This is a genomic window from Methanoculleus chikugoensis, assembly GCF_900095385.1.
Classification (GTDB): Archaea; Halobacteriota; Methanomicrobia; order Methanomicrobiales; family Methanoculleaceae; genus Methanoculleus; species Methanoculleus chikugoensis_A.
Map to the genome: position 1 here is coordinate 1 of NZ_FMID01000021.1, position 53842 is coordinate 53842.

The 53842-nt window shown below is 63.4% G+C and carries 62 protein-coding genes; 29 read left to right on the forward strand and 33 right to left on the reverse strand.

Annotation, left to right across the window (positions count from 1 at the left end; translation table 11 throughout):
* Nucleotides 1-124: 124 nt before the first annotated feature.
* Nucleotides 125-1363 (forward strand): phosphomethylpyrimidine synthase ThiC, encoded by a 1239-nt coding sequence (gene thiC / locus L21_RS03915; protein WP_074369197.1) that lies wholly within the window; start codon nt 125-127, stop codon nt 1361-1363.
* A gap of 374 nt (nt 1364-1737) precedes the next feature.
* Nucleotides 1738-1998 (forward strand): hypothetical protein, encoded by a 261-nt coding sequence (locus tag L21_RS03920; protein ID WP_256712240.1) that lies wholly within the window; start codon nt 1738-1740, stop codon nt 1996-1998.
* Nucleotides 1999-2026: 28 nt separating this feature from the next.
* Here L21_RS03920 and L21_RS03925 read toward each other — a convergent pair whose 3' ends face one another.
* Nucleotides 2027-2878 carry a 4Fe-4S dicluster domain-containing protein gene (locus L21_RS03925; protein WP_074369198.1) on the reverse strand — a complete coding sequence of 284 codons (852 nt, stop codon included), beginning with the start codon at nt 2876-2878 and terminating at the stop codon, nt 2027-2029.
* Between the two features lie 90 nt (nt 2879-2968).
* On the opposite strand from L21_RS03925, the gene L21_RS03930 reads away from it, so the two are divergent.
* Both L21_RS03930 and L21_RS03935 read left to right on the forward strand, forming a co-directional pair.
* Nucleotides 2969-4984: a DUF2298 domain-containing protein gene (locus L21_RS03930; RefSeq protein WP_074369199.1), complete on the forward strand. Its 2016-nt coding sequence runs from the start codon at nt 2969-2971 to the stop codon at nt 4982-4984.
* A gap of 79 nt (nt 4985-5063) precedes the next feature.
* A complete protein-coding gene (locus L21_RS03935; protein ID WP_083608772.1) occupies nt 5064-5381 on the forward strand; it encodes a cupredoxin domain-containing protein in 318 nt (105 codons plus the stop codon).
* Between the two features lie 21 nt (nt 5382-5402).
* Here L21_RS03935 and L21_RS03940 read toward each other — a convergent pair whose 3' ends face one another.
* A complete protein-coding gene (locus tag L21_RS03940) occupies nt 5403-6275 on the reverse strand; it encodes an acyltransferase family protein (protein ID WP_074369200.1) in 873 nt (290 codons plus the stop codon).
* Nucleotides 6276-6330: 55 nt separating this feature from the next.
* Nucleotides 6331-7224, reverse strand: coding sequence for a UbiA family prenyltransferase (locus tag L21_RS03945; protein ID WP_074369252.1), 894 nt, complete (start codon nt 7222-7224; stop codon nt 6331-6333).
* 536 nt (nt 7225-7760) lie between these two features.
* On the opposite strand from L21_RS03945, the gene L21_RS03955 reads away from it, so the two are divergent.
* From L21_RS03955 to L21_RS03985, 7 genes are all read left to right on the forward strand, one after another.
* The gene (locus L21_RS03955) at nt 7761-7955 is read left to right on the forward strand and encodes a hypothetical protein (RefSeq protein WP_074369202.1); all 195 of its coding nucleotides are present in this window, start codon (nt 7761-7763) and stop codon (nt 7953-7955) included.
* Nucleotides 7956-8309: 354 nt separating this feature from the next.
* Nucleotides 8310-8528, forward strand: a complete 219-nt coding sequence (locus L21_RS03960) for a FeoA family protein (RefSeq protein WP_074369203.1) — start codon at nt 8310-8312, stop codon at nt 8526-8528.
* Nucleotides 8529-8678: 150 nt separating this feature from the next.
* Nucleotides 8679-8882: a hypothetical protein gene (locus L21_RS03965; RefSeq protein WP_074369204.1), complete on the forward strand. Its 204-nt coding sequence runs from the start codon at nt 8679-8681 to the stop codon at nt 8880-8882.
* A 54-nt stretch (nt 8883-8936) separates the two neighbouring features.
* On the forward strand, nt 8937-9389 hold the full coding sequence (locus L21_RS03970) for a metal-dependent transcriptional regulator (RefSeq protein ID WP_256712243.1): 453 nt from the start codon (nt 8937-8939) through the stop codon (nt 9387-9389).
* Nucleotides 9386-9658, forward strand: a complete 273-nt coding sequence (locus L21_RS03975; protein ID WP_074369206.1) for a DUF1294 domain-containing protein — start codon at nt 9386-9388, stop codon at nt 9656-9658. Before L21_RS03970 ends, L21_RS03975 begins: the two co-directional genes overlap by 4 nt.
* Nucleotides 9659-9727: 69 nt before the next feature.
* Nucleotides 9728-10387: a hypothetical protein gene (locus L21_RS03980; RefSeq protein WP_074369207.1), complete on the forward strand. Its 660-nt coding sequence runs from the start codon at nt 9728-9730 to the stop codon at nt 10385-10387.
* A 56-nt stretch (nt 10388-10443) separates the two neighbouring features.
* Complete coding sequence (locus tag L21_RS03985) at nt 10444-11367, forward strand: prenyltransferase (RefSeq protein ID WP_074369208.1); 924 nt, start codon at nt 10444-10446, stop codon at nt 11365-11367.
* Here L21_RS03985 and L21_RS03990 read toward each other — a convergent pair.
* Together L21_RS03990 and L21_RS03995 are read right to left on the reverse strand one after the other, a co-directional pair.
* Nucleotides 11337-11855 (reverse strand): LEA/WHy family protein, encoded by a 519-nt coding sequence (locus L21_RS03990; RefSeq protein ID WP_074369209.1) that lies wholly within the window; start codon nt 11853-11855, stop codon nt 11337-11339. The genes L21_RS03985 and L21_RS03990 overlap by 31 nt on opposite strands.
* A gap of 12 nt (nt 11856-11867) precedes the next feature.
* A complete protein-coding gene (locus L21_RS03995) occupies nt 11868-12887 on the reverse strand; it encodes a DUF2341 domain-containing protein (RefSeq protein WP_074369210.1) in 1020 nt (339 codons plus the stop codon).
* A gap of 93 nt (nt 12888-12980) precedes the next feature.
* Here L21_RS03995 and L21_RS04000 point away from each other — a divergent pair, with 93 nt between their 5' ends.
* From L21_RS04000 to L21_RS04010, 3 genes are all read left to right on the forward strand, one after another.
* Complete coding sequence (locus L21_RS04000) at nt 12981-14213, forward strand: BaiN/RdsA family NAD(P)/FAD-dependent oxidoreductase (protein ID WP_074369211.1); 1233 nt, start codon at nt 12981-12983, stop codon at nt 14211-14213.
* Between the two features lie 181 nt (nt 14214-14394).
* Entirely contained in the window at nt 14395-14943 is a 549-nt protein-coding gene (locus L21_RS04005; RefSeq protein ID WP_074369212.1) for a transglutaminase-like domain-containing protein, read from the forward strand.
* 34 nt (nt 14944-14977) lie between these two features.
* On the forward strand, nt 14978-15253 hold the full coding sequence (locus L21_RS04010) for a pro-sigmaK processing inhibitor BofA family protein (RefSeq protein WP_054848422.1): 276 nt from the start codon (nt 14978-14980) through the stop codon (nt 15251-15253).
* Between the two features lie 7 nt (nt 15254-15260).
* Here L21_RS04010 and L21_RS04015 read toward each other — a convergent pair whose 3' ends face one another.
* Complete coding sequence (locus L21_RS04015; RefSeq protein WP_074369253.1) at nt 15261-15746, reverse strand: flavodoxin family protein; 486 nt, start codon at nt 15744-15746, stop codon at nt 15261-15263.
* A 91-nt stretch (nt 15747-15837) separates the two neighbouring features.
* Between L21_RS04015 and L21_RS04020 the strand changes: the two genes are divergently transcribed.
* Complete coding sequence (locus L21_RS04020) at nt 15838-16017, forward strand: hypothetical protein (protein WP_074369213.1); 180 nt, start codon at nt 15838-15840, stop codon at nt 16015-16017.
* A 3-nt stretch (nt 16018-16020) separates the two neighbouring features.
* On the opposite strand, the gene L21_RS04025 is transcribed toward L21_RS04020, so the two are convergent.
* Nucleotides 16021-16965 (reverse strand): ketopantoate reductase family protein, encoded by a 945-nt coding sequence (locus L21_RS04025; protein WP_074369214.1) that lies wholly within the window; start codon nt 16963-16965, stop codon nt 16021-16023.
* Nucleotides 16966-17073: 108 nt separating this feature from the next.
* On the opposite strand from L21_RS04025, the gene L21_RS04030 reads away from it, so the two are divergent.
* Nucleotides 17074-17904, forward strand: coding sequence for a restriction endonuclease (locus L21_RS04030; RefSeq protein ID WP_074369254.1), 831 nt, complete (start codon nt 17074-17076; stop codon nt 17902-17904).
* Nucleotide 17905: 1 nt separating this feature from the next.
* Here the strand turns inward: L21_RS04030 and L21_RS04035 are convergent, their stop codons facing one another.
* Nucleotides 17906-18757, reverse strand: coding sequence for a metallophosphoesterase (locus L21_RS04035; RefSeq protein WP_083608774.1), 852 nt, complete (start codon nt 18755-18757; stop codon nt 17906-17908).
* Nucleotides 18758-18878: 121 nt separating this feature from the next.
* Nucleotides 18879-19544, reverse strand: a complete 666-nt coding sequence (locus L21_RS04040; protein WP_074369216.1) for a DUF2238 domain-containing protein — start codon at nt 19542-19544, stop codon at nt 18879-18881.
* A gap of 199 nt (nt 19545-19743) precedes the next feature.
* Between L21_RS04040 and eif1A the strand changes: the two genes are divergently transcribed.
* The gene (eif1A, locus tag L21_RS04045; RefSeq protein WP_074369255.1) at nt 19744-20070 is read left to right on the forward strand and encodes a translation initiation factor eIF-1A; all 327 of its coding nucleotides are present in this window, start codon (nt 19744-19746) and stop codon (nt 20068-20070) included.
* Between the two features lie 88 nt (nt 20071-20158).
* On the opposite strand, the gene L21_RS04050 is transcribed toward eif1A, so the two are convergent.
* Genes L21_RS04050 through L21_RS04075 form a run of 6 tightly spaced genes read right to left on the reverse strand, consistent with a single transcriptional unit; the run spans nt 20159 to nt 23840 of the window.
* Nucleotides 20159-20911: an A4/G1 family peptidase gene (locus tag L21_RS04050; RefSeq protein WP_256712275.1), complete on the reverse strand. Its 753-nt coding sequence runs from the start codon at nt 20909-20911 to the stop codon at nt 20159-20161.
* Between the two features lie 18 nt (nt 20912-20929).
* Nucleotides 20930-21376, reverse strand: coding sequence for a hypothetical protein (locus L21_RS04055; protein ID WP_074369218.1), 447 nt, complete (start codon nt 21374-21376; stop codon nt 20930-20932).
* A complete protein-coding gene (locus L21_RS04060; RefSeq protein ID WP_256712254.1) occupies nt 21357-21731 on the reverse strand; it encodes a hypothetical protein in 375 nt (124 codons plus the stop codon). The genes L21_RS04055 and L21_RS04060 overlap by 20 nt, the downstream gene beginning before the upstream one ends.
* Nucleotides 21728-22237 carry a DUF7288 family protein gene (locus tag L21_RS04065; protein WP_143727206.1) on the reverse strand — a complete coding sequence of 170 codons (510 nt, stop codon included), beginning with the start codon at nt 22235-22237 and terminating at the stop codon, nt 21728-21730. Before L21_RS04065 ends, L21_RS04060 begins: the two co-directional genes overlap by 4 nt.
* Nucleotides 22231-23256 (reverse strand): hypothetical protein, encoded by a 1026-nt coding sequence (locus tag L21_RS04070; protein WP_074369221.1) that lies wholly within the window; start codon nt 23254-23256, stop codon nt 22231-22233. The genes L21_RS04065 and L21_RS04070 overlap by 7 nt, the downstream gene beginning before the upstream one ends.
* Before the next feature lie 20 nt (nt 23257-23276).
* Nucleotides 23277-23840 carry a hypothetical protein gene (locus tag L21_RS04075; protein ID WP_074369222.1) on the reverse strand — a complete coding sequence of 188 codons (564 nt, stop codon included), beginning with the start codon at nt 23838-23840 and terminating at the stop codon, nt 23277-23279.
* A 248-nt stretch (nt 23841-24088) separates the two neighbouring features.
* On the opposite strand from L21_RS04075, the gene L21_RS04080 reads away from it, so the two are divergent.
* The gene (locus L21_RS04080; RefSeq protein WP_074369223.1) at nt 24089-24730 is read left to right on the forward strand and encodes an FmdE family protein; all 642 of its coding nucleotides are present in this window, start codon (nt 24089-24091) and stop codon (nt 24728-24730) included.
* An 11-nt stretch (nt 24731-24741) separates the two neighbouring features.
* Here L21_RS04080 and hisG read toward each other — a convergent pair whose 3' ends face one another.
* The gene (gene hisG, locus L21_RS04085; protein ID WP_074369224.1) at nt 24742-25614 is read right to left on the reverse strand and encodes an ATP phosphoribosyltransferase; all 873 of its coding nucleotides are present in this window, start codon (nt 25612-25614) and stop codon (nt 24742-24744) included.
* Nucleotides 25615-25661: 47 nt separating this feature from the next.
* Nucleotides 25662-26924, reverse strand: coding sequence for a DUF1015 domain-containing protein (locus tag L21_RS04090; RefSeq protein WP_074369225.1), 1263 nt, complete (start codon nt 26922-26924; stop codon nt 25662-25664).
* An 84-nt stretch (nt 26925-27008) separates the two neighbouring features.
* On the opposite strand from L21_RS04090, the gene rimI reads away from it, so the two are divergent.
* Nucleotides 27009-27473 (forward strand): ribosomal protein S18-alanine N-acetyltransferase, encoded by a 465-nt coding sequence (rimI, locus tag L21_RS04095; protein ID WP_074369226.1) that lies wholly within the window; start codon nt 27009-27011, stop codon nt 27471-27473.
* 42 nt (nt 27474-27515) lie between these two features.
* Here the strand turns inward: rimI and L21_RS04100 are convergent, their stop codons facing one another.
* The 3 genes from L21_RS04100 to hmgA form a co-directional block, all read right to left on the reverse strand.
* The gene (locus L21_RS04100; protein WP_074369227.1) at nt 27516-27845 is read right to left on the reverse strand and encodes a HepT-like ribonuclease domain-containing protein; all 330 of its coding nucleotides are present in this window, start codon (nt 27843-27845) and stop codon (nt 27516-27518) included.
* Nucleotides 27842-28144 carry a nucleotidyltransferase family protein gene (locus tag L21_RS04105; RefSeq protein ID WP_074369228.1) on the reverse strand — a complete coding sequence of 101 codons (303 nt, stop codon included), beginning with the start codon at nt 28142-28144 and terminating at the stop codon, nt 27842-27844. The genes L21_RS04100 and L21_RS04105 overlap by 4 nt, the downstream gene beginning before the upstream one ends.
* Nucleotides 28145-28214: 70 nt before the next feature.
* The gene (hmgA, locus tag L21_RS04110; RefSeq protein WP_074369229.1) at nt 28215-29423 is read right to left on the reverse strand and encodes a hydroxymethylglutaryl-CoA reductase (NADPH); all 1209 of its coding nucleotides are present in this window, start codon (nt 29421-29423) and stop codon (nt 28215-28217) included.
* Between the two features lie 44 nt (nt 29424-29467).
* Between hmgA and L21_RS04115 the strand changes: the two genes are divergently transcribed.
* Nucleotides 29468-30391, forward strand: coding sequence for a class I SAM-dependent methyltransferase (locus L21_RS04115; protein WP_074369256.1), 924 nt, complete (start codon nt 29468-29470; stop codon nt 30389-30391).
* Nucleotides 30392-30544: 153 nt separating this feature from the next.
* Here the strand turns inward: L21_RS04115 and L21_RS04120 are convergent, their stop codons facing one another.
* The 4 genes from L21_RS04120 to L21_RS04135 are packed head-to-tail and all read right to left on the reverse strand — an operon-like array spanning nt 30545 to nt 33853.
* A complete protein-coding gene (locus L21_RS04120; RefSeq protein WP_074369230.1) occupies nt 30545-30937 on the reverse strand; it encodes a Zn-ribbon domain-containing OB-fold protein in 393 nt (130 codons plus the stop codon).
* A 2-nt stretch (nt 30938-30939) separates the two neighbouring features.
* Complete coding sequence (locus tag L21_RS04125) at nt 30940-32100, reverse strand: acetyl-CoA acetyltransferase (RefSeq protein ID WP_074369231.1); 1161 nt, start codon at nt 32098-32100, stop codon at nt 30940-30942.
* Nucleotides 32097-33149 carry a hydroxymethylglutaryl-CoA synthase gene (locus L21_RS04130; protein ID WP_074369232.1) on the reverse strand — a complete coding sequence of 351 codons (1053 nt, stop codon included), beginning with the start codon at nt 33147-33149 and terminating at the stop codon, nt 32097-32099. The genes L21_RS04125 and L21_RS04130 overlap by 4 nt, the downstream gene beginning before the upstream one ends.
* Nucleotides 33143-33853 carry a helix-turn-helix domain-containing protein gene (locus tag L21_RS04135; protein ID WP_074369233.1) on the reverse strand — a complete coding sequence of 237 codons (711 nt, stop codon included), beginning with the start codon at nt 33851-33853 and terminating at the stop codon, nt 33143-33145. The genes L21_RS04130 and L21_RS04135 overlap by 7 nt, the downstream gene beginning before the upstream one ends.
* A gap of 123 nt (nt 33854-33976) precedes the next feature.
* On the opposite strand from L21_RS04135, the gene L21_RS04140 reads away from it, so the two are divergent.
* The 3 genes from L21_RS04140 (at nt 33977) to L21_RS04150 (ending at nt 36120) form a co-directional block, all read left to right on the forward strand.
* Nucleotides 33977-34645, forward strand: a complete 669-nt coding sequence (locus L21_RS04140; RefSeq protein WP_074369234.1) for a DUF120 domain-containing protein — start codon at nt 33977-33979, stop codon at nt 34643-34645.
* On the forward strand, nt 34638-35315 hold the full coding sequence (gene ribB / locus L21_RS04145; RefSeq protein WP_074369235.1) for a 3,4-dihydroxy-2-butanone-4-phosphate synthase: 678 nt from the start codon (nt 34638-34640) through the stop codon (nt 35313-35315). Before L21_RS04140 ends, ribB begins: the two co-directional genes overlap by 8 nt.
* Before the next feature lie 181 nt (nt 35316-35496).
* Nucleotides 35497-36120, forward strand: a complete 624-nt coding sequence (locus L21_RS04150) for a recombinase family protein (protein WP_256712263.1) — start codon at nt 35497-35499, stop codon at nt 36118-36120.
* A 196-nt stretch (nt 36121-36316) separates the two neighbouring features.
* Here the strand turns inward: L21_RS04150 and L21_RS04155 are convergent, their stop codons facing one another.
* Both L21_RS04155 and L21_RS04160 read right to left on the reverse strand, forming a co-directional pair.
* Entirely contained in the window at nt 36317-36883 is a 567-nt protein-coding gene (locus L21_RS04155; protein WP_074369237.1) for an RPA family protein, read from the reverse strand.
* Nucleotides 36880-38106 carry a nucleotide-binding protein gene (locus tag L21_RS04160; RefSeq protein ID WP_074369238.1) on the reverse strand — a complete coding sequence of 409 codons (1227 nt, stop codon included), beginning with the start codon at nt 38104-38106 and terminating at the stop codon, nt 36880-36882. Before L21_RS04160 ends, L21_RS04155 begins: the two co-directional genes overlap by 4 nt.
* Before the next feature lie 284 nt (nt 38107-38390).
* Here L21_RS04160 and L21_RS04165 point away from each other — a divergent pair, with 284 nt between their 5' ends.
* Entirely contained in the window at nt 38391-38585 is a 195-nt protein-coding gene (locus L21_RS04165; RefSeq protein WP_074369239.1) for a DUF1858 domain-containing protein, read from the forward strand.
* Nucleotides 38586-38589: 4 nt separating this feature from the next.
* Here the strand turns inward: L21_RS04165 and L21_RS04170 are convergent, their stop codons facing one another.
* The 5 genes from L21_RS04170 to L21_RS04190 all read right to left on the reverse strand — a co-directional run bounded on the left by L21_RS04170 (nt 38590) and on the right by L21_RS04190 (nt 43293).
* Nucleotides 38590-39474 carry an adenosylcobinamide amidohydrolase gene (locus tag L21_RS04170; protein ID WP_074369240.1) on the reverse strand — a complete coding sequence of 295 codons (885 nt, stop codon included), beginning with the start codon at nt 39472-39474 and terminating at the stop codon, nt 38590-38592.
* Entirely contained in the window at nt 39471-39833 is a 363-nt protein-coding gene (nrdD, locus tag L21_RS04175) for an anaerobic ribonucleoside-triphosphate reductase (protein ID WP_074369241.1), read from the reverse strand. Before nrdD ends, L21_RS04170 begins: the two co-directional genes overlap by 4 nt.
* Nucleotides 39834-39950: 117 nt before the next feature.
* Complete coding sequence (gene pyrF / locus L21_RS04180) at nt 39951-40586, reverse strand: orotidine-5'-phosphate decarboxylase (protein ID WP_074369242.1); 636 nt, start codon at nt 40584-40586, stop codon at nt 39951-39953.
* Nucleotides 40583-41518: a deoxyhypusine synthase gene (locus L21_RS04185; protein WP_074369257.1), complete on the reverse strand. Its 936-nt coding sequence runs from the start codon at nt 41516-41518 to the stop codon at nt 40583-40585. The genes pyrF and L21_RS04185 overlap by 4 nt, the downstream gene beginning before the upstream one ends.
* Before the next feature lie 521 nt (nt 41519-42039).
* A complete protein-coding gene (locus tag L21_RS04190; protein ID WP_074369243.1) occupies nt 42040-43293 on the reverse strand; it encodes a tRNA(Ile)(2)-agmatinylcytidine synthase in 1254 nt (417 codons plus the stop codon).
* 47 nt (nt 43294-43340) lie between these two features.
* Between L21_RS04190 and L21_RS04195 the strand changes: the two genes are divergently transcribed.
* From L21_RS04195 to L21_RS04215, 5 genes are all read left to right on the forward strand, one after another.
* Nucleotides 43341-44255: a transcriptional regulator gene (locus L21_RS04195; RefSeq protein ID WP_074369244.1), complete on the forward strand. Its 915-nt coding sequence runs from the start codon at nt 43341-43343 to the stop codon at nt 44253-44255.
* A gap of 57 nt (nt 44256-44312) precedes the next feature.
* Nucleotides 44313-45977, forward strand: a complete 1665-nt coding sequence (gene thsA, locus L21_RS04200) for a thermosome subunit alpha (RefSeq protein ID WP_074369245.1) — start codon at nt 44313-44315, stop codon at nt 45975-45977.
* A gap of 305 nt (nt 45978-46282) precedes the next feature.
* The gene (locus tag L21_RS04205; RefSeq protein WP_074369246.1) at nt 46283-48172 is read left to right on the forward strand and encodes a sensor histidine kinase; all 1890 of its coding nucleotides are present in this window, start codon (nt 46283-46285) and stop codon (nt 48170-48172) included.
* Nucleotides 48169-50055, forward strand: coding sequence for a sensor histidine kinase (locus tag L21_RS04210; protein ID WP_074369247.1), 1887 nt, complete (start codon nt 48169-48171; stop codon nt 50053-50055). Before L21_RS04205 ends, L21_RS04210 begins: the two co-directional genes overlap by 4 nt.
* A 116-nt stretch (nt 50056-50171) precedes the next feature.
* The gene (locus tag L21_RS04215; protein WP_074369248.1) at nt 50172-52052 is read left to right on the forward strand and encodes a HAMP domain-containing sensor histidine kinase; all 1881 of its coding nucleotides are present in this window, start codon (nt 50172-50174) and stop codon (nt 52050-52052) included.
* 2 nt (nt 52053-52054) lie between these two features.
* Here L21_RS04215 and L21_RS04220 read toward each other — a convergent pair whose 3' ends face one another.
* Entirely contained in the window at nt 52055-52249 is a 195-nt protein-coding gene (locus L21_RS04220) for a YwbE family protein (protein WP_074369249.1), read from the reverse strand.
* 19 nt (nt 52250-52268) lie between these two features.
* The gene (lysS, locus tag L21_RS04225) at nt 52269-53795 is read right to left on the reverse strand and encodes a lysine--tRNA ligase (protein ID WP_074369250.1); all 1527 of its coding nucleotides are present in this window, start codon (nt 53793-53795) and stop codon (nt 52269-52271) included.
* Nucleotides 53796-53842 lie beyond the last annotated feature (47 nt).

Sequence of the window (53842 nt, forward strand, 5' to 3'; positions counted from 1 at the left end):
GTTTCTCCAAGCTGCCCCCATGCCGGTGTGGTGCTCTGCGCGATCATCCGGTCCGGGATGGTTGCTGAACCACATGCCCCTCCGTCACGGGCTTTTTTTGGTCTGAAATCAAACGGATGGAGGGATGAAGACTCAGATCGAAGAGGCCCGGGAGGGGACCATCACCCCCCGGATGGAAGCGGTCGCAGCGGCCGAAGGGATCGAGGCCGAAGACCTCCGCTACTCCGTCGCCGCCGGCGAAGCCGTTATTATGATTCGAGGATCATGCTCGGTCGGCATCGGCCGCGGGCTGCGGACAAAGGTCAACGTCAACCTCGGGACCTCGACCTCCCGGGTTCGCCCCGAAGAGGAGGTCGAGAAGGCCCGGATCGCCGGGCTGCACGGCGCGGACACCATCACCGACCTCTCCACCGGGGGCGATATCACGGCGATCCGGCGGGCGATCTCTGCCGCCACCACCCTCCCGATCACCACGGTGCCGGTCTACCAGGCCGCCGCCGAGATCGGCGTCGAGAGCATGACCGCAGCGGATATCCTTGCCACCATACGGCGTCAGGCAGAGGAGGGTGTCTCCTCGTTCGTCCTCCACGCCGTCAGCAGGGAGATGATCGACGCCGCCTGGGACGGGGAGCGGATTATGGGCGTTGTCTCGAAGGGAGGGTCGATCACTGCCGCCTACATGCTCACCCACGACGCCGAGAACCCTTTCGTCGAACACTTCGATGAGATCCTCGCCATCCTCCGGGAGCACGATATCGTCCTCTCCCTGGGCAACACGATGCGGAGCGGGTGCATCCACGACGAGATGGACGAGGCCCAGAAGGGCGAGATGCGCTGGAACGCACGGCTTGCCGCCTACGCCCATGAACACGGCGTCCAGACGATCGTCGAGGGGCTCGGCGGCCATGTCAGGGCCGACCGGATCCCCGTCTACCTCCGGCGCTACCGGGAGCACTCTCCCGCACCGCTGTTTGTCGCCGGCCCCCTCCCCACCGATACCGCCGTCGGCTACGACCATATCGCCGGGTGCGTCGGCGCAAGCATCGCAAGCGGCGCAGGCGCCGATTACCTCTGCTACCTCACCCCGGCCGAACACCTCGGCCTCCCGACCCCCGACCAGGTCAGGGAGGGGCTCATCGCCTTCAAGATCGCCGCCCACATCGGCGACTCGATCAAGTACGGCATGGACGACGAGGACCTCGCCCTCGCCCGTTCCCGCTCCCACCTCGATTGGGACGGGCAGGTCGCCCATGCCATCGATCCGGAGACCGCACGGGCTCTCGCCCCCGAACCAGGGCCGTGCACGATGTGCGGGGACTTCTGTGCGGTCGCCCTGATGAAGCGGCTCAGGGAGGAGAGGTGAGGGTGGGGGCATTTTCTCCCCCTCTCCCTGAACGATCGCTCTGAGTTATAGGATATTCGGGCCGAGGGAGGCAAAATTTAGACGAGCAGGATTTCGTCGCGCCTACTGCATCGATTCTCAATTACCGGCACTTTCACCGGAGGAGATCATCGATCGTGTTTCGCACCAACCGGGAGCTTGCGTCCCCGGGCACGGATTTTCCCGGATATCCCCATGCACCGTCCCTCCCCCGGAGGGGGCGGGGGCTTTGAGGCGGAACGTCGGGTACCCGCCTGCGGGGAGGGAGAAAACCCCCTCCCCGGTTCCCTCCCCCCGGGGCGATACCCACCTCACCCAGGGTTTATGTGGTGGCAGGTGTCTCTTCCCTCCGGTGTATGATGATGAACATCTCCCGGCTGAAGTACAGGGTCGAGGTCCTCGGCGACCACGACGAGATCAAGCGCTACGGGCCGTTCAACGAGCAGAAAGCACGGGAATTCTTCGAGGTCGAGGAGAGCCTCGGCGGGACAGCCCGGATTACACGGCTGGAGAAAGGGATCCGGGAGATGTGGAAGGTTATCGCTGAGTGCGGGAACTGGGGCGACCACGAGAGAGGGCCTCATGAAGAGAAAAGAGTGGAGTTACAGGTGCAGTGATAGGCCTTCACCCGGGTATCTCGCTGCCTCACCTCCGCGGCCTCATCCCGGCGGCCGAGAAGACCTCCTCCACCCCTACCCGCTCCATCATCTCGCCGAGCCGTTCGCCCAGCAGTGCGTTCTCCCTGAAGTAATCGAGCAACTTCGTGATGGTATCAAGGATCTCTTCTTCAGCGACCAGCCCGTCGGCCTCGGTGCCGACGCGGAGCACCCTGCCCGACCTCCCGCCGAGGAAGAGGCGCAGTCCCTCCGAAGCAACACCGACCGCACCTTGTGGACAGACTGCAACACAGTCGCCGCACCCGATGCAGGTCTCCCCCGAGAAGAGGACCTTGCCGCCCACGACCCGGACGGCTCCCTCCCGGCAGACCTTCTCGCACGCCCCGCAGCCTTCGCACTCATCGGCAAAGAGGGGGTACCGTCTCCCCGCTATCCCGATATCGTTGAGCTGAACCCTTGTGCAGTTGTTCGGGCACCCTGCAACGGAGATCTTCAGTTTCCGGGGGAGGTCGCATCCCCCGTATCGCTCCTCGATCGCCCGGGCGAGCCCCTGGGTGTCGTAACACCCGTGCCTGCAGACAGTGCCCTTGCAGGCGACGACCGACCGGAGGGTCGCCCCGGTGCTCCCGGGCTCTATCCCGGCCTCCCGGAGCCGTTCTGCAACCTCCCCCGCGTCCCGCCGGTCGATGCCGGGGAGTTCCACGTTGAGCCGGGCCGTCATCCCGACCGTACCGTCCCCGAACTCCTTTGCGATCCGGGATACCGCCGCCATCTGCGGCGCGGTCATCACGCCGGCGAGGACCTTCCCCCGGACGGCGATCTTTCCCTTCTCCCGGAGGCGGATGACCCCCGGATTCCGGGTCTTCTTTATGTCGGTCATATTCCGGCTGAGTGGTATGGCGGGATTCCAGGTTAAATCATCCCTGCGGGAGACGCAAACCGCATATACCCGGGACCCCGATAGCGGGGCGTGAACCTCATCCTGCAGGCGTGCGACGTCCTCCTCTGGGCAGGGCTCCTCAAAGGACTGCAGATGGCTCTCTGGCCCCGGCTCCGCCCGGCACTCGGGGACTACGCCTACCCGGCGGCCTACCCCGCCTCCCTCCTCCTCTTCGCCCTCGCGACCTGGTACTGCGGCCTCTTCCGCGTCCCGGTCGCTCTCGCTCTCCTCGTCTTCCTTGTCCTCGGGGTATGGGGCATCCGGCGGGGCGACTACCGGATCCGCGAGATCCGGGGGCTCCTCTCCTGGGACGCGGTCTTTCTCGTCGGGTTCCTCTTCGCGCTCGCCGTCAGGTTCACGAATCCAGTCATCGGCTACTTCAGCGAACAGTACATGAACCACGCCTTCATCGCGAGCATCATCCGCGAACCCGTCGTGCCGCCGCTCGATCCCTGGTTTGCAGGCGGGCACCTCACCGTCTACTACTACCTCGGCCACTGGCTGATGGGTTCGCTCGCCATCGTCACCGGCACACCCTCAGAGGTGGCCTTCAACCTTGTCCCGGGGACGGTCTACGGGACGGCGTTTGTCATGCTCTACGCCCTCGGCCACCTCATCCTTCCCCGGTGGCGGTGGCTCCCCCTCGCGGTCCTCCTCCTCGTCCCTCCCTCAGTCGTCTGGTTCCTCGCCACGGGCGCCGGGATCTATTCGGCCTTCCAGGAGACCAACTGGATCATCCCCGGCGGTCGCGTCGAGTTCCCGGTCTTCTCCCTCTTCCTCGGGAACGTCCACGCCTTCGAGATAGCGGTCTTCAACCAGGTCTTCCTCATCTTCCTCCTCGGGTTTATCTGGTGCCGGTGGCGCAGGCTCGACGCGCGGGGGCGGTTCGGCCTCACCCTCCTTCTCGGCCTCTCCGTCGGCTCGATGCCGCTCCTCTCCTCCTGGGACGCCCTCGTCCACGCCCCCGCCGTCGCGCTCTTCCTCCTCGTGCTCCTCCTCTCCGACCGCGACCGCTCCACGTTTGCCGCCGCCGTGGCGGTCCCTATCGTCGCCTTCTCCGCCTACCTCCCCTACTACCTTGACCTCGAGCCCGCGGGCGTGGGCGGGATCGGGTGGGGCCTCCCTCCCACCGATCCGCTTGCCTTCCTCGCGGTCTGGGGCGGGTTCTTGGCGATCGTCTACGCCGCCGTTGCCCCCGGTATCCGGCGGGTTCCGGTGGCGCTCGCTGTAGCCGTCCCTCCCCTCGCCGCGGGCTACACCGCACTCGCTGTCCTCCTGGTGCCGCTCGCCTACCTCCTTCTCCGGCGGGAGCGATCGTTTGCCGACCTCCTCTGCATCGCTGGGCTCCTGGTGCTCGCTCTCTCCGAGGTCTTCTACCTCCAGGAGATGCTCGGGGGCGACTACAGCCGGTTCAACACCGTCTTCAAGTTCTACTTCGACGCCTGGATCCTGCTCGGCACCGGGGCACTCCTCCTCGCCGGAGGATGGCTTGCCGGGCGCCGATCGGTCCTCCCGGAAGCGGCACGGAAAGGCGCTGCCGTCGTTGTAGCCGTCGCTCTCGTCGCCGCCCCGGTCGCCCTCAACATCGATATCGGCCGGGGGCTCCTCGGGATCGACTACCCCCCTGCGGGCTACCACACCCTGGACGGCTTCGCCTACCTCGAGGCCACGCGGCCGGGGGAGGCCGCGGCGATCGACTATCTCCGGACGCTCGACGGCGATCACCTGATCGTCGAGGCGGAGAACGGCGATTACGGCTACTACTCGAGGATCTCGTCCTTTACCGGCATCCCGACGATCCTCGGGCAGATCGGCCACGAACTGACCTGGCGGGGGAACGGAGCGTGGTACACCGGTCGCCCGGCGGAGATCCGGGCGATCTACGAGGATCCCGAACGGACTCTTGCGCTGATGGAGAAGTACAACGCGACCCTCCTCTACGTCGGCGAGCCCGAGCGCGAGCGCTACGACGTCCGGCTGCCGGACCGGGGGCTCCGTCTCGTCTACGACGAGGGCGGGGTCCGGATCTACGAATGGATCGGGTAACCTTTATGCCTCCCGGCTCCCTGGTGGGGCTCATGGCACGAACAACCGTAATCACGGCGTCCGTCGCGGGGGTGCGGGCGTGACCCCGGAAGCGGCCCGCGCCGCGGAGAGGGCGACGGTCGCGATCGCGGCCGAGAACTTCGGCTTCAGTACGGAGGCGATCACGGTCCCGGCGGGAGCGGAGGTGACGATCGAGTTCGACAACCGGGATGACGGGGTTCCGCACAACGTCGCGGTCTACACGGACTCTTCGGCGGCTGAGGCGATCTTCGTCGGCGAGATCGTTACCGGCCCGACCCGGACGACCTACATCTTCACGGCGCCCGAGACCCCGGGGAACTACTTCTTCCGGTGCGACGTCCATCCCTCGATGCACGGGGCGTTCATCGTGGCGTAGGGAGGGACCACCCTCCTTCGCTTAATTTTTCTGCCCGGTCTTTGTCTTGATACGCAGGTCGTAGTTCCTCTGTATGCTGTATGCTATCGCGAAGAGTGCCGGGACGACGACTGCACACATCACTGCATCGTGGAGATACCAGGGCAGGCCCAGTCTCCCGATGATCACGGCTGCCACCGCGAATGCGGGCATATGGAAGAGGTACACCCCGTATGCGGCATACGAGACCACCACAATCCCTGCTCCCCGACCCCGGAACCCCGCTCCAAACCGGGAGCATGTGACGCCCGACCGCGCCGCGACGATGCCCGCAACGAAGAAGAAGTAGTACTGGAGGAGGCGGACATCGACTATGTTGAGGGTGAGGTGCAGGGCCGCAAGGAGAGCAAAGATACCCCCGGAGATGAGGATTGTGCCTATCGTTGTCCTCGAAAACATGATGATCGCCGGGTAGAGGAGGTAGAGCAGAACGATAAACCCGATAAACCAGAGCGTGAAGACCGGGTCTGTGAATGCCGGTGCGAGCAAGACCTGCAGGCAGAATGCGTTGATCAGCCACTCGATGAGGGAGAGATCTAGCGGAGGGAAGAACCTGAGGACCTGGAAGCAGATGAAGAACGTTGCCAGCGCGACGACGTAGAGCGGGTAGACCCGAAGCACCCGCTTTCTGTAGAACCTGATGATCTCTTCCCGGGTTCTGATGACACTGTTGTTTGCGTAGATCGTGTAGCCGGACACAAACGTGAACCCGGCAAGCGCCAGGGATGAGAGGAGCGCGATCAAGCCATGGTGGCCGGTGAAGGGATGGTACACGAGGTAGTTGTAGAGATGGATGAAGACGATGAGCAGGATTGCACCAGCCTTAACGCCGTCCAGAACAATTATCCGGTTCATGAGCTCCTCCTGATGAAGAGATAACCGGTAAGAGGATGAGTTTTTCGATTCAGGGTTAGAGAGCGGCGCCCGCGATGATCGCCATGGCGTAAACGATCACCGTTGCATGCATGAGCGGGAGCGCCCGCATCGCCGCCTCCGGGCTCTTCCCTCTATGGGCGATGTAATTCGCCGCTCCGAGGAGGACGAGTCCCGCGGCGAACCCGGCGAGCGTTACCGGTCCGAGCGCGAGGCCGAAGACGACCGCCATCGCGGCATGGACGGCCGAGAAGCCGAGAACCCAGGTGGTTGCGCCCTTCATCCCGTAGAGGACCGGAATTGTCGCCATTCCCCGGGCGCGGTCGTTTGCGATATCGGCTATGTCGTTGGCCCCGAGGTGCGCAAGCGTCCAGGGGTAGAAGAAGAGGAAGAAGAGGAGAGCGGTCGCGTCCGGGTTCCCGTACACCAGATAGCCGGCGACGGGGAAGAGGGCGAAGTCCGTCCGCCCGACCATCTGGGCGAGGGGGATGGTCTGGTTGCGCTTCTTCGTCTGGTAGAAGTACTCGACCAGGTAAGAGTAGCCCATGATCCCGAGGACGTAGAGGTTGTGCGGCGAAGGCAGAGTCACGGCGAGCGCGGCCGCGAGGCCGGCGAGGACGAGAAAGACGGCGAGTGCCGCTCTCGGGGAGAGTTTTCCCGCCGGGATCGGCCGCTCGCCGAACGGCCGCCAGTAGCGGGTGAGCGAGCCGTCAACATCTCTCCTGTCATACTCCCGGTCGATGTAGTCGTTCAGGACGAGCCCGGCCGTAAACCCGAAGAGCCCGATCAGCGCCGCCCGGCCGACGAGTACCCACGAGAACCCGCCGTAGGTCTCAAACGCGAGCGCCAGCCCCGAGCAGAAGAGCAGGGGCCAGACGAAGAAGAAGTGGGCCCGGGTCAGGTCCGCGAGCGCCGCGAGGGTCTCTCTCATGATCGATGTCATGAACTCCACGTTTTGGTTTAAAAAGCGTTGCAGGTCCTGCCCGGGATATGCCCGCGGACCCCCCGGTCCATGCTTCTTTCCGGAGATTTGTACAGATCCGAACTCATTTCGGGTGAAGATCATCTCTCCCGAACACCTTACCGGATATACCGGGAAGAGGTGGTCATGAAGATGAAAGACAGGCACGAGAAGTTGCAGGGTTTTTCTCTCCGGATAAAACGGCGGAACTTCTGTTCAGGGGTGTTTTGAGATGAGCAGCGGCGCTTCGATCCGCGGTGTCCGGGACCCGGAGGCGGTCCGGGAGTTCGTCCGGCGCCTCTCCGGCCCGGACCCGGAACGGAGGAAGGAACCACGGTCCGGGTAGCCCGGGCCGAACCTGCCTCCGGAGGGTTTTGGATTTAGCGATGATCCGAACAGTTCTCTCGTTTTCAGGACAAAACCGAAGAGAATGCGGGGAGAGTACATACCTCCCGAACGACACACAGGATATGTGGCGGCGGAGTCCGCCGGGAGACAAAAAAGGGATGAAGCCGGAGAAAGCAGCCCCGCGGGGGGGCGGAGAACCCGGCGGGCTTCTTGCCGTGATCGCGCGGTTCGAGACGGGTGACGGCTGCCCGGCACTCTCCGGCCCGGAGTTCCTCCGGATCGTTCCTCCCTCCGGGGAAACCTATCCGGCATCGAACCATGCAGCCCGAAATCCTGGAGGTGATCCGGTGTAGCCGTTCGCTGAAATCGGCATTCTCCCGGGTTTTCACGCGGGTCAGGGGATGAAATCCTCATGGTAGAGCCTCACTCTGTACAACGTACCAGATCCAACCATCATCATCCGATAAACGACTCTTTTTCGAATTCCCGTGAGACTGAGACATACTACAGGGTGAATGGGACCCTGTTATATGTCTCGTCGAGCGCATCGGATTCCCACGAAGGAACGTGTGCCGCTGCTCGTCATGGAACCGGCTGTCTTTCGGCTCTTCCTCGTTTTCCGAAATCTCTTCGGAGAACTCCTGTTTTTCCGAAGAGTCTTCGGCTCTGGTTGATTACGGCCGAACTGAATACCCGTTTTACGAGAGATGCAACCGGCTGACCCGGCCCCGAACGAACGCGCCCGGGTTGTTGGGGTCGAAGGCGGGCAGTGTCGCTTCCGGCACCTCGCGCTGGAAGGGCTTGCCGGAGGATGCATCGTTACCGGACTCTCCGGCCGATTCGATCCGGTCGTCGTCCGGATTAGCGATGAGACGCACGTCCTCGGCCGGGGGACGGCGCAGAAAATTCAGGTACGTGCGGTGTAATTTCGTGAAAAGATTGTCGGAACGGGAGTATGGTGAATCCGGATTGGTCTGGGAGATTTGCTCCGCCCTACTCGCCGGCATTCCTTCTCCTGCCGTTTACGCCGGTGCTCGTCTACATCCTCGTCATCAGGAGATCCGACGAGGCATAAAGTGGGCAGGGTTCTTCTGCCGTTTGCCGCCCTGGTGTTCTGCCGGGGCGCTCTCGCCCATATGCCCGGCACCGGTGCGGCGCCCGGAGCGGATTCCGGCTACGCCGTCCTTCTGAAAGGCGGCGGGAATGAGGAGATCCCGGTTTGTGCTCTGATGGTATGCACCGGGAACAGATTACGTTCCACCAAGCTGATGGAATGCTGATACGGGTTCATCCCGAAAAGATCATATCGTTGCCGTATGAAACATATGTGTCGTATGAGACGCCGGGGATGTGCAGGAAACCTCAGCAGGAGGGCCGAGGATTACCTCGAGGCCATCCTCAACGTCACGCTGGAGAAAGGGTACGCCCGCACCAAGGACGTGGCGTGCGAGCTGGAGATCAGCCCGTCGACAGTCGTGGAGATGTTCCAGAAACTTGACGGTATGGGCCTTGTCGAGTACCGGCGCTACGAAGGAGTGGTGCTCTCGCCTTCGGGGCGCGAGGTTGCCGAGGCCGTCAAATTCCGTCACGATACCTTGAAGGAGTTCCTGATGGCCATCAACGTCCCGGAGAAGATTGCCGATTCCGACGCCTGCTCTATGGAGCACGAACTCCATCCCTCGACGATCCAGCAGATCCGGTTGTTGCTGGAAGCACTTCAACTGGATCCCGGGATCTCTGAGCGTATCCGGCGGAATACGCCCAGACAGGAGGAGCAGTCCGCGTGACTCCTGTTCTCGCCGCGATAGCGGTTTACCTCCTTATAAACGCCGTTGCATTCTTTGCATACTACCGCGACAAACGGTCGGCAAAACGCTCGGCGTGGAGGACGCCGGAGAAGACGCTCCTCGTCATCGCGCTCTTCGGGCCGTTTGGGGCATTCGGCGCGATGCATGCCTTCCGGCACAAGACGCAGAAGCCGCTCTTTCGGCTCGTGCCTTTCTTCCTCTGCCTGCACCTCGTGCTCGCCGCCGCGCTCATCACGGGTCTCGTGTGACCCCTCATCAATGAATGAGGGTTTACCTGATGACAAAGGTATAATCAATCCGTTGTCTCACCATATCGTATGGCGTACGAGTACGGGCCGCTCTCCCGCCCGCTCAGGGAGACCCTCGCGGCGTTGCAGGACGGGCTCATGCGCGAGTACCGCCGGGAGTACCTGCCTGCACACCGGCGTTCGGCCCGGCGATCGCGGCGGCTCCGGCGGATACGGGGATGGTGCAGGGCGACCGGCCGCCTGGCGGAGCAGGCCGCTCGTGTGACGGAGCGCACCCTCCCCCGGATCGAGCAGGAGACCGGGCATGCCTTCCGGAGCCCGGACGGGCTTGCCCGGGTTCTGATGGCCCCCTCTACAAAACGGCTCTTTTCGGAGATCCTCGCCGGGTTCCCTGAAGACGTGCTCCCGCTCCGTGCAAACGACCTGGCAATGCTCGGGAAATTCGCCGACGACGCCCACGCCCTTGCGCTCATCGGCGACGTCACCCTGCGGCTGAAGGTCCTCTCCGGTGAAGACGCCGGGGCGGCAGGCCTCGCGGCTCTCTCCGACCGGTGGGGCCTTTTCGAGAGCCGGATCGGTTCCGGGCCCCGCTGCCCTCCGGATGGCGAGAACCTCGAGCAGGAGAAGGAGACCCTTGCCCGGGCGGTTCTCGGCCTCATCTACGTCGAAGGGGGTACCGATGCGTTGCGGGCGGTGGTGCCGCTCCTTGCCCACGATCGGGACGGATAGGGATCGGACAAAGGCTATATACCCGCCCTTCCCATCCCGCGGCGGGAGACTCGTCCATGGATACCCGTGCCCTCCGCGACTTCATCCGGCTCGGCCGGTTCCCCTTCCTCCTCTCGGGTTTTATCCCGTTCACCGCCGGGGCGCTCCTCGCGTCTCTCCTCGGGGCGCGGTTCACCCCGGCGCAGTTTCTCGTCGGTTACGCGGCGATGGCCGCGGCGCACCTCTCCGTCCACTACAGCAACGACTACTTCGATACCGACGCCGACCGGTTCGTCGAGACGACCCCGATATCCGGGGGGAGCGGCGTCCTCGCCGTCAACCCCGGCCTGAAGCCCGCCGCGTTCCGGGCAGCGGTCGTCCTGATGGCGGTCTCGATCCTGATCGGGTACCTCTTCGTGACCGTCTATGACTACCCGTTTGTCTTCCTCGTCTTCGGTGTAGCGGGGAACCTGCTCGGCTGGTTCTACACGGCCCCGCCGATTGCGCTTGCCTACCGTAACCTCGGCGAAGTCACGAACATGATCACCTTCGGCCTCCTGATGCCGGGGGCGGGCTACTTTGTCGCGATGGGAACGCTGGATGCCGCCTTCTTCGCGTTCGCCGTCCCGCTCTCCCTCTACGGGCTCGTCTTCATCACGAGCGTTGAGATCCCCGACCGGGAAGGCGACATCGCCGGGGAGAAGCGGACGCTCATCGTCCGAAGAGGCCGGATCTTCGGTTTTTCGCTCATCGCCCTCGCGGCGTCCCTCGCGACCGCGGCGCTCGCCGTCTTCGCCCTCACCGGCTTCTTCGCACCCGTGGATTTCCGGCCGGTGGCGCTCTTCTCTCTTATCCCGCTCGGGATTGCTCTGTGGGGCTTCTCGAACCGGTGCACCGAACGAGCACCCGCCCTCCGGTATGCCACCGCGAATATCGTGGGCTACTTCCTCTTCCAGGGGCTTGTTGTCCTCTATTTTATCCTCGCGGCCTCTCGTGCCTGACCCGGCCGAACCTCCACCGTCCGGTCGAAGGGGACCTCGAAGGTCGTAATGCCGAAGTCGAGGACCCCCGACCCCGTCACCCGGAGCGTGACCTCCCCGTCCGCGAGACCCCGGAGGAGCCCCTGCACCAGCCGCAGGTTATCGACGGTCACCGGGATGGAGACTGCCGTCTCGGCGTTGGGCTGGATCGCAAACCCTCCCCGCTCCCCGTGTGCGAGGAAGACCCATCGTCCGCCGTCGATAAAGTAGACATCGAACGAGACCCGGGTTAGGGTGGCACCGATGGGGTTGGGGTTGTCGATGATGAAGTGGGGCAAGAGATCGGTGCTCCCCGGGGTGATGTTCTCTATCCCGACCCCGCTGAGGGTGATGGTCGGCTCCTGGAGCGCGGGAGCCATACAACCGGCGCTGCAGAGCAGGACGGCGATAAGGAGGGTGACGGCGGTGCGCCGTATCCCCCCTGCCGGGATAGAGGTCTGCCGCGACATCCCGTTCCCCCTCTATGAACCGTCCCCGTAGGAGAGCACCGGCTCGACGGGAACGTACTTCCTGACGACGACGTTGTCGGCATAGAAGTGGTGCGGGTCGCCGGAGTACCACGCGGACGACCCGATCAGTGCAAGGTCGTCAAAGATCACATCCTCCGGCACCGGTGAGCCGTCGGCAAACCGCAGGGGTGCGCTCCCCAGGTACTCGCCGTCCATCCATGCGTGCTCGGTGGCGTTCGGCGTATCCAGGACAACCCTGATGTGGTACCAGGTATTGTTCTCCGCCCTTCTATCGGCGGAGAAGTTCCGGTGGTCGCCGTCGTAGTGCTGCACCGACCCGTTCCTGAGGTGGAGGGCGTAGAGCCGGTCGGTCCCGTTCCAGGCCTGGATGTAGCCCGAGCCGCACCACTTCCCGAACTCACTGACCCTGAAGTCCCCCTCGATGACGATCGGGCCCGCGGAGATATTTGCGGTACAGACCCTTCTGTCGTTGAACTCCGGGAGATCCGGTCTGGTGACGTTGATATCCCCGGCATATGCGCCGCTGCGGACGACGTCGGACTGAACGAGGGCGCTCGAACCGCAGGACGACCACCGCGAGAGGTCGCCGCGCTCGTAGTCCTCGAAGAAGAGGAAGACCGCGTCGGGGTCGCCGGCGTCCCGGGCCTCGGGGTTGCCGTAGAGCATCGTGACCGCCGTCGCGTTCGCCGGGAGGGCGAGCCAGACGCGGGCGTGGGAGCCGGCGGCCGTGTTCTCGATCCAGTAGGGGAGAGGAGTCCCGTTCGTGTCTGTAAACCGGATATCGGCGAAGTCCGGCCGCATCCCGGGGAGGTATGTGGCGTTGAACGAGACCGCAAGCCCGTCGATGGTGGAGGGGTTCTCGACCGAGACCATCTGGCGGTGGGTGAAGACCCCGGCGGTATCGCCGCCCAACCAGTAGTGTGCGGTCACGTCGGCGTGCGGGATCTCCGCAGCCGCCCCGGCGATGAGCAGTGCGACAATCCCTCCAAGAACGATCCAGGTAGCGTGCATGGTGATCCGCCCCCGTGGGAACCCCCTCCTATATCCATCTAGCGGCCGCCGCACCCCAATACTGATGCTTCGTGGAGGCGACCGATCAGTACCGTGAACGAGACCATCGCGATCATCGGGGGAGGGCCCGCCGGGCTCTTCTGCGCCCTGCAGGCGGCGGAAGAGGGACGAGACGTCGTCGTCTTCGAGAAGAAGCCCGCGCCGGGCAAAAAACTCCTCGTTGCCGGGTCGGGGCAGTGCAACATCACCCACGACGGGGAGATCACCGACTTCCTCTCCCGTTACGGCGACCACGGCACGTTCCTCCGGCCCGCGCTCATGAACTTCACCAACCGGGACCTCGCCCGGTTCTTCGCCGACCGGGGCCTTCGCATGGAGACCGAGCCCGGGGGGAAGGTCTTCCCGGCGACCCGGAAGTCCGCCGACGTCCTCGCCATCCTCCTCGCGGAGTGCGCCGCCCGCGGGGTGGAGTTACGGTGCAGCGACCCCGTCGTGGCCGTCGAGCGCGATGATGACGGGTTCCTGCTCACGACGAAGACGGGTACCGTCCGGGCCGCCACCCTTGTCATCGCCACCGGCGGAGCCTCCTACCCCGCCACCGGCTCGACCGGGGACGGCTACGCCTTCGCCCGGGCCCTCGGGCAGCCGGTAACAGAGGTTGCCCCGGCGCTTGCCCCGGTCTACGTCGAGGACTACCCGTTCGCCGATCTCGCCGGGATCTCCTTTGAGCACCTCACCCTCTCCGTCTACCGCGATGGAAAGCGCGCCCGCCAGCACACCGGCGACCTCCTCTTCACCCACACCGCGCTCTCGGGCCCGGGGATCCTCGACCTCTCCCGCGCTGTCCTCCCCGGCGACGTGCTCCGGGTCACGTTCCTTTCCGGGGCGACCTCAGAGGAGGTGCGAAAGCGCCTCGCCGATGCGGTCGCAGCGGGCGGGGCCCGGCAGGTGAAGACCGTCCTCTGCGGTCTTGCCCTCCCGGAACGGTTCGTCCGGCGACTCCTCGACCTCGCCGGGGTTCCGGCGGATGAAACCTGCGCCCACCTCGGAAAGAAGGCCCGGAACGCGCTCGCCGCATCGCTCGCGGAGTTCCCGTTCCGGGTGGCGAGGCTCGGCGGGTTCAACGAAGCGATGGCGACGCGGGGCGGAGTCGCCCTCTCCGGGATAAACCAGAAGACGATGGCATCGAAGATCGTCCCGAACTTCTACTGCATCGGCGAGGTGCTCGATATCGACGGCGACACCGGCGGCTACAACCTCCAGGCCGCGTTTTCCACTGCAGCCCTCGCCGCACGGCATATCGCCGGCGGTAACGCCTCCCGGTGACCGCAACGACCCCGGTTCTCCCGATCCTGCATCCCGAGATCCATCTCTCGCGTGATGCGCGTTCTAACCTCTTCTCCCGGTCGTAACCCGGCAAATCCCATATCCGCCATATATATCCCCGCAAGAAAAATAGAAGTCCTGATATATCTAGGACTTCATTAAAATATATTGGGAAAATAACGTGGTTTGGGGTATTCTTAACGCGATTTTCCTTCTCTCCCTCCTCATCCCTCAGGGACACCTGATCTATGACGGCGGAGGAGGGGATAGCGGGTTTGGCACAGTCGGAGAAGCAGGGGCGAATGGGATCGCCCTCCTCTCCGAACCCCCTCCGGGAGATACCGGGGACGCGCTCATCGACCAGGTGAGCCGGACGACGTTCGCCTGCGTCGACGGCGCCCCGCGCCTCTTCCCGGCGGGCATCAACGCGACCCTTGCCCACGGGGTGGGCGACTGCACCGATCTCGCGCTCCTCCGGGCGGAAGTCCTCCGGCGGAACGGCGTTGCCGCCCGTCCTGTCCACGGCATCATGATCTGGGATACGGAGGCGTTCCGGACAAACGCCCTCCACGTCGAGATCCTCGGGAAGGGCATCGCCGTCCACGACTGGGTCGAACTCGGGGACGGCCGGACGATGGGCGCTTACGAAGGAGATCCAGCTGTCAGGTGCGTAAAGATCGGCGAAGGGGTCTGTTTCCAACCTGTCTTCGAGTCGCTTGGTTACCTCTAGGAACGTTCAATACCGGGTGCGTCATACGCACGGTATGAGCTTACTCACGGGACTCCTGGCTCTGATCCTGGTGATCATCCTTGCGTTCGTCCTCTACAAGGTCGTGAAAAGCGTCACCACCCTCATCATCAACGCCGTCGTGGGCGTGATCCTGCTCTGGCTCATCAACCTCCTCGGCCTGATGAACCTCGTCGGCCGGCCGGATATCCCGATCAACATCATCACCGTCCTGATCTGCGCAATCGGCGGGGTATTCGGCGTCCTCATCACGGTGGTGCTGCACCTCCTCGGGATACCGCTGACGCTGTAAGAAGCACCTACACGGCCGGGACGGCAATCGGTGCGATCGTCCGGGCGAACTCCTCGATCGTCGGGCCGAACCGCCCGGCATCGACATCGCTCTCGACCGTCACGGCCGAGGAGACGAACCGCATCCTCTTCGCCTCAAGGCTTCTTCTCACGATCTCGACGGCGCTCTCCGCCCCGGAACCGCCCATCTCCACGAGCACCGAGAAGGGTTTTCCCGCGGCGCCCGTGACCTTCGAGAGATACTCGTTGACGTAGGGCGGAACCTTCCGCGACCAGACCGGGGTTGCGACGACCAGGAAATCGACGTCGGCAAGATCCGTCTTCACCGGGCGGATCTCCGCCCGCATCCCGAACATCGCCATCATGCCTTTCCGAAACATCCCCGTCTCCGTAACCGGCTCTATCCTCGCAAGCCGGCCCCCGACCTTTTCTGCAAGCGCCTTCGCCACCTTCTCCGTATGCCCCTCGCCGGAGTAGTATACGATGAGGATCATCACCATCCCTCCGCGGGGGGATAGTGCACTCATCGCATATAGAGCAGCAGGACGCGGAACCATCATAACCCTCCGGCGGTAAGATCTGGGCATGCAGGAATATGGCCCCGGTATCGTCGGCGAAGTCCGGTTTTCCCGCCGGGACGGCGGCTACTACGTAGAACTCTACGACCGGGAAGGAACTCCCGTCGGAAAGACCGGGCTCTGGGTGACGGAGGCAAAAGCAAAAGAAGCAGCCCGGAGGCTCGCCGCGAACCTCGGCGGGGGGTGAGCGTCACCGGCCGTCCGGGTGCGCCTCGGCGTAGCGGACGAGGCCGGCGATGCATTGGTTGTGGGGCGTCGCGATCCCGTGGCGTTCCCCGAGAGTTGCGACATATCCGTTGAGGAGATCGATCTCCGTCCGCCGGCCCAGCCGGAGGTCGTGGTACATCGAGGGGTAGACGGCGGCGAAGTCGGGCACCTGCACGCGGAAGAGGTACGCGAGGTAGTCGTCGGCGGTCGCCCAGGGGAGCCGCACCCCTTCGGCACCCGCGACGGCGAAGGTCTCGCGGACGAGGCCGTCGACGATCCCGCGGATCTCCTCGTCGGCGGCCACCCCGACCGGGGCGCGGAGAAGGGCGCAGATCGGGTTCACCGCGATGTTGAGGAGGGCTTTCGCCCACTTGCCGGCGCGGATATCGGGTTCGGCCTCGACTGCGATCCCGGCGGAGCGGACGATCCCGATCAGCTGTCTGAGGTTCTCCCCATCGCCGCCGGACCAGAGCCCGAGCCGCATCGGAGCGCTCTCGCTCAAGACCCGGACGTGGCCGGGCCCGGGGATCGAGAAGTTCGTCGTCACGGTCCCGCCGATGACGGTATCGGTGTACTCCGCGATGATATCCTCGTTCCCGATCCCGTTCTGGAGGCTTGCCGTCGGCCTGCCCCGGATCGCCCCGGCGTACTCCCGGGAGATCGTCCGGGTGGCGGTGCCCTTCGCGGTGACGATGACGAAGTCGACCCCGACCGTGACCTCGTCCGGCCCCGTGACCGGTATAATCCCCCCGACGGTACCGTTTCCCCAGATCCCCTCCATCACGAGGCCCCGCTCCCGGATCGCGTCGGCGTGCACCGGCCGGCAGGCCGCGTAGACCGTTGCGACCGCGGCAAGTCTTCCGGCGAGCGAGAGGCCGACCGCCCCCGCGCCGAGGATCAGGATAACCGGGCGTTGCAGCGACTCCATCGTTCCCGTAACTGCTGTTGGATCTAAAAGACGATAACGGTGTACGTTGCAACCCCGGCAACCGGATGGCGAACGCTTTTCGTCCCGGGCGCCGAGCTACCGTACCGGATGAAGCACGTCACGAAGGCAGACGGCGGGCGGCAGCCGTTTGACCCACAGAAGGTGCAGCGGACGCTCCGGAAGATGGGCGTCGGCGCGGAGGACGCCGAACGGATCGCCGACGAAATCGAGGAGTCGGTGCCGGACGGGGTGAGGACCGCCGCGGTTCTCCGGATGATCCGCGCCCGGGCAAAGGCCGTCCGCCCTGCCGTCAGCCACCGGACGAACCTCCGGAGAGCGCTCGGCCTTCTGCGCTCGAAACCGGACTTCGAGGAGTTCGTGCGGGTTCTCCTCCGTGAGCACGGCTATCGGGTCGAGACCGGATGCGTGCTCGCCGGCCGGTGCGGGGAGCACGAGGTGGACGCCGTCGCAGAGAAGGACGGCACCACCATCTTTGTCGAGGTGAAGCACCACGTGAGCCACCACCGGGTGACCGGGCTCGACGAAGGCCGGATCGCCCGGGCTATCATCGAGGACCTCCAGGACGGGTTCCGGTCGGGACGGTGCGTCGTTGCGATCGACGGCGCCCTGATCGTCTGCAACACCAAACTCTCGGAGCACGCGAAGCGCTACGCCACCTGCCGGGGGATCGGGCATATCGGGTGGGACTACCCGGAGGAGCGGAACCTCCGGACGATGATCGAGGAGACGCAGTCCTACCCGATCACGATCGTCGCCGGGGTGAGCCGGTCGGTCTCCACCAGGCTCGCCGCCGCTGGGGTCGTCACGGCAAAGCAGATCGCCTACGGCGACGCTACGACCATCGCCCACGACGCGGAGATCCCTCTCAAGGAGGTGCTGCTGATCGCCGGGCGGGCTCGTGCCATCCTTGAGGTGTGAATCAGGCTATCGCCCGGAGTTGCTCCTCGGTCGGGTTGATCAGGACAATCTCGGGCTGGCAGTTGAATCGGAGTTCCACTCCCGCAAGAGTCGAGGTGCAGACCCCGCGGGAGACGTAGGTGGGCGTCCTCCCGTCGCCGCCGAAAAGACCGGCGAGTTCGACAACACCGAGATCGTTGAGCTGCTTGACGACCGGGAAGAGGAACTGGCCGCCGTGGGTGTGGCCGGAGAGGATGAGGTCGGCGTCCCAGTCCGCCCGGCACGAGGGTTCGTGGATGAGGTAGAGGGTGCACGCATCCGTCGCCGGCACCCCGGGCGGGTCAGCCATCCCGGCCCACCCGTCGTCGATCCCGACGATGACGATCTCCTCTTCTCCTACGGGAACGCGGACATAGTCGTTCCTGAGGACGTGCACCCCGTTCTCTTCAAGCGTCGCGGCAAGTTCGTCGGCAAACGCGGTGTCGGCGGAACCGTCGTTCAGGGCCGAGACATCGTAGGCGCCGGCGGCGACCACGGCCGACGTCGAGGTGGCGAACAGCCTCTCGATGCCCGTCGGCCCGTCGATCCCCACCCGGTAGTCGTGGTTCCCGAGCACGGCGTAGGCCGGGGCGTCGAGCGACCTCCATACCTCCTGGGCTGTGAAGTCTTCCTCATCGCCGGTGGCGAAGTCGCCGCCGATCAGGACGAGCGAGGGGTTTAAGCGGTTGATCTCATCGATCACCTCCTGGACGTGATCGATGTTGGACTCCTTGACGTGGGGATCGGTGATATAGACGATGCCTTCAGGTGCGCCGTCGATCTCAAGAACGGTCACCTCGACGGCCCGTGCTTCCCAGGCCATGTAGCCTGTCATGGAAGGAAGCAGAATGAGCATGAATATTGCCATATGCCGTGCGCTGGGTGCCTTCAAATTCACTGCATTTTATTCGATCTTTTAAATATAAATATGATCCGCAGGATCGGATCCGGACGGGTCAGCGGGTGCGGGCCGGATCGATCGGATCGCCCATGATCTCGGGGGGTTCCGCACCGGGGGACGGTTCGGCGAAGAACCGGTCAAATCGATCTTCTTCGCCCCTCGCGAGGACGATAGCGGCGCCGGCGGCGACGATCGCTCCCCCGACCAGATCGACGACGAGATCCCACATGGTATCGGTGTTGCCGAACTGGAGGCTCGTGCCGAAGACCTGGTCGACCGCAAACTCGTAGATCTCCCAGACGGTCCCTGCCGCGAGCGTCGACATCAGGATAAAGAGGATAACGGCCGGACCCGTCAACCGGACCTCCCCCCGGCGTTCGGCAAGGAGTGCGAGAAATAAGGCGATAAGGCCGACGGTGACCGATGCGACGAGGTGAGCCAGTTTGTCGTAGTAGGGCGCGAAGGTGACGTAGTACTCCGCGACGTGCCCCATGACGTGGATATACAAGGAGACGGCGACGAGGAGGTTGATCTCCCAGGGAAGGCAGAGGCGCAGGTTCCTCGTCATGAGGGACGGTGCCGTCGTCAGGAGAAACGCGACGGTTGCCGAGAGCCCGAGGAAGTACTCTCCCGCCAGGATGCATGAGGCTGCGGCGAGGAGGATGAGTCCCTGGATGGTGTAGGCGAGGTAGATCCCGCGCGGAGGGTTCGGGCATACCATGCGGACGCCGGATGGATACTCCCGGCAGATATACATAACCGTCCCGGCGGCAATCTCCGGAGGTTCCGCCCGGGCGCCGCCGCATCCAACCGGAGCGGGGCAGCCGCCCGTTGCGCGTGCGGGAGAATATTTGATTACCTAGCAGTTGTATAAATTGGACACACAAAGACCGGACACTCAGGAAGATGGGGTTGATGAACTGACAGATCCTACGAAGCGCAAACCCGGATCCGATGGAGGAGAGTCGGGCGATGAGGTCATCCGCGTGCGCCTGCCGAACAAGAGGAACCGGGAGATGTTCGGGAGCGCCGAACTGATGCTGGGCGCAAACCATATCAAGATCCGCTGCTTCGACGGGGTGACGCGCACCGGGCGGATCAAGGGCAAGATCAAGAAGAAGGTCTGGATCCGGGAAGGAGACGTTCTGGTGGTCGTCCCCTGGAGTTTCCAGGACGAGAAGTGCGATATCATCTACCGCTACACGAGACCCCAGGTGGAATGGCTCCGGAAGAACCGGTACCTCTGATATCTTTACAACGTTTTTCTCATACGGCAGAAGCAGGACGAAGAGCGGGCAGGTGCCTTTTCCTGTGTGGGTGGTGGATTAAAAAAGGTTAGATGTCGTGGATTCTGATCCTGTACTCTTTGATGACGAGGTTATTGACATTCTCCCGTTTGTATCTGTTGTCCGCGGTCTTCTGCATCCCGACCGAACTGCCGGTCAGGTAGTTCTCCCATGCGACCGAGTAGTTACCCGACGAACCGCTCGTATACTCCACCGTCACATTATCTCCAGGCGCAACCGGTATCGATTGCGTATCCGAACCCTCCAGGCTCATTCTCACCGTCGCCATCCCGGACTTCGCCATCAACGTGTCGGTGGTGATGTTCATGATGTAGATGACGAACGTATCCGTGGCGTTGTCGTAGAACCACCGCGGCTCGGCAAGCATCGCCGACCCTGTCGCCCCATCCTGGCGTATCATCACCGCGCCGTTCTCCAGGGTGGTCACCCCGGTGCCCCGGTCGGACCGGTAGGTCAGTGCGCCTACGGTGTAGTTCTTCTGGAACGCAGGAGTGCCGTTCGTGACGTTGATGAAGCAGCCGTACTCGGTGGCGTTGATCACCTCGAACGTCCCGCCGCTCACCTGCAGCGATGTCTCCTTGTAGGGCACATTCTTGAAGCAGAGGCTCTTCATGTCGTTCTGGATGACGATCATCGCCCGCTCCATGTTCTTCACGTCGGTGTTGCTCTGCTCCTTGACGAGCACCGGGTAGCCGTAGAGCGTGACGAGCCCGATGCCGCTGATGACGATCCCGAGGATCAGGACGAACCCGACCGCCTCCGATACCGCCTTCTCATTCATCTTCACGGTTATCTCCTCCTAAACCCCGCTTGAGTCATAGTGGATCATGTTCCATCCCGCGCCGGTGGTGTTGCCGGTCACACCCCTCGTCGCTCCGATGCCGGCGATGGCGATCTTGCTCTGAATGCCGCCGCCCTGCACCTGGATCACCTGGCTTGCGCCCGTCATGCCTGCACTCACGAAGTAGTCCGCCCCGGCCACGTCGTCGGGGATGTCGAACTTCGTCGCTACCGTCCCGTTGCCGGGCGCAATCACGTAGAGGTCGACGATCCGGGTGCTGACCCCGTTCCCGATATCCACGAAGGCGTGATAGCGGAGGTTGTTTGCCGGCCCCTCCATGAAGACGGTGTTGACGGTGAAGATCATGACGACCATCAGGAGGAGGAGCACGCCGCTGACGATGACGTACTCCATCAGCCGCGAGACGCCCTCCTCGTTCGGCGGCTCAGTAATACACGTTCTCATTGTACTCCGTCACCCCGTTGTAGTAGTGGATGGTTACCGGGTGCAGGTAGTGGCCGGAGACCTCCACCTGCGATTCAACCGAGAAGTTGACCACGGCATTCTTTCTCTCAAGCGATATCGCGACGATGTCCTGGCGAACCGCCCCGGTGGTGAGGTTGTTGGCCCCGCCGAATGTATCGACGTAGTCGAACACCGCCTCCCGCAGATCCCGGATGTCGTTCTTCGGGAACTCGAGCACCCCTTCCGCGGTCGTCTGCCCGACGAGCACCGACTGATTGATGATCAGCGCGAGGAAGAAGAGCCCCACGGCGACGAGAAGCCCCATCAGGACGATCCACTGGCCGTCTTCGTTCATGCACGCCATAACAGCACCTCCACGAGGACGGCCTGGGAGCGATTTTCGATGCTTACCCCTGGTAAAACCGCAGGTCTCTCTGAGAGTTGGACCCACCGCGTCACCCGCACGGCGGATTCCCTCCCCGTCCAGGTGTTGTCGGCTCCAACAAACTGGTACTCTCCAACGCTGTCGCCGGAACGGTAGGTGACGCTTGCGCTCATGTGCAGGTCATCGGTATCGCCTGCCGTCATGTTGCAGTAGTCCAAGAATGCGGCCCTGAAGCCGTCGGAGTTATTATCGGCGATGAATCTCTCCAGATCGCTCTTATCGTCATCTTTGGCGTTGGGCGTATCCATCATCGCGAGGACGTCGCTCCCGAGCTGCTCGAGTTGCATGTCCGGGATGTGCGTATCGCCGGGGGTGTAGATGCTCGTCGTGCTGATGACGATGTACGCGGTGAGGAGCATGATGAGCCCGGCCGCGACACCCTCCATCGTGTAGAGCTGACCTCCATCGTTCACCATATCGCCACCTCCAGGACAGCGGGCTTCAGGGGGGGGCAGGTGACGTTATCGTAGTCATACAGGTACGTGCCGTTCATGAATGTTCTCTGTGGCACGCCGTCGTCGAAGGTGAACCGGATATCCAGGATGCTGTTCTGGTCCAGGGTGAAGATCGAGGTGGCCGCCGGTTTCAGCACCAGGGAGATGTTGTCGGAGACGTTGGTCCCCGGCACGAGATCGTTTTGAGTCCGATCGAGGAAGAGGGTGTAGAGGTCAGGATCCATTGTGTTATAGGAGAATGGGATCTTGGTGAACCGCGGCATCGGCGTCGTCGGATCCATCTTCCAGAACGTCACGTCCTTGAGCGTCGCATTCGTGGCCGCTGCGGTCCCGTTCAGATACCTGCCGAATTCGGTGATCGTGATGTTCACCGGCTCGGTTCTCGGGTCGATCCGGTAGGCCGGGCCTCGTTCCGGGTCCAGCAGCTGGCTGAAGTTCAGCCGGACGGTGAAGACCCGTGGTTTCGAAGCGTCGAGCGCGGTCTCGTTGAAACTGCTGTTGTAACTGATATTCGCCACCCCCGGCTCCTTGATCTTCACCGCCCGGCGGATGTAGCCGTGGCCGGAAGGTGGAGTGCCGCCGGTTGCATTATTGTACGTCCAGTCCTCGCTCCGGAGCGAAAAGTTGTACGAGTAGGGGACATCGCCGAAGATCGCCTTGCTGCGGTAGTCGTCCTCGGTGAAGAAGGTGTAGTTGAAGAAGGCGTTAACCTTCGTCGAGAGGAGGATGTTCGGCGTATCCTTCGAGACTGCGAGCCCCATCCGATCGATCTCGTCCTTATACGCCTCGGTCTTCATCTCCCACGGCGGGTAGACCGGCCAGCCGGGATCCTCGGCGAGGATCACCCCTGTCCTGTAGGCGACCGCGTCGTAGTCGATGCCGCTGCTCTCGAGACCCGCAAGCAGCCCCGGAACCATGCTCACCACCATGATCAGGGCGAGCATGAAGATCGTGAACCCCGCGAGGAAGTCAAGCGACATCACGCCGTCGTCGGTCGTCCTTATACGATCACCTCCCCGGTATCCGCCCGGAACGCGAGGCTCTCCATCCCCGCGTCCGAACGGATGTTGATGGTGTAGACCCCCTCCGCGAGCACGATATCGACCGTGCTCGCATCGAGGCGCACCATTGCCGGCCGGATCACGTCTCCCTGCGCCGCGAGGAGGTCCTCCGGGGAGAGGATCCCGGTCATATTCACCTCGTCATCGGGCAGGGGAGCAGGAAGCGAGGTCTCTCTCCAGCCCGTGATACCGGAGGTCAGCCAGCGCACCTCTTCGCCGTCCTTAAGGCCGATGGCCCAGGCGGCTGCCCGGCCGTCGAGGGTAACGCGGTTCCCGAGCACCTGGTGCATCGAGGTGCCGGTGATGTTCAGGCCGCCTTCGACACTGAGGATATCGAGTTCCGCGAGAGCTTCGGTGAGGGTATAGCCCTCCGGCTCCGGCAGATCGATGGGTGTGATGCCGCCGCTCGACTGCGGCGGCGAGGATGTGTCGAGACAGCCACACGCGGTGCAGAGGATACAGGCTGCGGCAAGCAGGGCTAGAACTCCCCCGGGAACTCTCATGTAAAGCAGTCATTATACCCGAGGGCATATAAATAACTACCACTCTTGTACTTTCAATGATTTGCCCATGAATCGAGATATTGGAAACGTGCAGACGGCCTAATGCAAAATTATTTCATCCTCCACATCGATCCGTCCGACGGGGCGGTTCCACCCGTATATCACCGGCGATCCGGGCCGCGGGCTCCGGCGCGCCATCGTAACATATATCCGAAAGTTCATAACAACATCTCAGGCAGGGTAAACATATGTGTAGCACCATCCCCCCCGGTACGCCGGGAGAAGCACATGGCCGGTTCGCCGAAGCGGCCGCCTTCCACGGCCACATCTGCCCCGGTCTCGCGACGGGCTATCGGGCGGCAGAGGTCGCCCTCGCACGGCTCCGTTCCGGGCGGTCGGAGGACGAGGAACTCGTCACCATCGCCGAAACCGATGCCTGCGGCGTCGATGCCATCCAGGTTCTCACCGGCTGCACCGCCGGAAAAGGAAACCTCCTCTTCAAGGATCACGGTAAGCACGCATTTACGTTCATCAACCGTAAAACCGGGGCCGCAATCCGCGTGGTCTCGAACCCGTCGTTCAACGTCGACTCGCTCGACCCCGACCTTGCGCCGCTCAGGGCGCGGGTGATGCAGGGGCTGGCGACCGATGCGGAGCACACCGAGTTTCACAAGCGGACGGAGAAGATCGTCGAGGCCATCATGAAGGCGCCCGCCGAGCACCTCTTCATCATCCACGAGGTCGATGTCGAGATCCCCGAACGGGCCCGGATCTTTTCGTCGGTAGCGTGCGCAAAATGTGGTGAGATGACCGCCGAGTCCCGCGTCAGGGTCGAAGACGGGAAGTTCGTCTGCTACGCCTGCTCGCGGGAGTATTCCCGGCACCTCTGAGGGCCCACCCCTCACCGCACTATTTTTGTTATCGGGATCTCGAGGATGTCTTCGGCGCCCGCGGCCTTGAGCGGCGGGATGAGGCAGTTCACAAGCCCTTTCTGCACCACCGTCTGGATGCTGAAGTAGTCGATGCCGTGCAGCCTGCCGACGGTGGGCTTCTTCATCGCGGGGAGGACCTCGATGACGCGGTCGAGCACGGCCGAGGGCACGTTCATCGTCAGGAGCACCTGGTGGCGCGCCTCGATCACTCCGAGGAGGAGAGTCGTGATCTCGTCGATCTCCCGGCGCTTCTCCGGGTCGAGGAGTGAGTCGCGGTTCGCGAGGAGCGCCGTGTGCGACTCCATGATCTGCCCGACGATCTTGAGCCCGTTCTTCTTGAGCGTGCTCCCCGTCTCCGTGAGGTCGACGACGACGTCCATCAGGTCGGGGACCTTCGCCTCGGAGGCCCCGTAGGAGGGAAAGAGCCTGACCGGAACCCCGAGATCCGCGAAGAACCGTTCCGTGATCCGCGGGTACTCGGTCGTCACCCGGCTCTCCGGGCGGATGGCGGCGACGTCCTCTATCGGTTCGTCGCGGTGGACCGCGACCACGATCTTGACGTTCCCGTCGCCGGTCTTGCTGTAGGAGAGGTTTGCGACCTCGACGACATCGGCCCCGCTCTCCTGCACCCAGTCGAGCCCCGATATCCCGAGATCGAAGTAGCCCATCTGGACGTAGAGCGGGATCTCCTGCGGCCGGAGGATCTTCACCTTCCCGATCCGGGGATCGTTGATCCGGGGATTGTAGTCGCGGTCGGTCCGCCTGACCTCGAGGTCCGCCTCCTTGAAGAGCTGGAGCGTCTGCGCCTCAAGGCTCCCCTTCGGGAGCGCAATCGTGATCATAAGAGGTGATCGGGCAAAAAAGAGTTAAAGGTGGTGATATGGTTCTCTCAATCAATGGTGTGGACGACAAGCCCCGAGAGGAGTTTCGGCTCGAACCAGGTGGACTTCGGGGGCATGACACCGTCCGCGTCGGCGATCGCGAGCACCGTCTCGACCGGCACCGGCTGCATCGCTACCGCGAAGGCGTATTTGCCGGAGTCCACGAGTTTTTCAAGGGCCGAGAGCGGTTTCGCCCCGCCCATGTAGTGGAGCCGGGGATCGCCCCGGGGATCCGAGATCCCGAGCATCCCTTCGAGGACGTCTTTCTGGAGGACCGAGACGTCGAGCGACCCGATCAGGTCGCCGGGGTCAGCGACCGGCCGGGAGACCTCGTACCAGGTTCCCTCGATGTAGAGGTGCATGACGTGGAGAGGAGCGCTCCCGGCCGCGAGCGGCTGGATCTGGTAGCCCGCAGCGTCGATCTTCCCGTAGGGGCGGACGGTCCAGCCCGCTTTCGGGAGTGCTTCGAGGAACCGCCCGGGCGTGTAGTCCCCGAGGTCGGTGACAAGCCTGCTGTAGCCGTGGATGCGGACGCGGTCGTGGGCGAAGAAGACCACCATGAACTTCCCGGCCTCTTCGGTGAACCTGCCTTCGCTGCGTCGCCTCTCCGCCACGTTCACCGCCGATTTGGCGCGGTGGTGCCCGTCCGCGATGTAGGTCTCCGGCACCGCCGCAAAGAGCCCCTCAAGGCGGGCGAGAGCGGCCTCGTCGGCGATCCGGTAGACCTCGTGGAGCACGCCCGATGCGGTCGTGGTGCTCCCGTCGGGCTCTCTGCCGTCGATGAGGGAGCGGACGTGTGAGAAGATCTCCCCCGGGTCGCGGTAAAGCAGGAAGACAAGCCCGGTGTTTGCGCCGACCACATCGATGTGCCGGGTCCGGTCTTCCTCCTTGTCGTACCGGGTGAGTTCGTGCCGCCGGATCGTCCGGTTCTCGTAATCCTCCGTCCCCACGCAACAGACCAGCCCGACGAACTCCTCGCCGTCCTGGACCGCCCGGTAGACGTACATCCCGGGTTCCGGGTCACGCTGCATCAGGCCGTCCGCGAGCATCCCGTCGAAGACCTCCCGCGACCGCCGGTAAACCCGGTCGTCGTTCGGGGGTATTTCGGGGAGCTCGGCATCCGGCCGGCTGACCCGCAGGAAGCTTAAGGGATTCTTCTCGATGCATTCCCGGGCCTCTTCTGCCGTCACCACGTCGTAGGGCACGGAAGGGATCTTTTCGGAGTACCGCCGCCCCGGACGGACCGCCGCGAAACGATAGATCTGAACCATAAATACCACCACTCGTATGTGCCTACTATTTTGTTTCCTGAGACTATATTAGATAGGGCACTCCAGGAGGGAGAGGCCGAAACTATGATGCCGCTCCAACTCATTATTCGCCGGGCACAGCCCGCAGACATTCCGCAGATAGTCGCCGTCGAGAAAGCAGCCTTCACCGACCCCTGGGACGAGAGGACGCTCCAGGAATCCCTGGCCTACTACCCGGAGACGTTCTTCGTGGCAAAAAACAACGGTGACGTGGCCGGCTTCGTCGCCGGGGGCGTTGAAGACACCGGGGAAGAAGTGTACGGACATATCATGAACCTCGCCGTCTCCCCCGGATACCGGCGCCAGGGGATCGGCCAGCACCTCATCCGTCGCCTAGAGCAGGAGTATGTTGTTTTAGGCGCGAGCGCCGTTCAGCTCGAGGTTCGGGTGACGAACACCGGGGCGCAGGAGTTCTACCGCCGCCTCGGTTACCGGGAGGTCTTCCAGGTCGCCGCATACTACGCGAACGAGGAAGATGCTCTGGTTATGATGAAGTGGTTCCGGTTTTAGGGCGCGATGGGCCGGAGCAGTCCCCCGCGCTCCAGGTGGCCGCTACTCACTGATCCCGGAGAGGATCTGACGTTTCAGTTCCGGCAGATCGTGCTCGACCACATTCCAGACTGCATCGCGGTCGATGCCAAAATAGTGGTGAACAAGGACATTCCTCATCCCGATGATATCCGACCATGGGATTTCTGGATTTTCGGCCCTGAACTCTGAAGAGATTCCCCTTACGGTTTCCCCGATGATCTGAAGGTGGTGAATCACCCATACCTGTGCCATTTCGTCATCGTAGAAGTACTTGCGTCCTCTGGAAGATATCCTCTCAATCCGTTCGATGGCCTCGATAACATCCAGCAGCCGTTCACGATCGTCTCTCATAAAGGCCGGGCTTCCTGTAAGACCCTTGATCGAATACGCTCCCGGAGTCCCGCTTCCGTCACCACGTCAACCTGGCGCCCGAGCAGGAGCGAGAGGTCCACCGCAAGGCCGCCCACGTCAAGGAGACTCCGGTCGGGATCGAGGTCGATCAGAATATCGATATCGCTGTCTTCCCGGGCTTCGTTCCGTGCCACGGATCCGAATACCCGCACGTTCTTTGCTCCCCTCCGGTGCGCGAGAGATAGGATCTCATCCCGCTTCTGGGCGAGAAGGGTGTAGATGTCGGCTCCCGGGTTCATCTCAAGTAGTTACGACGATCTCGCACAATAAATGTTATCACGACCCCCGCGCCACGGCGGCGCCGGGGAGTTACCCCCGCCCGTGTTCCCGGTGGGCCCGGGCGAGGTGCTGGGCCGCGAGGGCGCCGAGGAGGGAGAGTTCGCCGGCGAGCACCCCGGCGGCGACGATCTCCGCAAACGCTTTTGCGTGGGTTCCCGGCGGGTCGCCGCCCCCTGCGACGCCGAGCATCGCGAGGCACTCGTGCTGGGTATCGATCCCCGTCCCGCCGCCGACCGTTCCGACGGGGAGGGACGGGAGGGTGACCGAGACGTAGACCCCGCCGTCCACCCGGTCGACGGTGGTGATAGCGGTGCTCCCCTCGACGACGTGGGCGGGGTCCTGGCCGCAGGCGATGAACGTGGCGGCGACGACGTTTGCCGCGTGGGCGTTGAACCCGAACGAGGCCGCCCGTGCTGAACCCACCAGGTTTTTGCGGTAGTTGACCTCAACGAGCGTCTCTGCATCGGTTTTCAGGAGATCGGCGACCATCGCGTCGGTGAGCCGCACGCCCGCGACTACGGTCTTCCCCCGGCCCCGGACCAGGTTGATCGCAGCCGGCTTCTTGTCGGTGCACATGTTCCCGGACGTGGCGACGAGGCGGGCCCCGGTCTCCCGCTCGATGAGCTCGCCGACCTTCTGGCCCGCGATCGTCACCATGTTCATACCCATGGCGTCTTTTGTGTCGAACTCAAGCCGGACGAAGACGCTCGTCCCCGCGACGTAGGTGACGGCTTCACGGAACTCGCCGTGCTTCGTGGTGCTCTCTGCAACCTCGCGGATCTCCGCGACATGGCTCTCGACCCAGGCCGCCACATCGCGGGCGTGAGGGACGTCGCGGGCGGCGAAGACCGGCGCCCGGGTCATCCCGTCCCGCATGACCCGCACGTCCGCGCCTCCCGCCCGCGTGACGAGGGAGCAGCCGCGGTTCACCGACGCGACGAGCGCCCCTTCGGTCGTCGCGAGCGGGAGGTAGTAGGACCCGTCGGCGTACTCGCCTTTCACCCGGATCGGTCCCGCGACACCGAGCGGTACCTGGACGGCGCCGATCATGTTCTCGATGTTGCGCTTCACGACCCGGTCGATATCGATCGTGAACGACCCGACCTTCGGGAGGGCGGTGCCGGTCTCGCCCTCGACGAACGCCCGGCGCACCCGGACGGCCTCCTCGGGGGGGAGCTCCTTCTCGAGAGCGTAGAGTTTGAGAGACCCGTCTTTCAGCCTCTCGATATACTCATCCATGAATAAGTATGAGAGTTCATATCTAAAGATGGCTGGTGGTCGATGTGGGAGAAGAACAGTGGTGCCTTGCGGTGCCGAGACGAGAGGCTGAAGGGACGCGGCGCCGGCTGCTCGAGGAGGGTCTCCTCGACCGGCGGTTCCGCCCGCGACCGGAGGGCGACGCGATCCTCTTCCCGGTGACGGAGGAGGTTCCGGGCGCCCTCCGGTGCGAGTTCGAGGGGGTGCCGGAGCGTATCGACCTCCCCCGCCACGAACTCGTGGGAGGGATTGCGATCATGCAGGAGAACGATCCGGAGGGCGCGGAGCGGCTTCTCGCATCCCGGCCCTCCCTTCATTCCGTCCTCTTTCCGGAGACCGCTGTCGAGGGAGAGTACCGCACCCGGCGTTTCTCCGTCCTCGCCGGCGCCCCCACCACCCGCACCCGGGTGACGGAGTACGGCCACTCCTTCGACGTCGATCTCGCCCACGCCTACTTCTCCGCCCGGCTCTCGACCGAGCGGCAGCGGGTTCTCGGGGCGATGGAGGAGGGGGAGCGGGTCCTCGACATGTTCGCCGGTGTCGGGCCGTTCGCGATCACCCTCGCCGGGAAGGCGGGGCTCGTCGTCGCGGCCGACCTCAACCCCGCCGCGGTTCACCTCCTGGTCGAGAACATCGCGCTCAACCGCACCGGAAACGTCATCCCGGTGCTCGCAGACGCCGCCCACCTCCCCCGGCTTGGGTTTCCTCCCTTCGACCGGATCGTCATGAACCTCCCCCTCGCCGCGCCGGAGTTCCTCCCGGCGGCGGCCGCCCTCTGCCGGGACGGCGGGACGATCCACCTCTACGCACTCGAGGAGGAGGAGGGCGAGTATCTCCCCCAGATCCGCGAGGTTACCCGGGGAGAGGTCGCCGAGCGGCAGGTCAGGACCTACTCGCCGGGGAAGTGGCACGCGGTGTATGATATCACCGTGGAGAAAGGGGCAGAGTGATCAAGGTAGGGGAGTGCCTCCCCCACGGTCTGCCATACCGGTTCTTTCCTCTCTCATCCCGGGTGTCGGGGTTCACAAAAGAAAAATAGGAATATAGAGCGTGTTCGGGTCCTTCGCTGCGCGAGAGACCCTGTCACCCCAAAAAGGGTGGACTTATTCTGCCGGCACGAACTTCGTGCCGTAGTGGATGGTGCCGCTCTCGCCGTCCGCCGCTATCCGGCGGAAGACACTCTTCACCCGCATCCCGATCTTCGCCTCCTCAGGCGAACAGGCGACCTGGGTGGTGAGCCTCGGCCCCTCGTCGAGCTCGACGACCGCGAGGACGTAGGGGGTGGTATGCTCGAACTGATCGCTTGCCGACCGGATCACCGTGTAGGTGACGATCGTTCCTTCGCCGGTGAACTGGTGATCGACGATCTTGCCACTCCGCCGGCAGTCGGGGCAGAGCGACCGGGGCGGGAAGAAGTGCCGCCCGCAGGTGGTGCACTGCGTCCCGACGAGGTTGTAGCGCTGCGGGATCTTTCTCCAGAACCGTGAAACCGACATGGTTAGGCCCCCAGAATGTGCACGACGACCGTCGCGCCGGTACCGCCGACGTTATGCGCCATACCGATCTCCGCGTCCACCTGCCGACCAGTGGCCTCGCCGCGGAGCTGGCTGACGATCTCGTAGATCTGCTTGATCCCGGTCGCACCGACCGGGTGGCCGCAGGCCTTCAGGCCGCCGCTCGTGTTCACCGGGATATCCCCGTTGAGGGCTGTCGCCCCGTCCGCGGTGAGCCTTCCCGCTTCGCCCTTCTTGCAGAACCCGAGGTCCTCGATTGCGCAGATCTCCGCGATCGTGAAGCAGTCGTGGACCTCCACCATATCGATATCCTTGTGGGTCAGCCCCGCCTGCGCAAACGCCCGCCTGCCTGCGGCGACCGAAGCGTCCAGGGTCGAGATGTCCCGCCGGTCGTGGAGCGAGATGGTGTCGCTCGCCTGGGCACTTGCAAGCACCCGCACCGGCGAGTCGGTGAACTCACGGGCGCGGTCGAGCGGCACCACCACGACCGCCGCCGCACCGTCGGTGATCGGCGAGCAGTCGAAGAGCCGCAGGGGGTCGGCGACCAGAGAGGAGTTCAACACCGTGTCGACCGTGATACGGTTCTGGAACTGTGCGATCGGGTTCCTTGCGCCGTTCTCGTGGTTCTTGACCGCGACCTGTGCAAGCTGCTCGCGTGTGAGGGGGTAGCGGTGCATGTAGTCGTTTGCAATCATCGCGTAGAGCCCGGGGAAGGTCGCCCCGGCGAACCCTTCCCACTCGCGGTCCGCGGCGCTCGCGAGCATGTCCACGCTCGCCCCGGTCCCGACGTCGGTCATCTTCTCGACGCCCGCCGCGACCACGACATCCTCCATGCCGCTCGCGACCGCGATGACTGCCTGGCGGAAGGCAAGCCCGCCGGAGGCGCAGGCCGCCTCCACACGGGTCGAGGGGACGTGGTTGGTCGCAAGACCGGCGTAGTCCGCAATCAGGGCGCCGATGTGCTCCTGCTCGACGAACCGGCCGGCACTCATATTCCCGACGTAGAGAGCGTCGATCTTCTCGCCGGTGACACCGGCATCCTCGAGCGCCAGCGCCCCCGCCTTCACGAAGAGGTCGCGGAACGAGGTTCCCCAGCGCTCCCCGAACTCCGTGCACCCGACTCCGATTACTGCTACGTCTCTCATTTCTGCATCACGATCTTTCCTTTGTGTTTGGCATACAGTGCATAGTCGAGGTAGGTCGGATTTGCGAGGAGTTTCTCCACGCTCGGCGCCGCCGCCCGGTCGAACCCTGCGGACTCGATAGCGTCGGTCACCGTGATGTCGAAGGCGTCGCTCCCGGCCCCGGACCCGAACGAGGTGACGAAGATCCGGTCGCCCGGTTTTGCCGTATCGAGCGTAGCCGCAAGCCCGATCATCGACGCACCCGAGTAGGTGTTCCCGAGCCGCGGGACGACGAGGCCGGGCCGGATCTGCTCATCCGTGAACCCGAGCATCTTCGCCACCCGCTGCGGGAACTTCGCGTTGGGCTGGTGGAAGACGGCGTAATCGTAGTCTTTCGGGCTTGTCTTCATCGCATCGAGCATCAGCCGCGCCGCACCCTGGACATGCTTGAAGTAGCCGGGATCGCCGGTGAACCGCCCGCCGTGACGAGGGTAGTTCTGCCCTTCGCGCCGCCAGAAGTCGGGCGTGTCGGTGGTGAACGAACAGGTGTGGTTGATCTCGGCGATGACATCCTCATTGCCGATGACGAACGCAGCCCCGCCGGCCGCCGCCGTGTACTCAAGCGCATCGCCGGGAGCGCCCTGCGCCACGTCCGCACCGATGGCGATCCCGAGCGGGATCATCCCGCTCTTGACCATGCCCATGCAGGTCTGGATACCTGCCGTTCCCGCCTTGCACGCGAACTCGTAGTCGGCGGCGGTCATGTTCGGGGTCGCCCCGATCGCCTCGCCGACCGTACAGGCCGTGGGCTTGACCGCGTAGGGGTGCGACTCGCTCCCCACGTAGATGGCGCCGATGGCGTCGGTGTCGACGGCTCTCCGCCGGAGGGCGGCGCGTGCCGCCTCAACGGCGATCGTTGCGGTATCCTCATCGAGATCGGGGACGGACTTCTCAAAGACTCCGAGCCCTCTCATGACGTCGTTTGCATTGCCGCCCCAGACCCGCGCGATCTCCGGGACTTTGATCCGGTATCGCGGGATGTAGACGCCGTACGAATAAATGCCTACCATAACTTTCCTCGCAGTGAACTGATGATCGTCTCGATATCCACCTCGGTGCAGAGTACCGTGATCCGGTCGCGCTCCGCGAGACCCGGGATCAACGGATGCACCTCGTCCGGGCTGATCCCCTGCAGCACCACACAGCGCGGTTTAAAGGGCGTGACCCGGATTGCCACCATGGGAGACTTCCCGGTCGAGACCTCGGTGAAGATGAGGGCACGCTCCGTGCTCCAGCCGTAGATGCGGTTGAACTCGCTCGAAGAGAGCTGAAGGATCGCATTGAGGCTGTTCACCACCGTGTAGCCGTAAACCGTCTGGTCCATCGAACCGCAGAGCGTCGTGGCGCCGATGACTTCGGCGAAGTCGGAGAGGGCCACGGGAGACGCGTACTCGTGGATGTCGTAGATGACGTCTTCGTCGAACTCACTGTACAGAATTTTTGCAAATTTGTTGATGTAACGACCGCCGTTGTCCTCGTCGATCGAGAGGATCGTGTCGACGATCTTGCCGACGATGGCGGTCCCCGGACTCTTTCGCCGTCCGCTTTCGTAGTCACTGATAACTGAGGGAGAGACCTCAAGACGCTCGGCAAGCAATCCCTGGGGGATGTTGAAACTCTGCCGCCACTTCTTCAAGGCCTGACCCGGTGAGTCCGAGAGTGTGATCTCTCCTGCCATCTTCTCGGCAAGCTGATGCCGCACCCCGGATTTCATAGAGCTAATGTCAGCATCCCCGACTTAAATAATTAGCGTATCCCACTTCGTGAAATGTCGAAGTCAGGTGGGTGCGGGATCGTTGCGCAACTCGTATATAGTATGCATCTCAATTCTGATACAATGGTTGAAGCGGAAGATCTGCAGTCCTTGAAGACGATTGCCCTGCTCGGCGGGTGTCGGGGCCCGATATGGCTCTCGTCGCAGTCGCTCGGAAACGAACTGGGTATCAGCCCCCAGACCGCCTCACGACGGCTGATCGCGCTTGAGCGGCAGCAGTTCGTCGTCCGAACGATGAAGCCCGACGGCCAGTACGTCGCCGTCACCCGCGAGGGCGAGCAGGCGCTGAAGCGGGAGTACGCGGATTACGTCCGGATCTTCAACCCGGATCAGAGGCGGTACACCCTGACCGGAACCGTGATCAGCGGGCTGGGGGAGGGCCGCTACTACATGAGCATCCCGCATTACAAGGAGCAGTTCGGCGGTTGTCTCGGGTTCGAACCCTTCCCCGGAACCCTGAACATCCGGCTCGATGCGGCGAGCATCGTGGTCCGTAACCAGCTCGATCACGCCGGATGGATCGAGATCCCCGGGTTTACTGCCGATGAGCGGACGTTCGGCGGCGCCAGGGTGATCCCCTGCCGGATCAGGGGGCAGAGATGCGCGATCGTCGAGCCCTCCCGCACCCACTACCCGGAAGATACCATCGAGGTCATCGCCGGGTGCGAACTCCGCAAAGCCCTGAACCTGAACGATAACGATACGATTGAGGTGGAGATTACCCATGATTGATGCAGCCATACAGGCCCTCGCGAGGGGCGAATTTGTCCTGTTATACGACTTTGACAACCGCGAGCGCGAGACGGATTTCGCGATCCGGTCGGACGCCGTCACGCCCGCCCACATCCGGCAGATGCGCAAAGACGGCGGCGGGCTGATCTGCACGGCGGTCCACCCCGTGGCTGCGAAGAGGCTCGGCCTCCCGTTTGCGCACGAAGTCCTGCGGGCCTGCAGCCTCGTCGAGAGGGACGGGGAGGTTCCGTACGACCCGAAGAATCACTCCTCGTTCTCCCTCTGGGTGAACCACCGCGAGACCTATACCGGGGTGACGGACCGTGACCGGGCGCTGACGGTCACCGCCATCGCGGACGAGGTGAGAAAGTCGCTCAACGGCGGCGGGCACGACTTTGCGGCGCACTTCCGGACGCCGGGGCACATGGCGCTTCTCCGGGCCGCCGACCGGCTCCTCGACGAGCGGCGGGGGCAGACCGAGCTCTCGATCGCGCTTGCCGGCATGGCCGATATCACCCCGGCGGTCACGATCTGCGAGATGCTGGACGACGAGACGGGGTTCGCCCTCTCGAAGGAGGGTGCGATGGAGTATGCGAGGAAGCACGGGCTCGTCTTTGTCGAGGGGAAGGACGTTCTGGACCGGTGGGAGTCCCTGAAGCAGCAGGAGTAATATTCACCTTTTTTCGAGCCTGCACCATCTGCCGCTTGAAAAGTATTCCCCGGGACATTTTAGCACATTGCCCCGAATGTGCCCGGGCTCTCCGGTTATGTTGCAGAACGGCATGGCGCGTGTGTTTTCAAAAAAAATATATACGATTATACGGCATCATAATCGGATGAAAAGAGATGCTGTGGCATATTTGAATACGAGAAAGAAGGGGGATTTCGCAGCACAAAAGGAGGAAGTAGAGGATTTTTGCAAATACCGGTTTCAGATTGTTGAAATCTTCCACGACCACCGGGCAAACGCAACCCCCCCGGAGAAGCGGAAGGGCTTTGCGGCGATGCTGGAGTATTGCAGCGCCAATAATTGTCCCGAGATCATCATCTACGACCTTGCGGGCCTCGCGAGGGATCCGGACGCCGGGCTTGCCGCGCTCAAGACCTTAAACGAGCAGTACACCGTCTACTGCGTGAACAACGATTTCTTCGGGTTTCGAGACGAACCGGAACAGAGAAGAGCGGCGATCGGTAACTTCATCGAGTACATGGAGCAGTACCGCGAGAGTGCCCGGAAAACCGCCCCGGCCGTCTCGAAGAAGACGAAGAAAGATAACGGGCGCCCCATCGGGAGGCCGAGGGCGCTCAACGAGGGGCAGGTCGAGGCTCTCCTCACGGTGCGGCAGGCCGGGACGAGCATCAGCCAGATCTGTCGGATGTTCGACGTCAGCAGGAGCACGGTCAGCAAGATCCTCGCTGACTACCCCGAACTGAAGGGGGAGTGGAAGGGCGCCCGGCAGGAGCCGGAGGAGTGACGCGGCACCGTCTGTTCACATCCCATCTTCGCCTTTCCAAACGTTCGTCTCTCCTCAGTCTCTTTCCGTGAGCCTATGCTGCTGCCCTGTCACGTCTCTTTACATCAGGCCGGTTTGGGAGTATCTGCCCTTACGAGCGAAGCGTCACATTGCCGGGACCGTGTCCGCAAAAAAAAGAGTTTCGGAGGTAGAGTCTCTACAGCTGCACCTGAGTGAGAGCGTCGTAGACGATCTTACGGTAGAGATCCGGCTGCGTCCCGTACTCCTCCTGGGCCTTCTTCGAGTCGTCGGTGGTGCCGAACGCGTCGAGCCGGTCCAGGGTCTCGCGGGCGGTATCGAGCACCCAGAGGTCGCGGGTCTCGCGGTCCACGACCGCGATCGACTCCACGCGGACCGAGACCAGGCAGTTCCCTTCCGGAGTCGTGTAGAGGTTCGGTTTCCCGACGACGGCGACGAACGCGGGCGGCTCGATCCGGGCAAGCTGCTGCATCGCCTCGGGCTGGTAGGAGCCCGCCATGATGAAGAAGGTGCCCGTCGGGTCGACCACTCTTCCCCGGTAGAAGATGTTCTGGTCGCCCTGCCGCTGCTTCTCCGTGAGCGTCCCGACGACGAAGATCCGGTTGCTCCGGATCCCGCTCGGGAGGATGACGTAGGTCGGGCTCTTCTCGTCGTCGCCGTCCTTGAACTGGTAGCGGGTCTCGCGGAGCTCGGATGCGAAGACCCTCCGTGCCGGTTCGCGCTCGAACGTGCTCTGGGGTTTCATGCAGGCTCACCCCCGGCGCGGTTCAGGAGTGCAGCCAGTTCCGCGGGCTCAAACGCGATCGGGGTGCAGGAGTTGACGAGCAGCCTGCCGCCGAATTCGCTCCCGCTGCAGGTGTAGTAGCGCCCGAGCACCGTATTCCGCATCCGGTAGAAGATCTCGTCCATGCCGAGCGGGTTCGTCTCGGCGATAGAAACGGCCTCTTCAAGGGTGATCCCGGTGAGGGCCTCGACGACCTCGCGCTGCATCAGAACGTTTTTAGCGCGTATCCCGTCGTCCAGGACCGCTTTTATGCGGAGGTCGTAGCGGAACTCGGGCTGGATCTCGTGCACCGGGCAGTAGTTCTGCCGGGAGAGCGTCCGGTTGCAGCCCTCGACCGGGCAGCGCTTGATCAGGCCCGAGCCCGGGGCGATGTGGACGAGAGCCCCCCGGATCTCGGTCTCGGTTCGCCCGACCTCGATATCGCCCTCGTCGGCGATGTACATCGCGGTGTTCAGGGCGAGGGAGAGCCTCCCGTTGTACTCGTCGACGGTGGCGTAGAAGATGTTATAGACGGTATCAAGGTCTAACTTATCCTTTCCCTCTTCCTTCCAGATGACGAACTTGATGGTGCCGGTCTCGTCACCGAGGAGCCCCGTCTGGAGCATCCGGTCGTGCGAGGCGTCCCAGTCCTGGATGAACTTGGCCCGCACGCTCCCGACACCGGGTTTCAACTCGGTGATCGGCGTGATCGAGGGGAGGAGCGGGGTATCTTCCTCCACCCGGGAGATCGTGGTGCCCGAGTGGATCTTCAGGTTCGGCGCGCCCTTGTACTCGTCGACGACCGCGGACTCGAGCCGGTACCAGTGGCCGTACTCCATCGCGGGGGCGTTCGCCCGGGCCCAGGTCACAAAACGGATGGCGCCGCTCGAGTCGGCGATGATCCCGGTCTGTGCGATCGAGGGTGAGACGGGCGGGGTCAGGGCAACGATCTTCCCCTCGATCGTGACCCACTCGCCGGGGACGATCTCGTGTATCGGGCGGAGCTCAGTGGAGGAGCTTCCGATACCGGTGACGTTGTACTCGCGGGCGAGATCACCTGTCACCGTTCGTTCGGCCTCGTCGACGTTGACGCCGAACTCCTCGACGAGACGGCGGAGGCGTGATTCGATCTTCTGCTGATCGGGCTGTGCGCCTTTTGCTTCAAGTTTCCGGGAGATTCTCTCTGTTACCTCTGATAGGTTCATACTTACATCTCCAGTCTGTACTTCACTCTTGAGGGTATTAAGACTCGGCCCGCGATGTGAAAGTAATCGGGAAGCACGCGCCAGGGCGCCTCCTGATGCAGCCGTTCCGGGAAAGGGGGCGTTCAGAGCAATACCCCTTGTATCCGGATACCGTCCTTCCCCCTTGCCGTTCGGGAAGACGGGGTTTGCGGGCACTGTGGGGTTGTCGGCACCTGTGGGCAGGTCGCAGGAGGCCGAGCCGGACACTTGAATGTATAAATAGGGGCAAGGACAACATCAGCTGCATGGCATTGACTGCGAACAGTACAATCGCGGAACTCCTTCGGGAGAAGCCCGAATCGGCACAGGTACTCTTCCGGTTCGGCATGGGTTGCCTTGGCTGCGCCATCGCAAACAACGAGACGATCCGGGAAGCCGCCCAGGCGCACGGCATCCCCCTCGAAGAGATGCTCTCCGCTCTCGGCGTCGCCGAAGCGTAACCGATTATAATCGTTCCCGGAGACGCTTGAGTTCGGCGAGAGCGGCCTCCGGGTTTCTTTTCATGTAATCTGCGATCTGTGGGACGTGCAGGAGCGTACAGTCGGCGCACCCCCAGATCCTGCCGCCGTTCGAACTATCGACCCATTCGCCGAGTTCTTCATCCGCACAGGGGTAGCAGGGGCAGTAGCAGTAGTCGCACCGCTGTCCCGGAAAGTGGCAGGGGTAGTAGGGGCAGTTCTCCATCTGCCACTCCACCCAGTGCTCCCCGCCGTAGCGGCTGTAGATGAAGAACGACGGCTCGCTCCGTTGGATCTTCCCCTGCTGCCGCGCGAGGGCCTCCGGGAGCCCGCGGAGAACCGCCGCGTGAACCCTGCTGCCGACCCCGGTCAGGGTTCCGGCGTAGGTGTATACACGGGGAGCATCGCGCTCGCAGGCGACGACGACCGCGTCCGTCGTGGTTCCCGGGAAGTCGTAGCCGAGGTCGTGGAGCGCCTGGGCCTTCGCCCCCGTCACGGTGACGATCGTCTCAAGGAGCGCCGAATCAACCATCCCCTCCCGGCTGTGGATGATGATGTTGATGGTGTGCGGGGCGGTAGGGGGCGCCGTCGGGTTGGTCACCCCGGCGGTGATGAAGACCGTGACGAAGTCGTACTGGAGCACGCAGAGGTGATGCATCCGAACAGCGGTCATGAGGCCGAAGTAGTCCCGGAAGACGCCGTGCCGGGCGGCGAGAAGTTCCAGGTGGCGCCCCGGCTCGTCCTCGAAGTCGTGCGGCACCGTGTGGTTCAGGATCGTCGTGACGTCGGCGATACCGCCGTGAACCCCGGTGCTCGCCGCCCTGAATCGGCCGCGAAGAAAAAGAGTGTCGTCCCTGACGAAATATCTCATACGACGGAGTAATGGACCCGGTCTTTCAGTTCCTGCTGCTTGCCCGCGTTCCAGCCCGCAACGTCCTGGAGGTAACCGGTGACCCTGCTGATCTGGACGACGTCGTGGCTCCCGCACTCGGGACAGACGGCCTTGCCGCAGAGCGGGCAGTACTCGATGCTCTCGACGATGGAGTGGTGGCAGTCGCAGTGGTCGAGCGGACACATGATCTCAAGCGACGTCTCGCCGCAGTGAGGGCAGGGGTTCTCGTCCACGACGAAGTGGCAGGTGTGGCACTTGTACCGCCGCTCTCCCGCAGGGATTTCATCGAGGCTCTGGTATTTCTCTGCCAGTTTACGTTGTTCGGGACTCCAGTTCATGATACCAGTATCTGCGGGAGAATATATATCACTTTAGATGCGGGATAGGCCGCATCCGCCTCAGATCACTCATAGGGTTCGTCATCTCCCCTGACGGGGATCGGAACGGAGAACTCATCACCGGCGGATGCGGGAGAAGCGTTCGGCTTCGGCGCCCGGGTTCTCCGCCTCGTAGATGCTCCTTCCCACGATGACCCCGTCGACCAGCCGGGCCACCGTGTCGAGGTCGCCGCCCTGCGCCCCCACGCCCGGCGAGTAGATCGCCTTGCTGCCGACGATCTCCCGGAGCCGGGATATCCGGTCCGGGCGGGTTGCCGGGGCGATGATGCCGTCGGCCCGGCAGGAGACGGCGAGCTCCGCGAGGTGTTCGGCCACGCCGCCGTGGAAGAACTCGGTCGCCCCGGGATGGCTCATCTCGGCGACGATGTAGGCCGCTCCGCTGTGGCTGTGCGCCACCTCGACGCAGGTCCTTGCGGCATCGGCTCCCACGAACCCGTGGGCGATCACGGCGTCGAACCCGGCGGCAAAGACCGCTTCGCAGATGAGGCGGTTGGTGTTCGGGATGTCCGCGACCTTGAAGTCGGCGATGAGCGGGAGGGCGAGATCGGCGAGATCTTCGACGATAGAGAGACCGGCCGCGAGGACGAGCGGGTAGCCGACCTTGATCGCGTCGATATAGGGCGCACACGACTCCGCGATGCTCACCGCCCGTTCCCGGTCGAGGACGTCGAGGGAGAGGATGAGTTCGGTCATCGTTCCAGCCTCTCCAGGGTTGCCGCGACGAGGAGCGGCAGGTTGATCGTCGCATCGCCGTAGACCGTCGCGGCGGTGGCCTCCCCGGTGAGTTTGCCCCACGACCGGGCCTCGTCGAGCGTCGCCCCCGAGAGGCCGCCGAGGTCCGGCCGGTCGCCGGTGAGCTGCACCGCGTAGTCGAACCCGCTTTCGGTCATCAGTTTACTCTGCAGGATGTAGTTCTTCGGGACACCGCCGCCGACGAGGATCGTGCCGGCCCGCTCGGCCTCGAAGCACCGGTCGAGCAGCCCGGACATGTCGGCAAACGCGCTGACCGTGACCTTGTGTGTCTGGGAGAAGAGCCAGTACTGCAGCCCGATCATCGAGTCCTGGATGGCCGGGCAGTAGACCGGCACCCCGACCTTTGCCGCCGCGGAGAGGATCCCGGTATCGAGCCTGCTTCCTATCCGGCCGAGGAGATCGGAGATCGAGACCGTCGAGCCTTCCGGGATGGAGGAGTAGACGTCCTGCAGGAACTCCTCGAACCGGATGAACGCCTCGTTCGGGAGGAAGATGTCGTAGATCCGGTTGACCCCCTCCTCGCAGAGTTCGGTATCGGAGACTTGAGCGGTCCCGTGGTAGTGGTGGCACCCGATCGCCTCGATGACGTCGTGGGTGAGGTTCGCCCCCGTCGAGACGAGCACGTCGATATGTCCTCTCTCGATAAGGTCGGCGACGATGCCTCCCATGCCGCCGGGCACCATGGCGCCCGAGAGGCCGAAGAACTTCAGTGCTTTCTCGTCGCGAAGCATCCGTTCATAGATGTTGACCGCCTGCCACAGCGATCCCCCGTTGTAGGCTCCGGCTTTCCCGAGTTCGTCGACGAGTTCGCCGACCGTCATCCCGGGGTGCACCCGTGCCTGCTGAACCGCTTCCCCGTACTTGAAGGTCATGATACTGTTACACCAGTTTCCGTACGAGGTTATTGGCATTCATGCAAGATAATGGATCGTCTTTTCCCGGGGTCGCCGGGAAGTGTCCGTCGACTGAAAACTATGTTCTGCTAAAAATAGCAATGTCGCGGGGGCCCGGTGACCGGGTCCCCGCTGCCAGACAGGGGATGACTGGTTATTCGACACGGGATGATCCCACTTGTCCCACCGTGTCGGGGTCCGGTATGTCCGGACCATCTCTCGAGAGAGCGGACTTTCGGGCCGGAAACGGAAAGGTGTCCAGAGGGTTACCTTCGTCTTCGTTCCGTGCATACTCGGCCGCGAACTCGTATAGCCTGCCGCAGAACTCCGCCCGTCAGGGGTGGCACCGATGCGGGCGGACCGGTCCGGGCGGACCGGTCCGGGCAGGCATACTTTCGCCGCAGATAGTCGGCACGGGATCACCAGGGACTAGTTAACTCCCAAACGTTATATATCTTTTTTTGTAAACTTCATTCGATTGACGCGATGGACGACGGATCTCACTCCCGGCCGGATTGAAGCACGATCTCTTCCCACACCGGGACGCCGCGAACCAGCGGCCGCGCGAGGTGCCGGCGGGCGGTGGGGGGCACCTCGTACCACCCGGGCTCGATCTGCCGCTCGATTCGCTCGGTCTCGGCATCAAGGCTGCGCTCGCCGCAGACCCTGCACTTGTAGCCTTTGCCGGTTCCGGCGCTCGTCATCCGTTTTTTGCAGGCGGGACAGACCGGCGGGCGGATCCGGGCTGCGTCGGCGAGACGGGCGACGCCGAGTTTCTCGAGGTTGAGGCTCCCCCCCTTGTAACTCCCGGCCGCGGCCACCACGTCGCCCGGGACGAGCGCTCTCACGACGCCCCGGAACCCCTTGGTCGGTTCGTAGGCCATACAGCGGAGGTCGACGCCGCAGTCCTCGAGGAGAAACGAGACGTGGCCGCCGGGCCCGGTGGCCGCGATCTGTGCGACCGTGCCCCGCACCAGGTACGACCGTCCCTCCCGGAGCGTTGCGATCGAGCCCGGGATCAGGTGAGCATCGGTTCCCTGGTTGGTGGCGTAGACCTGCTCGCAGGCGGGCTCCTCCGAGCGCACATATGCACGCGCCTCCTTCACCCATGCCGGGCTCTCCCCCCGGATGCCGAAGAGGACGGGGTCGGGGGTATGGGGCACCCCGACCACCACGCCGTTCTCCCGGTCGACTGTGTCCCAGGTATGGGGGTAGGTCTCCTCCTCGGCGCGAAAGAGGCTCGCCGCATCCACCTGCCGCGGCGTTCCCCATGCCGGGCGCTTCCGGTAGGCGAGGAGCTCGTAGGTCAGGTCAAGAAAATCGCTTGCTATTGCCGCCGTTGCGCCGATGAGCCCGCGCCGGTTCTTGTAACCCCGGTAGAGCGCCCCTGCCGCTTCGAGCACCGCGACGGCCTCGTCAACGGTGCAGTAGTCCCGGAGCGCCGCGTAGTAGAACTCCGGCGGCGGCCGGACGCTCGCCACCACCACGCCGGGGTTGGTCTTTTCGTCGTCGAACTCCGCGAGTTCTTCGACGCACGCGGTGGCGAGTGCGAAGGCCGTCTCCGGATCGCCGGCCGCCTCGATGGCGATTGCCGCATTCCCCCGGGTCTTGTGGATGACGTTCGGGTTCAGCCTGACCAGGCGGGCACCGACGATGCGCAGCCCCTTCCGCGCGAGCCGTTGCACCAGGACCGCGCCGAGGTAGGTGGTACACATCCCGGCAGGCGAGTCCGTATCGTCGATCCCGATCCACATAACCCTCTAGTTTATATCGTCTCCGACTATATCGATTCTTACGGGTTATGTCGCAGGATCGCCTCCCCCAGATGGTCATCAGCATCATGCTCCTTGCAAACTTCGATGTCTCGGAGCGATGCAACATCCGTCCGCGGAGTTTCGACCTTATCGCGAAGAGAGGCGATAACCTCGTCATCATCAAAGTCGCCTCGCATATCGACAGCGTGAGCGCCGATATCGCCTGGGATCTCAACCTGATTGCCCGGCACCTGGAGGCCACCCCCCTCATCGTCGGGGAGCGGGCACGCGATACGGATCTCGAACGCGGCGTCGTCTACATCCGCTACGGGCTCTTTGCCCTCAGCCCCGAGACCCTCTACGACTACTTTGTGGAAGGGCTCTCGCCGATGGTCTACGCCTCCCCCGGCGGCCTCTACGTGAAGATCAAAGGCGACCTCCTCCGCGAGGTGCGGGAGCGCTCCCGGATGTCGCTTGGAGACCTCGCGTCGCACCTCGGGGTCTCCCGGCGGACGATCAGCAAGTACGAGGGCGGGATGGGCACCACGCTCGACGTCGCCATCAGGCTCGAGGAACTCTTCAACGCCCCGCTCGTCGAGACGATCGAGCTCCTCGGTTACCGCACCCCCGAGCCCGAGAAGCCCGCCGAATCCACGCCCGGCGACGTTCTTGTCGACCTCGAACGCATGGGGATGGAGATCCACGCGATGCGGCAGGCTCCGTTCCAGGCGCTGGCGCTCTTTGATGAGCACACGATCCTGACGGCCTACGGCACGTCCCAGAAGGTCGTGAAGCGCGCTTCCCTGATCGGCAACATCTCGCAGATCACGAAGACGTTTGCAATGTGCGTCGTCACGGATTACAAAAAGCAGAAAAAGATCGGCAAAACGCTTCTTATCGGAGAAGAACATCTCCACACCCTCGAAGACGGCTCGGAACTCATAGATATGATAAATGAGTGAATAAATTTATATAGAACCACAAACCTACCTTTCTATCGCTTAACAACGGTGATACCTATGTCAAGTCTTGGAGGACAACCAATCCTGATTCTGAAAGAGGGTAGCCAGCGTACCCGCGGTCGTGACGCACAGTCGGGCAACATCGCAGCCGCAAAGGCCGTGGCAAGCGCCGTACGGACAACGCTCGGACCCAAGGGCATGGACAAGATGCTCGTCGATACCATCGGCGACGTCGTCATCACGAACGACGGTGTGACCATCTTGAAAGAGATGGATATCGAGCACCCCGCCGCGAAGATGATGGTCGAGATCGCCAAGACCCAGGACGACGAGGTCGGCGACGGCACCACGACCGCCGTGGTGATCGCAGGCGAGCTCCTGAAGCGGGCCGAGGACCTCCTCGACCAGGACGTGCACCCCACGGTCATCGCTCACGGCTACCGGATGGCCGCTGACAGGGCGCAGACCATCCTCGACGAGATCGCCGTCGACGTCAAGCCCGACGACATGGCGATGCTCAGGAAGATTGCCGACACCGCCATGACCGGCAAGGGCGCCGAGGCCGCAAAGGAGAAGCTCACCGAGCTCGTCGTCAGGGCAATCACGATGGTCGCCGATGCCGACGGAACCGTCGACACCGAGTTCGTGAAGGTCGAGAAGAAGGTCGGCGGGTCCATCGAGGAGTCCGAGATCGTCGAGGGCATGATCATCGACAAGGAGCGTGTGCACCCCGCCATGCCCCGCGCCGTCAAGGACGCGAAGATCCTGCTCCTGAACGCTGCCGTCGAGTTCAAGAAGACCGAGGTCGACGCCGAGATCAGCATAACGAGCCCCGACCAGCTCCAGATGTTCCTCGATGAAGAGGAGCGGATGATCAAGGGTATCGTCGACAAGGTCGTTGCGAGCGGCGCAAACGTCCTCTTCTGCCAGAAGGGCATCGACGACATCGCCCAGCACTACCTCGCCAAGGCCGGCATCTTCGCCGTCCGCCGTGTCAAGAAGAGCGACATGGAGAAACTCGCACGCGCTACCGGTGCGGCAGTCGTCAGCTCCATCGACGCCATCGCCCCCGAAGAACTCGGCAAGGCGGGCAGCGTCGAGGAGAAGAAGGTCTCCGGCGAAGAGATGATCTTCGTCACCGGGTGCGAGAACCCGAAGGCCGTCTCGATCATCATCCGTGGCGGCACCGAGCACGTCGTCGCCGAACTCGACCGCGCCATCGAGGATGCTCTCCGGGTCGTCAGCGTTGCCGTCGAGGACAGGAAGTTCGTCGCCGGCGGCGGTGCGCCCGAGATCGAGCTCTCGCTCCGGCTCCGCGAGTACGCCGCAACCGTCGGCGGACGCGCCCAGCTCGCTATCGAAGCGTTTGCAAACGCCCTCGAGATCATCCCGAGGACGCTTGCCGAGAACGCGGGCCTCGACCCGATCGACATGCTCGTTGCGCTGCGCGCATCCCACGAGAAGGGCGGCGCGAGCGGGAAGTACATGGGACTTGACGTCTTCAACGCCGCCTCCGGCGATATGCTCAAGGGCGGTGTCGTCGAGCCCCTCCGGGTGAAGACCCAGGCCATCGCAAGCGCTGCCGAAGCCGCCGTCATGATCCTCCGGATCGACGACGTCATTGCCTCATCCAAGTCCGGCGGTCCCTCTCCTGAGGAGATGGCTGCCATGGGCGGCGGCATGGGTGGCGGCATGGGCGGCATGGGCATGCCCCCGATGTAAGATCACCGTACCGTCCTGCGATACGTCCGGGGCCGCTATCCGGCTCCGTCATCTCTTTTTCGCGCCGGTTCTCCACCGTCAGGGGTGGATTCGCAGTTGTTCGGCCGACCGTCACGCGGCACCCCCGAATGGACGGTTATAGAGTGGGCATGTACTGTTCTCTCCGGTGCCCAACGGCAAAATAATCTTCCCAAACATCCTGTTTTGCGTCAAAATCGTTTATGATAAATAGTTGCAGATATACCTCTCCGTAAGAGAGTGATCCTGCCCCGCAGGTATCGCATGAGGAGCGGAGTGCGTATGTAATGAAGGCGAAGAGTCCCGTCCGGCCGTCGCTTCCGCTCATGGCCTACCTTCTGCTTGCGATTCTCCTCGCGACGGTTCCTGCCGTCTGCCTGCTCTCCGTCGTCGACTCGGCGGCGGTCAGGCAGGAACTGGAGGCGAATGCCGAAGCGTCCCGGAACCAGACCGAGTCCGCCATCGTCCTTGCGGTGAACCTGGTGAATGCCGGGTTGAAACTCTTTGATAAGACGTTGGACCACGAGATGGAGGAGGCGTTCATCCCGGTTCTGGCCGAGTACGAGCGGGCGGGAAGGGATCCGGAAGAGATGGATCTCGACCGGGTCAGGGAGCGCCTCGGGGACGGGATGGACGTCTATATCATCAACGAATCCGGCGTCATCGAGTACACATCCTATCCTCCGGATCTTGGACTTGATTTCAGGCAAATCCCCGACTTCTACGACCGGGTAACGGAGATCCGTCTCGGGGATTCGTTTGCTGCCGACAGGGCCGTCTACGGGATCGCGTCCGGGGAACTCCGGAAGTACGCCTACATGCCTTCTCCGGATCACCGCTACCTCTTCGAACTCGGTCTTGCGGGATCCGAGTTTCAGGAGTACCGCACGGCGCTGAAGTACCGGGAGGCCGTCCGGAATCTTGTGGACAAAAACCCGGACGTTGTCGAGATCCGGATCTTCGACAGCCTGGGGGAGATGATCGTCGGCGAGGCGCATCCCGACGACGACCGGCGGCTGGAGATGGTCAGCAGGGCTTACCGGGAGAAGGCCGTGGTTGAGGCGGAGAATGCCACTGCAGGTGAACTGGTGCGCTACGTCTTCGTCGATATGGCGGACGCCGATTACGCATCGGACATGAGCCTGGTCGTCGAACTGACCTATACCACGCAGAGGGCGGAGGCCGAACTCGCCGGAATCTTCAACCGGCATGCGAGCGTCCTGCTCATCGCGTTCTTCTGTATCGGCTCTCTCTCAGCCCTCGCCGCGCACCATCTGACGCGGCCGATACGCATCCTCGTCGAGGACGTCGATGCCGTCGCCCGCGGCGATCTGGAGCGTCCCATACGAGTGAGCGGAGGCGAGGAGTTCATGCATCTCGCAGAGAGCGTACGGCGTGTGGTCGGATCTCTGAAGGGGACCATCCAGATGATCCGGGAGTCGGAGGAGGCGATCGTCCGGCACAGCCGTCTCCTCGAAGAACAGGTTCGGGAACGGACGGCCGCCCTCGAGGCGTCGAACCGTGCGGCGACCCTCTATCTGGACATCATGGGGCACGACATCAACAACGCGAACAACGTCGCAAACCTCTATGCCGACCTGCTCCAGGCCGAACTCGAGGGAGGACCCGAGGCCGAGCTGCTCGGGAAAGCGAGAAAGGGGCTTACGAAGAGCATCGAGATCGTCCACGACGTCAACACCATCCAGCAGGTTCAGGGAGGCGTGCCGTCGCTTCGCCCGATCGATCTCGATGCCGTTATCAGGGCCGAGATCGAGCGCTCTCCCGCCCCGATAACCTATGCCGGCACCACGGCCTCCGTCCTCGCCGACGACCTCCTCTCCGAGATCTTCGCGAACCTCATCGGCAACGCGGTGAAGCACGGCGGGCCGTCAGTCGAGATCGCCGTCCGGGTCGCGGAGCGCGGGGAGGAGGTTGAGGTCTCGGTCGAGGATACCGGGCCGGGCATCCCGGACGCGGTAAAGGCGCGGCTCTTCGAACGGCTGGTCCGGGGAACCCACAGCACGGCGGGGACGGGGCTCGGGCTCTACATCTGCCGGATGCTCACCGAACGCTACGGCGGGAAGATCCGGGCGGCCGACCGGATGGCGGGCCGGCCGGAGGAGGGCGCAGCCATCCGGTTCACCCTCCGGAAGGCCGGAGAGGAGGGCGGTTCATGACGGCGGCCGGGGGGAGGAGTCCGCGCCGGTTCGGCACGCACCTGATGCTCGTCATGATCCTGATCACGCTCCCGGTGATCGGGCTGATCTCGGCCCTGGACTACCGGCAGGTCGCGGAGAGCCTGATCGCTGAGGAGGATCGGTTCCGGGAGCAGACGGAGCGGGGCGTCATTCAGTCGATATGCCTGGTGGACGCGGGTCTGACCCTCTTCGACTGCACGCTTGATGGGCAGATGGAGGAGGCATTCATCCCGGTTCTGGCCGAATACAGGCGGGCGGGAGGGGATCCGGGAGAGATGGATCTCGCCCGTGTTAAAGCGCAGCTCGGGGATGAGGTGGACGTCTATATCATCAACGAATCCGGCGTCATCGAGTATACGACTTATCCGCCCGATGCCGGTCTCGATTTCAAGTCCATTCCTTACTTCTACGACCGGATAACGGAGATCCGGCTCGGCGACACGTTCACGGCCGACCGGGTCGTGGCGGAGCCGGCGAGCGGGCGGTTGCGGAAGTACGCCTACATGCCCTCTCCGGATCGCCGCTACCTCTTCGAGCTCGGACTCGTCTGCAGTCCCGTCGGGATGGACCGGTTCGAGCCGAAATACCAGGCGATCCGGGAAGACCTGATGCGGTTGAACCCCGCGCTCGAAGAGATCCGGATCTTTGACTGTTACGGGAGATCCGTCAACGCGACCGATTCGGAGAGCCCGGTCGATCCCACCGTCGTCGATATCGTTGCCCGGGGGGTCTATGAGGAGAAACAGGACCGGACAATAGCCGATCCGGGAGCAGGGCGGATCGTCCGGTACCTCTTCGTCGACCTCTCCGCTGCCGGATCCCCCTCGGACGCGAGTCGGGTCGTCGCGTTAACCTACACTACCGCCCTGCTCGATGCCCGGCTCAGGGGGATCTGCCTCGCCCACGTTCTCCTCGCGCTCTTCGCAGGCCTTGCCGCCTGCTGCATCGCGGTCCCGGTCTCGCGGCAGGTAACCCGCCCGGTACAGGAGATCGTCGACGACGTCAACACCATTGCCCAGGGCGATCTCGATCACCGGATCCGGGTATCCGCGGGAACGGAGTTCACCCGTCTTGAAGAGAGCATCAGTGCCATGGTCGACTCGCTCAAAGAGAATATCCGGCGCCTCCGCGCTTCGGAGGAGACGGCACGGGATTACAGCACCCGGCTTGAGGAGCGGGTCCGGGAGCGGACGGCCGACCTCGAGGAGTCGAACCGTGCGGCAACCCTCTTCCTGGACATCATGGTCCACGATATCAACAACGCAAACACCGTCGCCATCGGATATACCCGGTTCCTCGTCGACGTGCTCGAGGGAGAACGGCGGGAGATGGCCGAGAAGATGCTCTCCCGGCTCGAACGGAGTTCCGCGATCATCGGATCCGTCGCCACCCACCGGGAGGCCCTGGAGAGCGAGAACGCGCTGAAACGGGTGGATCTCGACCGGGTGATCCGCGCGGAGATAGCGAACCACCCCACGTCCCGGATCCGGTATGAGGGGCGCTCGATTGGCGTCCTCGCCGACGACCTCCTCTCCGAGGTCTTCGCGAACCTCATCGGCAACGCGGTGAAGTTCGGGGATCCGGCGGCCGAGATCGCCGTCATGGTCGAAGACCGCGGGGAGGAGGTGCTGGTCTCGGTCGAGGACACCGGGCCGGGCATCCCCGATGAGAAGAAGCAACGCCTCTTCACCCGTTTCGGCGGCGGGGACAGCGCAATGAGCGGCCTGGGTCTCGGCCTCTACATCTGCCGGATGCTCATCGAACACTACGGCGGGAAGATCCGGGCGGACGACCGGGTGGAGGACCGGCCGGAGGAGGGGGCGGCCATCCGCTTTTCGCTCAGAAAGGCGCCGGGAGAGTAGCGCCGGCTCGCCTCCTCATCTCCTCCGTCGGGAAGTCCTGCCCCGATCGCGAAAGGTTTAGTGGAGGGGATGCCCACTGGTTATCATTCTGGTGTGATCCCGATCAGTTGAGACCCATGAAGAGCGACCGCATACCCGACCCGGAAGACTGGCCGTTTGTCTATCTCCTTATCGCAACCATCCTCCTCATCGTCATCACCACCATCGGCCTCCTCGCGGTCCACGACTACATACTGGCGGAAGAGAGGATGGCCTCGGATCTTGAGACCCTGCAGGACGTCACCGAGAAGAGCGTCAGAGAATCGATCGTGGATGTGGATACCGGCCTCAAACTCTTCGACGACTCCCTCAACGAGAGGATGCGGGACGGGTTTTCGCTCTTCCTCCGGGAGTACGAACGTGCGGAGGGGGATCCGTCGAGGATGGATCTCTCTGCTCTTAAAGAACGGCTCGGGGGCAGGATAGACCTGTACGTCATCAACGAGAGCGGCGTCATCGAGTACACGACCTATTCCCCCGATCAGGGCCTCGATTTCAGGAATGTCCCGGGTTTTTATGATGAGATCACCCGGATGCGTCTTGAGGGCGAGTTCTCTCCCGATCGCGTGGTCTACGAGCCTGCAACCGGGCAGGTCCGAAAGTACGCCTATATGCCCACCCCGGATCACCGGTATCTCCTCGAGATCGGTCTCGTCCCGGATGCGTTTGTGATCGAGCGGAACCGGTTGCGCTCACAGGAGAGCATGCAGGAGTTCGTTGCCATGAACCCGTACCTCGATTCGATCCGCGTCTACGATATCTTCGGCAACCCCGTCGGGATGGCCGACGGCCCCACCGATGCCCGAACGCGGGAGTTCGTCACCGGGACGGTCATTCCCGGCCGAACCGATCACGAGGTGCAGGATGCAGAGCGCGGAAAGCGGATCCGGTACCTCTTCATCGACCTCAAAGACCCCGATTATCCGTCCGATCCAAGCGTCGTCGTCGAGCTGACGTACGACACGGGGCTCGTGCAGAACCAGCTCGATCGGATGCTCGTCGAGCGCGCTGCCGCTGCATCTCTTGCCATCGCCCTCTGCAGCGCGGTCATCTTTCTTGCGGCCCGTCGTCTCACGCGTCCCATCGAGGAGATCATCGACGACGTCGATATCATCGCGCAGGGGGATCTCGACCACACCGTCCGGGTCTCGGCGACCCGGGAGGTCGTGCGGCTCGAGCGGAGCATCAACACGATGGTCGCGAGCCTTAAATCGGGCATACAGAATCTCCGGAAGTCGGAAGAGACGATACGGGAGTACAGCGAGCACCTGGAGGAACAGGTCGAGGCGCGCACGGCGGAGTTGAAGAAGTCGACGGAGAAGGCAAATCTCTACCTGGATATCATGACGCACGATATCAGGAACGCCACGAATACCGCGAGCCTGTATGCGGATCTCCTCATGGATGAACTCGAGGGGGAGCAGCGGAGTTACACCGGGAAACTGCGGAAGAGTCTCAGAAAGAACATCGAGATCATCCGGAACGTCAACACCATCCGGCAGATCCAGGAGGAGGCCGTCGTCCTCCGGCCGGTCGCTCTCGACCCCGTCATCCGGGCGGAGATCGAGCATTACCCGGACGTCTCGATCACCTATGCCGGCACCACGGCTACCGTCCTCGCCGACGACCTCCTCCCGGAGGTGTTTACAAATCTCATCGGCAACGCGGAGAAGTTTACCGGCCCGGGAGGGCAGATCGCCATCCGGGTCGAGGAGCGCGGGAAGGAGGTTGAGGTCTCGGTCGAGGACGACGGCCCGGGGATCCCCGATGAGAAGAAGCCATACCTCTTTACCCGTTTCAGCGGCGGAGACGGTGAGAAGGGCGGCCGTGGCCTCGGGCTCTACATCTGCCGGATGCTTATTGAGCGCTACGGCGGGAAGATATGGGCGGACGACCGGGTGGCGGGCCGGCCGGAGGAGGGCGCAGCCATCCGGCTCATCCTCCGGAAGGCTGCCTGATCCTACCCGACGATCTCCTGCACCCGCCCGACCTGGCCGTCCCGGAGCCGGACCTTGATCCCGTGGGGGTGAAACGACGAGTTCGTCAGGATCTCGGCGACGACGCCTCGGGTGCGCTTGCCGGTCTTCTGGTCGCGCTTGAGCACGACATCCACCGTCATCCCGGGTTTGATGGCGGCCCTGTTCTGTCCGTTCATGACAAAAGGTTGTGGGGGGTCACTCTTCCCCGCCGTTCTCTTCCGCTCCGTCCCCGTTCTGCCCCGGGACGATAGTCTTCATCTGCGGGAAGAGGAGCACTTCCTTGATCGAGTCCTTGCCGGTGAGGAGCATCACCAGCCGGTCGATCCCGATGCCGACGCCGCCCGTCGGGGGCATCCCGTAGCCGAGCGCGTTGATGAAGTCGTAGTCGATCATCTGCGCTTCGAGATCGCCCCTCCGGCGTTTCGCGTCCTGCAGTTCGAGCCGGGCCTTCTGGTCGAGGGGATCGTTCAACTCCGAGAAGCCGTTCGCCATCTCCATCCCGGCGATGAAGAGTTCGAACCGCTCCGTCATCCCTTCCTTCGAGCGGTGCTTCTTTGCAAGCGGCGAGTTCTCGATTGGGAAGTCGTAGATGAACGTCGGCTGGATGAGGTGCTTCTCGCCGAAGTGCTCGAAGAAGAGGACCAGGTACTCGCCCCGGGTCACGGCGCTCTCGCAGCCCTCGACGCAGTGGGTAAGACCGAACGCGCGGAGTTCTTCGAGGCTCATGGCCCCGACATCAATCCCGGCGTACTCGCGGACCGCCTCCTCCATCGTGAGGCGGCGCCAGGGCCGGGAGAAGTCCAGGTCGTGCCCGGCAAACGAGCAGGTGGTCGTCCCGAGCACCTTCTCCGCAAGGAACGAGAAGATCTCCTCGGTGAGGTCCATCATGTCGTTGTAGTCGCGGTAGGCCTCGTAGATCTCCACCATCGAGAACTCCGGGTTGTGGTTGGTGTCGATGTCCTCGTTCCGGAAGTTCTTCGCGAGTTCAAAGACTTTATCGAACCCGCCGACGACGAGGCGCTTGAGGTAGAGTTCCGGCGCGATCCGGAGGTAGAGTTTCTGGTCGAGGGCGTTGTGGTGGGTCGTGAACGGCCGGGCGTTCGCACCACCGTAGATCGGCTGCAGGGTGGGCGTCTCGAACTCCAGGTAGTCCCGCTCGAAGAGGAACTGCCGGATGAGCGATAGGATCCTGCTCCGCGTCCGGAAGGTCTCGCGGCTCTCCTCGTTCATGATCAGGTCGAGGTAGCGCTGCCGGTAACGGGTCTCGACGTTCTTGAGCCCGTGGAACTTTTCGGGAAGCGGGCAGACCGATTTTGTGAGGAGTTCGAACCGGTCGACCCAGACGGTGATCTCGCCCATCTTCGTCCGGAAAACGTGGCCGACGACGCCGATGATATCCCCGGCGTCGATGTACTGGCGGAAGAGGTCGAACTGCTCTTCGCCGAGATCGTTCTTTCGCAGATAGACCTGGATCCTGCCGGTCGAGTCGCCGATATCGGCGAAGATCGTCTTGCCGTGCTGGCGGACGACGTAGACGCGGCCGGCGGTGCTGACCTCCTCCTCGCTCTTATCGTGCTCGATTGCGGAGAACCGCTCCTTGATCTCCAGAACGGTATCCCTGCGGTCGAAGGTATAGGGGTAGACCGTCACCCCGCGTTCGCGCAGTTCCTGTATCTTGTCGATCTTTGCCGTGTCAAAACAGGTGTGATCTATATCGCTCATTGTACAAATCGCTCCATTCGTCCTGCAGCCCGGAACCCGGCCGGAAT

Coding starts and splice junctions, on each gene's coding strand:
- thiC (WP_074369197.1), top strand. CDS start 125: ATGAAGACTCAGATCGAAGAGGCCCGGGAGGGGACCATCACCCCCCGG.
- L21_RS03920 (WP_256712240.1), top strand. CDS start 1,738: ATGATGATGAACATCTCCCGGCTGAAGTACAGGGTCGAGGTCCTCGGC.
- L21_RS03925 (WP_074369198.1), bottom strand. CDS start 2,878: ATGACCGACATAAAGAAGACCCGGAATCCGGGGGTCATCCGCCTCCGG.
- L21_RS03940 (WP_074369200.1), bottom strand. CDS start 6,275: ATGAACCGGATAATTGTTCTGGACGGCGTTAAGGCTGGTGCAATCCTG.
- L21_RS03945 (WP_074369252.1), bottom strand. CDS start 7,224: ATGAGAGAGACCCTCGCGGCGCTCGCGGACCTGACCCGGGCCCACTTC.
- L21_RS03955 (WP_074369202.1), top strand. CDS start 7,761: ATGAAGCCGGAGAAAGCAGCCCCGCGGGGGGGCGGAGAACCCGGCGGG.
- L21_RS03960 (WP_074369203.1), top strand. CDS start 8,310: ATGCAACCGGCTGACCCGGCCCCGAACGAACGCGCCCGGGTTGTTGGG.
- L21_RS03970 (WP_256712243.1), top strand. CDS start 8,937: ATGAGACGCCGGGGATGTGCAGGAAACCTCAGCAGGAGGGCCGAGGAT.
- L21_RS03980 (WP_074369207.1), top strand. CDS start 9,728: ATGGCGTACGAGTACGGGCCGCTCTCCCGCCCGCTCAGGGAGACCCTC.
- L21_RS03985 (WP_074369208.1), top strand. CDS start 10,444: ATGGATACCCGTGCCCTCCGCGACTTCATCCGGCTCGGCCGGTTCCCC.
- L21_RS03990 (WP_074369209.1), bottom strand. CDS start 11,855: ATGTCGCGGCAGACCTCTATCCCGGCAGGGGGGATACGGCGCACCGCC.
- L21_RS03995 (WP_074369210.1), bottom strand. CDS start 12,887: ATGCACGCTACCTGGATCGTTCTTGGAGGGATTGTCGCACTGCTCATC.
- L21_RS04010 (WP_054848422.1), top strand. CDS start 14,978: ATGAGCTTACTCACGGGACTCCTGGCTCTGATCCTGGTGATCATCCTT.
- L21_RS04015 (WP_074369253.1), bottom strand. CDS start 15,746: ATGATCCTCATCGTATACTACTCCGGCGAGGGGCATACGGAGAAGGTG.
- L21_RS04020 (WP_074369213.1), top strand. CDS start 15,838: ATGCAGGAATATGGCCCCGGTATCGTCGGCGAAGTCCGGTTTTCCCGC.
- L21_RS04025 (WP_074369214.1), bottom strand. CDS start 16,965: ATGGAGTCGCTGCAACGCCCGGTTATCCTGATCCTCGGCGCGGGGGCG.
- L21_RS04030 (WP_074369254.1), top strand. CDS start 17,074: ATGAAGCACGTCACGAAGGCAGACGGCGGGCGGCAGCCGTTTGACCCA.
- L21_RS04035 (WP_083608774.1), bottom strand. CDS start 18,757: ATGACAGGCTACATGGCCTGGGAAGCACGGGCCGTCGAGGTGACCGTT.
- L21_RS04040 (WP_074369216.1), bottom strand. CDS start 19,544: ATGGTATGCCCGAACCCTCCGCGCGGGATCTACCTCGCCTACACCATC.
- L21_RS04050 (WP_256712275.1), bottom strand. CDS start 20,911: ATGAATGAGAAGGCGGTATCGGAGGCGGTCGGGTTCGTCCTGATCCTC.
- L21_RS04055 (WP_074369218.1), bottom strand. CDS start 21,376: ATGAGAACGTGTATTACTGAGCCGCCGAACGAGGAGGGCGTCTCGCGG.
- L21_RS04060 (WP_256712254.1), bottom strand. CDS start 21,731: ATGAACGAAGACGGCCAGTGGATCGTCCTGATGGGGCTTCTCGTCGCC.
- L21_RS04065 (WP_143727206.1), bottom strand. CDS start 22,237: ATGGTGAACGATGGAGGTCAGCTCTACACGATGGAGGGTGTCGCGGCC.
- L21_RS04070 (WP_074369221.1), bottom strand. CDS start 23,256: ATGTCGCTTGACTTCCTCGCGGGGTTCACGATCTTCATGCTCGCCCTG.
- L21_RS04075 (WP_074369222.1), bottom strand. CDS start 23,840: ATGAGAGTTCCCGGGGGAGTTCTAGCCCTGCTTGCCGCAGCCTGTATC.
- L21_RS04080 (WP_074369223.1), top strand. CDS start 24,089: ATGTGTAGCACCATCCCCCCCGGTACGCCGGGAGAAGCACATGGCCGG.
- hisG (WP_074369224.1), bottom strand. CDS start 25,614: ATGATCACGATTGCGCTCCCGAAGGGGAGCCTTGAGGCGCAGACGCTC.
- L21_RS04090 (WP_074369225.1), bottom strand. CDS start 26,924: ATGGTTCAGATCTATCGTTTCGCGGCGGTCCGTCCGGGGCGGCGGTAC.
- rimI (WP_074369226.1), top strand. CDS start 27,009: ATGATGCCGCTCCAACTCATTATTCGCCGGGCACAGCCCGCAGACATT.
- L21_RS04100 (WP_074369227.1), bottom strand. CDS start 27,845: ATGAGAGACGATCGTGAACGGCTGCTGGATGTTATCGAGGCCATCGAA.
- L21_RS04105 (WP_074369228.1), bottom strand. CDS start 28,144: ATGAACCCGGGAGCCGACATCTACACCCTTCTCGCCCAGAAGCGGGAT.
- hmgA (WP_074369229.1), bottom strand. CDS start 29,423: ATGGATGAGTATATCGAGAGGCTGAAAGACGGGTCTCTCAAACTCTAC.
- L21_RS04120 (WP_074369230.1), bottom strand. CDS start 30,937: ATGTCGGTTTCACGGTTCTGGAGAAAGATCCCGCAGCGCTACAACCTC.
- L21_RS04125 (WP_074369231.1), bottom strand. CDS start 32,100: ATGAGAGACGTAGCAGTAATCGGAGTCGGGTGCACGGAGTTCGGGGAG.
- L21_RS04130 (WP_074369232.1), bottom strand. CDS start 33,149: ATGGTAGGCATTTATTCGTACGGCGTCTACATCCCGCGATACCGGATC.
- L21_RS04135 (WP_074369233.1), bottom strand. CDS start 33,853: ATGAAATCCGGGGTGCGGCATCAGCTTGCCGAGAAGATGGCAGGAGAG.
- L21_RS04140 (WP_074369234.1), top strand. CDS start 33,977: ATGGTTGAAGCGGAAGATCTGCAGTCCTTGAAGACGATTGCCCTGCTC.
- ribB (WP_074369235.1), top strand. CDS start 34,638: ATGATTGATGCAGCCATACAGGCCCTCGCGAGGGGCGAATTTGTCCTG.
- L21_RS04155 (WP_074369237.1), bottom strand. CDS start 36,883: ATGAAACCCCAGAGCACGTTCGAGCGCGAACCGGCACGGAGGGTCTTC.
- L21_RS04160 (WP_074369238.1), bottom strand. CDS start 38,106: ATGAACCTATCAGAGGTAACAGAGAGAATCTCCCGGAAACTTGAAGCA.
- L21_RS04165 (WP_074369239.1), top strand. CDS start 38,391: ATGGCATTGACTGCGAACAGTACAATCGCGGAACTCCTTCGGGAGAAG.
- L21_RS04170 (WP_074369240.1), bottom strand. CDS start 39,474: ATGAGATATTTCGTCAGGGACGACACTCTTTTTCTTCGCGGCCGATTC.
- nrdD (WP_074369241.1), bottom strand. CDS start 39,833: ATGAACTGGAGTCCCGAACAACGTAAACTGGCAGAGAAATACCAGAGC.
- pyrF (WP_074369242.1), bottom strand. CDS start 40,586: ATGACCGAACTCATCCTCTCCCTCGACGTCCTCGACCGGGAACGGGCG.
- L21_RS04185 (WP_074369257.1), bottom strand. CDS start 41,518: ATGACCTTCAAGTACGGGGAAGCGGTTCAGCAGGCACGGGTGCACCCC.
- L21_RS04190 (WP_074369243.1), bottom strand. CDS start 43,293: ATGTGGATCGGGATCGACGATACGGACTCGCCTGCCGGGATGTGTACC.
- L21_RS04195 (WP_074369244.1), top strand. CDS start 43,341: ATGTCGCAGGATCGCCTCCCCCAGATGGTCATCAGCATCATGCTCCTT.
- thsA (WP_074369245.1), top strand. CDS start 44,313: ATGTCAAGTCTTGGAGGACAACCAATCCTGATTCTGAAAGAGGGTAGC.
- L21_RS04205 (WP_074369246.1), top strand. CDS start 46,283: ATGAAGGCGAAGAGTCCCGTCCGGCCGTCGCTTCCGCTCATGGCCTAC.
- L21_RS04210 (WP_074369247.1), top strand. CDS start 48,169: ATGACGGCGGCCGGGGGGAGGAGTCCGCGCCGGTTCGGCACGCACCTG.
- L21_RS04215 (WP_074369248.1), top strand. CDS start 50,172: ATGAAGAGCGACCGCATACCCGACCCGGAAGACTGGCCGTTTGTCTAT.
- L21_RS04220 (WP_074369249.1), bottom strand. CDS start 52,249: ATGAACGGACAGAACAGGGCCGCCATCAAACCCGGGATGACGGTGGAT.
- lysS (WP_074369250.1), bottom strand. CDS start 53,795: ATGAGCGATATAGATCACACCTGTTTTGACACGGCAAAGATCGACAAG.